Origin of the sequence: Limibacter armeniacum, from assembly GCF_036880985.1 — a bacterium.
GTDB lineage: Bacteria > Bacteroidota > Bacteroidia > Cytophagales > Flammeovirgaceae > Limibacter > Limibacter armeniacum.
Genome location: NZ_JBAJNO010000008.1, coordinates 749727 through 807397 on the forward strand (window position 1 = coordinate 749727; position 57671 = coordinate 807397).

The window sequence follows — 57671 nt, forward strand, 5'->3', positions numbered from 1 at the left end:
TTGAGTGGCTGAATTTTCTGCGCCCTTTCAAACTCCACTTGAATCATATCCTGCACCCAGTTTTCCGCCACGAAGCTGCTGCAATCCTTGGCATGGCAACGGAAATTAGAAGCCCCTTCCGCATCAGTGGAAGTAGGAGTAAGGTAAGTGGCATTACCATCCACGCATTGGGTGTCAAATGCCAACACAAGGCTGTGCGTATAGCCTTCCGTCGCTTCTTTTGGATCAAGACGGCTCAGGTACATTCTTGCCCATGTGGTCGGACCATTCTGAAAAGTATCAGGTGAAAACTGCTCGGTACGGAAATAAGGAAGCGGCAACCATCGGCTGTCAAAGGTTTCGATCACGCCTTTTGCCTTGATGGTATTGACCTGATCCTCCCTGATTACGCGGATAGTGGCAGGGTCTATTTTATCTTCGTCAATCTTGCCGTTAGGTAACTTGGCAGACTTTGGAATAGTGGTTTCATCAATATATTTCCCTGCTTTCAGGAAATAGTAAGGAAATACCAAGTTGATCTGCTTCTTTCCGTCGGGCAGTGTCTCCTCGGTTTCAGCAAACTCCTTTTTGACGGTCAGGGCACTTTCACCTTCCTTCAGTGAAAGCTTAGTTGTATAGAATTGGATGCCGGAGTTGGCAATCAGTGAAATATCTTTATCCATTTTTTATCAGAAGTTAGAAGTTGTAGGAACACGCCAACGGCGTGATCAATTGTTCCACGGGCACGTGTTTCGTGGCGCCCGGCTAGGGGTGGCTTGCAAGAACACGCCGTTGGCGTGATCCTACATGGATGCATCTAGATCCTATGGTTAATGGTGTTTTTATTACGTTCAAGGGCTGCTTTGGCTTCACCTGCAAATACACCTGTCGGATATTTTGTCAGGTAAAACTCATATTCCTCTATGGTGTCAAAGCTTTGAGCTTTTCGCCAGAAAATGTTTTCGTCAGTTTCCACAAATCTGTTTTCCTGAAGACGAACGATGGCAGCCTCAGCTTCATCTTTGTATTGGCTGTTAGGAAAGTCATTCAGAAATTCCCTGTATTCATCGACAGATTCAACGGCTTCTGTCGTGACTATGCCCCATCGTTTCTGTTCAAAGTTTTGGGCTGTGTATTTATCTGCATCAAAGCCATCTACTGCTTCAGGAATTGGGAACAGCGGGAAGTTGAAATCATCGGAAGTGTGGTGAGACTCATATTCCGTTTGAATAGGAGAGAATAAATTCTCTTCTTCTTCGATATCCTTTATAATAGGTTCCTCTTCTTCTTCAGTCAGTGAATCAGGGTGAAAGAAAGACAGAGGAGAAGTTTCTTCTTGGTGTTGTGTTGCTCCGTTCTGGTAGCCCGTTCCGTTGGTAGGACTTTTTTGAGCCTTCAACTCCTCGATCAGTTGCTTCAGGTGTTCGATCTCATTCTGTTGCTTTTGACAGGTATCTTCCAGAGTATTAATCTTGTCCAGTAAAGCCTCCCGTTCCTGATTCCGTTCGGTCAGGTTCCGTCTCAGTTGCCCGTTTTCTTCTGTCAATTCAAAGTTAGGACTGAGCGGTTGCGTACGCTGCTCGGCTTCCAATGCGCGCGATTTCCATTCACGGGCAACTTCTTCCAACTTATTTTTTTCCAATACAAGGTCTGTCAGGCTATTGGACTCCGTAGTGTCTTCCAAAGCATCCAAGACCTTGATGTAGTTTGGAACAATCGTGAGTCTTCCGTTTATCTGCTTATCAATTTTCAAAGAGAAGGAAACTCTTCTGCCAACCATAATTTGGGCAAGGATACCTGCTTGTACGTGATCACGGCTAAAAGCAAGCTTCTCACCAGTCTCTCTCCTGATGACTCCTTGATAAGAGTTGTCATCATAAGCAATGACTTCTCCTTTTAATGAAAGGCGTTTTTGTTCAATACGATTGATTGCTTCTATGGCGAGCGTTAGCAAGTCGGCAGACAAATCGGCAGTAACCTGTAAATCTTGTATCTGCAATTGGTCACCTGAACAGGTCGCCTTTAGTATAGCAGTATTGGAATAGCTAGAAGATTGGTTGGGTAAGATGACCCTTTGGTTGTTTTGATTTCCTTGTTGATTTGTGATCACTTGACAATCGGCTAACTGTTTGGCTCTTGCAGCCAAGTCGTCGGCAGGGTGGTAAGCAAGCACCTGAAAGAAATAGCCGTTACAGAATGCTACATCCTTACCGAATTTGCTGACCATTAGCTCATAAAGCTGTCTTTCGACAGGGGAAGTGAGTTCACGGGAAGTGTTGGCTCCGAAATAAAATTGAAAATTGACCTGCTTGTCCAAGAAGTGCGGAATCAGGGCAAAAACACCCTTGAGAGAGGGCACGCTCTGTAGGTTCATCAGGTGATTCCCATCTATCAATAGCATATAGGGTAGTCGTTATTTGGTTTTAAATAAAAATAAGGTTTTTAAGCTTTTTCAAAAGCAAAACCGTTAGGTAATACTTCTTACCTGCTTAATTAAATGACAATAGAAATATAGGATTAGGCATGTCTAAGCATGGAATACTCCGAACTTAGGCAGTTTTATCGCCCTTAGTTTAATTTGGAAATTTCCTGTTATAAATAGGGATTTCCAGATGTAAGATCAAATACAAAAACTATACAAAATTTTGTAAAGGAGATAGGTGGAGGGGATTCTTAAAGGCATTTAACACTCTAAAAGGAAATGAAAAAATCCCCTGCTAAAGCCAGTTGCTTTTGCAGGGGATGGTATTTAACTCTTCTTTGCGACCTTTTCGACTTCTTTCCAGACCCTGAAAATATTCTTGTAACAGATCTTTTCAATATCTTTTTCTGAATAACCTCTTCGAAGTAGTTCAGCAATTAGGTTCGGATACATGGAGACATCTTTCAGGTCTTCAGGAAGCTCATCCCCTAATCCGTCAAAATCAGAGCCAAAGCCTACGTGGTCAATACCCGCTAGCTTAACAATATGGTCAACATGGTCAGCAACCAAACCGATTCTAGCATAGCCATTGTGAAATTCCATTCTTTCTGCAAAAAACTTTTCAGCTTCTTCACTATGCTCTTCCAAGCTATTTTCCTTGATATATGCTTCTGTTTCTTTTTCAGCTTTCTTATAATTTTCTCTCAGCTCTTTAGCCAGAAATGTAGAACCGAAGTTGATCATGATAATGCCATCGTGTTGACCCAATGTCTCAATCATGTCGTCTGACATATTGCGGATAAACTCTGGAGTAAAGAATCTGGCAGAAGAGTGTGAGGCTATGACAGGCGCTTTCGACAGTCGAATTGCATCGTAGAATGCACTGTCAGTTACGTGCGAAATATCTACCATAATACCTAGGTTATTCATTTCCTGAATCACTTTCTCTCCAAATGGGCTTACTCCATTCCAAGTGTTTAACGTGTCGTAAGCAGCATCGCAAATCAGGTTGTCTTTCGCATGGGCTAGCGTAATGTAACGGATGCCTCGTTTATAAAAGTGGGCAAGGTTCGCAAGGTCATCTTCTATCCCTGAACCGTTTTCCATTCCCATTGGCAGGGCAATTTTACCTTCTTTAAAAGCGATCTCGATGTCTTTTGGAGAGGTAGCAATCATAAATTTATCAGGATTGCCCTTTACAACTTCTTCCACTTTGTCAATCAACATGTCCGCGTGCTCCTTGGAAGCGCTAGCTGTTTTCTGAAGCTCAGAAGGAATGTAGATACTCATAAATGGCGCATCCAATCCACCCTTTTTGGCTTTGACATAATCAAAATTGCCTTTAGACTGTACCGAAAAGTCTAGTAATTCTTTCTGTAATCTGAAGTTTTTGACTGTAAGTTGGTATGGAAAATCTACATGGCCATCTACAATGATAAACTTGTGGGCAAGAGCATCTGCTTTTTCTTGTATTTTATCCTGTCCGAACAGGTTATTTGTTACCATAATCCATAATAAAAGCAGTAGTGATGTGTATTTCATGTTTGCGAGTTTGTTGATTGTTGCTATTGATTGGAAGTTAATCTGATACCGTTTTTTGATATAAAAAAAAGTAGCAGGTCAAGTATTGGACTCGACTTGCTACTAATATACTTTTTAATCTAGAATTTTTTGGATTAATCTTAGAAAGATATTGACCTTATTTATAAATCATTTTTAATCTCATAAACCCAATAGCCATATTTACCGGAGCCTATTGTAAGGGTTTCTTGCGAATCATCCTGTAATGTATATCTGACAAGGTATTTATAGCCTCTAGGCCTTTGTTCTACCGTGAATTTTTGCTTCTTTCCATTGACTTTGATATTGTCCAAGTATTTTTCGGAGTAGAATACCAAGGTAAAGGTTTGCCCTTTTGTGACATGCAGTTGCCCACCTTGGGATGCGAGGTGTTGAACATGGTAACTGGCAGTTTCTTTTGCTAAAGGTTCATAGATTTTGTATTGCTTACTGCCGTAACCAATTATCATGGTTTGGTAATCATCTATACTTGTTGGACGTTTGGTAAAACGTAACTGGTAAGATGAGAACATGTGCTTGAAATAGTTGGGTCTCACAAAAGGCATTTCCTTGAAGTTGTCAAGACTCAATGGATGTGGCAGCAGTTGGGCTTTCAGGTCTTGGGTATAATGGGTAGTGGCAAAGTAGGCGGGAGGTGTCAGGTACCAGAACTCATCATATTTTTGAACAAAAACAGTATGGTTACTTTCTCCATTTTTTATGTCCTTGATATATCCGGCAGCCCACGTTGGATCCAATAAATAGCTGTATCCATTTACAGTCACCAGATTCCACGCATGACCGTCCGTAACATTATAGTTAACCCTTCCCAATCCGGCAATGACTTTGACCATTCCAGGATCAGTTACCTGCATAATAGCTTTCAATAAATGACTGTACCCAGTACAAACGCCCTTCTTGGCTTTAAGGACTACTTCGGGGGCAGAGGGAGAATAATAACCCGGAATGTTATAAATGTCTGTATCATACGTAATGTTGTGCGTCACCCAAACCCATGCAGCACGTAGTCTCTCATGGGGAGTTTTATAAGGACTAAGTAGTTCTTCGGCTAAAGCTTGTACGTTGGGAAATTCCTTGCCATTTAGCTTACTGACCTCCTGATCCACTTTACTGTAGTCATAGGTATAGAGGTCAATAAATTTAGGACTAGGTGATGAGGAATAGGAAAATGGAATGGAAATAAAATACAATAGCACAACATACACCAGCATGCGCAGGTGCATCAAATTTGGAGTGTTCATAGTTACTAGCTGGTAGGTGTTTAGTTACAGTAATATCAGTTTTGCTTTTCAGCTTTAGAGTGCTGAAAAGGTGGTACAAACCTGATTTGGTTCAGGTCATACTGTGTGACTGAGCAAGGAGTAGTAGCGTGAATATAGTGGGTAAACAGTACACACAGTTTTAGCATCAGAGATGCGGCAAACAGAGAATGGCAGTAGTCGTTTTAAGTTTTTTTATACCTATCAATTAATACTTTTCATTAGAAAGCGTGATTTTTAGAAGGTATGCGGGATATGATATCAGAAATTAGAATTTATTAAGCTGGTGGAGAATCAGTAATAGCACACAATTTGAGTTGATTTTCACACAATATATTACATTAGGTTATAACTAAGAATTAATAACCCTTAAAGAGTATCAATGTACACAATTGCTTAAAAGTGTACCTTTTCTGAACAGGGTCATTACTTTCAACATCAAACACAAACCATGAGAAAACTCGTAACATTTCTTCTTTTATCTGTCGCTGTAATGTCAGCTGCTTATGCTGGAGGAATCAATTTCAAGGAAGGTAGCTGGGAAGCAATGCTTACAACAGCCAAAGAAGAACAAAAACTGATATTTATAGATGCCTATGCCTCGTGGTGTGGCCCTTGTAAATACATGACCCAATCGGTTTTTACGAATACAGAAATAGGAGACTTCTTTAATGAAAATTATATCAACTATAAGTTGGATGTTGAGAGTGAAGAAGGTGCTGCTTTTGTGCAGAAATACCCTGTTACTGCCGTGCCTACATTGTTTGTGATTGATGGAGATGGTAATGTCAGAGCTAAGAATGAAGGAGCTATGCAAGTGGATGACTTGTTGGCATTTGGTAAGAAAGGATTATCTGCAAAAGCTCCAGAGCCAATCAATTTTGAGCATGGCAGTTGGGAAGAGGTTAAAGCAAAAGCGAAAGCTGAAGGTAAACCGATATTTGTAGATGCCTTTGCTACTTGGTGTGGCCCTTGTCAATTCATGACAAAGAATGTGTTTACACAGGTAGGAGGTTTTTATAATGATAGCTTTGTAAGCTTCAAACTTGATATGGAGTCGGAAGCTGGACAAAAGTTTCAAAAGGAAGTACATGATGTGTCAGCTTATCCAACATTATTGTATTTCAGTGCTGATGGCAAGTTGTTACACAAAAATGTAGGAGCATTGGATCAGGACGAGTTTGTAGCGTTGGGTGAAGCTGCTCTGGACCCCGACCGTCAGGTTTATGCTTTGTACGATGCTTATAAGTCAGGTAAAACAGATGGTGAGCATATCGCTAAGTTACTTCCTGCTTTGCATGGTGCTGGTGAGGCGGAAGCTGCTTCTGAAATTGCTACTAAACTTTTGGATGAGACTCCAGCAGCAGAATGGCATGAAGAAGGAAATGTGATGGCACTGTTTATTGCAGGAACCAAACCTGAGAGTAAATACTACCGCTATGTGTTAGAAAACCCTGATCAGTTTTTGGATGCTATTGGGCCTAATAACTATGATGCTTTCCTCATGACAGGTATGGAAGAATACCTGTATGAAGTTGTGGCAGCTAAGGATGAGAAAAAGTTTGATTATGTAAAGCTTATTCTCCGTTCGTTGAAGCAGGCGGATATGGAAAAGGTGGAAGCCAGTATTGCTGAGATCGAAAAGGCAATGAATGAAGGAAACTGATATTGACTTTGTACCAAAAAGTAAAGCCACTCCAAATATTGATTTGGGGTGGCTTTGTTGTATTGGCATTATTTGAAAGCTTATTCAGCAGCAGCTTCCTTCAGCATATCTTCCTGCATATTGTAAGGAACAGGAGCGTATTCACTAAACTTCCATTTGAAGGTGCCTAACCCTTGGGTTAGAGACTTCAGTCTGGTAGAATAGTCATGCAGTTCTTTCAAGGGTGTTTTGGCTGAAATAATCTGCCTGTTTCCATTGGCATCTATACCCGTAATAGTAGCCCTACGGCTTTGCAGGTCTGTCATGACATCGCCAAGCTGATCTTCCGGAACCTTTATTTCCATTTCATAAAGAGGTTCTAGAATCTGCGGGTTGGCTTTGAGAAATGCTTCCTTGAAAGCATGTTTACCAGCTAGCTGGAAAGAAATATCATTGGAGTCAACAGAGTGCATTTTACCATCAAAAACCATAACACAGACATCCCGAACATGTGATTTGGTAACAGGTCCTTCCTCCATGATTTCTAAAACACCTTTTTTGATGGCTGAAAGGAAACGGGTATCAATGGCTCCCCCGACAATACAATTATAGAAAAGCAGTTTTCCTCCCCATTTCAAGTCAACTTCTTCTTTTCCTCTGACATGCATCTCTTTGGATGGCTCAGGCATGCCATCGTAGTAAGGTTCGATTTTCATGGTCACTTCTCCAAACTGACCTGCACCACCAGATTGTTTTTTGTGACGGTAAGTAGCTTCAGCTTGTTTGGTGATGGTTTCCCTGTATGGAATTTTGGCAGGTTCAAAGGTGACATTCAGTTGGTATATTTTTTCCAGTTTCCACTGAATAATATCTCTGTGGAACTCACCTTGGCAGTAAAGAATCAGTTGTTTGAGTTCCTTGGAGTAAGATGCTTTTACAGTAGGGTCTTCTTCTGCTATTTCTCTTAGTGCTTCACCTAGCTTTTCGTTCTGATCCTTGGAGGCAGCGTGGACATGACAAATGTATTGCGGAGAAGGAAAGCTCATAGGTTTGATAATGATGTCCTCATCCTTGAGCGTCAATGTCTGGTTGGTGTGTGTGTTCTTTAGTTTGACAGTGGCTCCAATATCTCCAGCAACCAGTTTCTGAATAGAGTTACGCTCTTTGCCATCAATTATATAAAGCTGATGCAGCCTTTCGGGCGTATTTGTCTGCTTGTTGTAAAGGTCTGTATCTGGAGTGATTTCTCCTGAGATGACTTTGAAGTAGGAGATCCTTCCTAGGAAGGGTTCATTGATGGTTTTGAATATGAAGACTGCTGGAGTGCCGGAAGTGTCGTAGGGGAGGGATTTGTCGTTTGTGAGTGGTTCGGGTTTTAGGTCAGAGGCAGATGGAGCGACGTTGTCTATAAATCCCATGAGCCTGCCGCTTCCCATATTCTTCTTGGCTGATAAACAAAAAACAGGAAATACATCGTGGTTTACCATTCCAATTTTTAGCCCTTCTCTTAGTTCATCTTCACTTAGGTTACCTTTATCGAAGTACTTTTCCATAAGCCCCTCATCGTTTTCGGCAGCTTTTTCGACCAGTTCGTTGTGAAGTTGGTTGGCCCTTTCTATTTCGTTGTCAGGTATCGGGAGTTTCTCGGGCTTTCCACCTTCAGGAGGGAACTTGTACATCTTCATTTTCAGCAGGTCGATAATGCTGTCAAATGCTTCTCCACTGTTGAGAGGATACTGCATGAGAACGGCATTGTTGCCAAACTTTTCCTGGATGTCGCCAAATGAGTATTGAAAATCTGCTTTAGGGTGATCAATCTGGTTGATTACAAATATGGAAGGCTTACTGAATTGTTCGATGTATTCCCAAACGGTTTCGTCTCCTGACTCCACTCCAGTAGAAGCGTTGATCAGCATCAGGCATGTGTCAGCTGCTTTTACTGATGAAACCACTTCTCCAATAAAGTCACTGATTCCTGGAGCGTCTATAATGTTGATCTTGTAGTTTCGCCATTCGGTATGCATAGAGGTTGCATAAATGGAGTATTCTCGTTCGTGTTCGATGTCATGGTAGTCAGAAACAGTGTTGTGTTCCTCAACATAACCATGCCTGTGGATTACGCCGGCTTCGTACAACATGGTTTCTGCCAATGTTGTCTTACCGGACTTACTACTGCCTAACAGCACGATGTTCTTAATGTGTTTTTGGTCATAGACTTTCATAAGTTTATCAGTTTTGGAGGTGGGGAATTTGGAAAGTAAAGAACGTAGAGTGGGGAATTGAAACCCCAAAAATCATGTTTAACACCGTCTGAATTGGAGGTGTTTGCTTTAGGACTATTTAGCATTTTAAAGTGAAAAATCCTAGAAGAGAGGAGCTTGTGTAAGGTGACTTTAACTGCCAAATATCTTGATTTTGGTCAATTTGGATAAAGTGTAGATTAACACCTTGCTTCAGTTTTTTGTTAACTATGTTTTAACAATGTTATTTGCTGACTGAATGTTTGCAGGACAAAGTAAATTTTGTACTTTTAGCACTTCATATTATGAATATATCAATATTCACTTTTTACTATATGACCATGACCTGGCTAAAAAAGGTGTGTGACCGTCTTTAGCAATAATAAAAACCAATGAGAACTGTACTAATTTTTTCGATTCTATTTTTTGTTTCGGCTCAATTTGTCTCAGCAAAGAAAAACCACCAATTGGATAGCCTTGTACAACGGTTAGAGCAACATGACCGTTTGGACAGCAACAGGGTAGACCTTTTGGTAGAGGTGAGTAAGCAAGTTTACCGTTCTGCCCCTCTGGAGGGGATGAAGTATGCAGACGAGGCAAAGAAGTTGGCAGAGCAACTGGGATATCAAAAAGGTATGCAGGAAGCCCTTTTTTGTATAGGAGCTTGCTATTACTATAAGGGTATCTACGGACATTCACTTGAGAACTTTCTGGAATCTTTGCATATAGCAGAGAGTAGGGGAGACCGTAAACGTATTGGTGATGCTACCAATGCGATTGGTGTCATCTATATGTCGCAAGACAAAAAGGATAAGGCGTTGGAGGCTTACCTGAAAGCGCTTGAGATGGCTGAGGGGGAAAAGGATAAGCTGAGCAAAATGAATAATATTGCGACGCTTTACACCAGAAAAGGAGAGTTGACAAAAGCGATGTCGTATATGACAGAGGCATTGGAACTTGCCAAAAAGCATAATGAAAAATATAGAGAAGGGCTTTATACCCATAACCTGTCTGATATTTATTTCCGCAAAAAAGACTATAAGACGGCTTACAAGTTGGTAATGGAAGCACGTGTAATCTTTGACTCGTTGAAGCAGAGTGTGACTGAAAACCATTATTACGAAGGCAAAAACCTTTTGAAACTAGGAAAGAGGGATGGTGCTGAAAAAGCATTCTGGACAGGGATTTCAAAAGCAAAGAAAGCAGGTGCACTGGCAGATGAGCTGGAAGGGTATGAATTGCTGCACGGTTTCTATAAGCAGACAAAGAACTACAAGAAATCGCTTGAGAACTATGAGCGTTACCTTTCTCTAAAAGACTCAATTTATAATGAAGAAAAGAGTCGTCTAGTGGAAGAGTTGCAGACCAAGTATGGTTTGGAATCAGCGGAGAAAGAGAACGAGTTGCAGCGTCAGGAACTGGAGCTTAAAGAAACCCAGTTGGACAGACAGAAGCTGTTGCGTAACTCTATTTTAGGCGCATTGCTATTTATGGTAATTGGTGTGATTGTACTTTACATCAATATCAAACAGAAGAAAAAGACAAACCTTCAGCTTGAGCACCAAAAGTCTGAACTGTTTGAGAAAGGGCAGGAGCTACTGACACAAGCAGAGGAGATGAAGCAACTTAACGAAGAAATTCAGGCTCAGAGAGATTACGTAGAGGAGAAAAACCTGACATTGGTGCAGCGAAATAAGATCATTACAGATAGTATTGAAGCTGCAAGTGTAATACAGCAAGGTCTGTTGCCTTTTAGCAACAGGTTGGGAGACAACTTTAGAGACTTCTTTACAATCTATCAGCCGAAAGATATTGTTTCGGGTGACTTCTATTGGTTAAGCCATAAACACAAAGTATTGGCTGTAGTCGATTGTACTGGTCACGGTGTTTCAGGTGCATTTATGTCTACACTGGCTTACTCTATGTTGGGAGAAGTAGTAGATGTGTTAGGCAAGCTAGACCCAGCAGAAATCCTGCGCAATATGGATAGCCGTATTAATATGGCCCTGAATGCCGCAGGTGATTCAAATCACGAAGGTGCTATGGATATAGTAGTTTGTGTATTTGGTGAAGAGGAAAATGGTGTAATAAATGTAGACTTTGCAGGAGCGAAGAGACCTCTTTATTATTGGCATGGAGGAGAGCTACATAAGCTGAAAGGAGATAATTCATCAGTAGGAGGCTTCAAGCGTAATAAAGAGAAGCTGTTTACGACACAAAGAATCTCATTGGATAAAGGAGATACACTATACCTAACTACTGATGGATATGTAGATACTCCTAGTCCAAATAGAAAGCGATTTGGCACTGCAAGATTTGAGAATACACTGAAGGATATTACAGTATTATCGATGGAAGAGCAAAAAGAGATACTGCAATCTGAGTTGAAAAACCATCAGCAAGATACACCACACCGTGATGATGTGACAGTAGTGGGAGTAAGGGTTTAAGATTGATCTTTCCTTTTATAAGTACAGTATCAAAAAAGCACTTTGGGTTATCCCAAAGTGCTTTTTTATTACCATACTTCCTGTTAAGAAGTAGCTGTTTTGGCAGGTGTTATCTCAGGGCTCAGTTCCGTATCTGATGTAGTGACTGCCTTCTGGTGTTGCTTGGTAAGGATAAACTTGGTCATGAGCTTTTCAATAGGGAAAATGAGCATGGCAAGACATACCTCTATCAGAAAGTCATAGACAGGATGTGGTTGCATCGCAATATACTGTTGGGCTACAGTCTCAATAAATGAGAAACACAAGATGAGTGTCAGGTAAGTTAACAGTCTTGAGATAACCCTGTTTACCTGATAGCTTCTGCTTAGTCTGAACGAAAGCAACAGCAGGATGCTGAAGAAAGCAATTTCACAGGCATAGAACCATGGTTCTTTCCAGTATGGAAGTCCCACCTTAAATGAGATGGTCTTTTCCCCAATAATCTCCTCAAACGAATTACGAGCTTGCATTTCAAGCGTGTACTTTCCACTTGAAAGCATACTGAAACTGATGGTATTGTCTTTTTGCCAGTCAGACCACTTTCCTTTATTCAATCGGTACTGATATTCTACAGACCCATGATATACTCCTGGTGCAGCAATGTCAAACTGTATGGAATTGTGTTCAGGTTGTAATACCAGATCATATAAAGACATCCGCTCACCGTTAGAGTTCTTGACGGCAGATACGTGCAATGCAAAGATTTTAGGTATTTCATTGGAAGGGAGATCTTCAACTTTATGTAGATCATTTTGTGAAATCACCCACAGTGACTTGTCATTGTCTATAAAGATCTTCCTGATGTTTGGAACCGTTTTCAGTAGGTGGAATGAATAATTTGGAAACTTGATATCTGTAATAGGAGACCAGTCTTGTCCATTGAAGTTCCAGAAAATGCCAGGCTGATGCTGTACAATGCCTGTGAATCCTACTTGTTTTGTCAGAACAGAGTCCATTACAATGGCGCTGGAGTCTTGGTCAAAATAGTAGTATCCATTAGGTCCCGTCATATAGATCTTTTGCTGGTATTCCAGCAATTGGATATCATCACCATATGGATTGTTGATATCCAAGGTGATTTCTGGACTGGTCAGGTCCAAAATATTGATATCGTAGCGGGCAATCGCATCGTCATTGCTTAACCATAGGTTTGCTTTTTTGTCAACCAGTATATGCTTTACCGTAAAGTCAGCAGGAGCATTGGCATAGAGCTCACTGGTAATGTCTTTCCAGTAAGTCGTTGTCTTCTTTTTTTCCTTTTTCTTCTCTTTGCGTAGCAGTTTGAGCTGTCCATCCATTGTTACTGCAAAAAGCAGGTTCTTGTAGAGGGAAGCTTCCATCGTGTTATCCTTTAGGATTTTTGTGGCTTCCTTTTCTTCATTCACACTATAAATACCGTGACTTGTTACAACGATGGTTTCATTATTAGGGGCTTGTACCAGCTGTCTTACTTTACCTTTTATGTTTTCTACCTTTTTGTATAGGTAAGTGACAGATTTAAGTTCAAGACGTTTCTTTTTGACATCGACATAGTAAACCTTACTTTTTGGTGCCTGCTTTTTGGTACTTAGTTTTTGACTGATGGCAGATGATTGAGGCAAACCAATTGGCTTTGATCCATTTTGGGTCTCTTCCAGTTTTTTCAGCTCTCTTTTCTGTTTTCGTTCAGCCCTTTTTCTGTTGCGCTTTTCCCTCCAGGTTTCTTCTTGTATCTGCTCCTTGTCTGTGTTGTTTTCGCTTTTGCCAAAAAGCCACTCCCAAAAGCTTTTCTTTTCCTCTTTCGCCTCTTCTTCCTTTTCGGTAGTATCTTCATTTATGCGTTTGACCCGCTTTACTCTTACAATCTCTTCAATCTCGTCGTAATCCCTGATTTCATCTAAGTAATAGAGTCCCATACTACTTCCCACATATAGGTTGTCAGAGTAAGTACCGACGCATTGGAGAAGTCCTTCCAATCCATAGTAATTGGAGTAAACCTCAAAGGGTAAGTGGAGGTTGACCTTGGTGAGTCCATGCTCGTGTGCAATCCACATATCTCCAGACTTGTCTTTATCAAAGGCCAATACTTCATTATCAGGCAAGCCTGACTGGAGGTTGATATGGTAAAGTGTTTCCCCTCCAATTGGGTCAACAATCATGATCCCACCTGTTTCAGTTGAAAGGGCAACCGATTGGTCAGGAAGGGAAATAGCATCTGTTAGACCAAATTCATCAAGGTATTCTTGAGACTTAAGGGGGATATGTTGAAATGACTTACCGTCAAATGAATAGAGCTTATTCTGAAGGTTACCAACAAATACTTTCCCATCCATATTTTTTCGGGTAAAGTAGAGTTGACTGGAATCAGGAAGCACAATGTCATTGTGAACAAAACCACTATCTGTCCATTGGTAGAATGCCCCGTTTTCTGTATTAACAATCATTTGATTGTCTATAGGGAAAAGGAAGTCAATAGCTTGTTCCTCTATAAAACTGGAGGTATGGATAAGCTCACCACTAAAGGCATTTACAACAAATAAAGAGTTGGCAGATAGAAAGTAGACATTGCCGTTCAAGAATTCAATTTGCAGGATTTCTTCTGTTTCTAAACTGTCAGATAAGCTGACATAACCCTCCACACCAAATTCATCAGTATTGAGGTAGCCGAAGCCATCACGCAGTCCAACATATATTTTCTGTTGTACCGGATGTTTCTTGAGTACTTGTACAGAAGAGACAGATGGAATGGTATTCCAGTTTTGACCATCGAACCTAAGAATTCCTTTCCTATTGGCAAAATACATAGTGCCATAACGGTCTTGTGCAATACTAAGGTTCTGGTTGTCACTAACCCGATGATCTGGCTTAAAGTGTGTTAGGTAGAGGTCTCCCGGTTGAGCCTCAGCCCGGATAGCAGTGAACAGAACAATGATTGCAATAAGCATGCAATGGACGCTTTTCATATGTAGTAGGTTTTAGCCTTGGGTTGATCTATTCTTTTTCCTTGTTAGGAAGCCTGAAAAAATTAGCTTTGAGTCTTCTTTTTAGTCAGATATACTATGAAGTTTTGAGCTTAAGTCAGTGCTAAACCATTCGTATAATCCAATTTTTAGCATGATGGCTAACGAATGATGAACTAAAAAATAAATTGATTTTCCGCTAGAAGCTGTGAACGCTCAGTTAATAATACCAAACTAAGTGATCATGCGTCTATGCAAAACCAATGAATCGTTTTTGGATAGAAAGAATATATCAAAAAAATAGACAGCAATTTAATTACGCCTTCAAATATACAGTAATATCTTCAGTATATGTAAATGAAATGCACCATTAAATATGTGTAAATAATATCATTTCAATTGATTTACATACCTTTAATTGATCATGTATTTCTGTATAATATTATGTAATGTTTGGATTTAGAAAGTAGTTTTGACTTAGTAATTCATTGAAAATTGAAATAGTAATATAGTAAGAATTATCACGGATTTTTGTATAGTGTCAATAGTGAGTAACTACAAAAATGATAAGTCAATTTAGGCTTCTGTGTTTGATGTAATTTGAACAAAAACAGGAAATTATTAGCTTGAACTCCGAAAATAACTAACACTATCATGATGAATTACCAATAGGCTGGATATATAAATAGCATAATGCATAACTCCTATTGATATAAAACAATTTGAAATGAGAAAGATGACACTCAATTTGCTAAAGACTAAAGCATTACTGTTACTTTTTATGGTATTGACCCATGGAGCATGGGCGCAGGATTATAAATCATATTACAGCAACAAGAATTATGAAGCCATTCGGGAAGGCGCAAGAAGAGGAAATGCAGAAGCGCAGTATTATCAAGGGCTAATGTATGAAAATGGGCGTGGTGAAAAGCAGGATTATATGATGGCTCATGAATATTACTTGAGTGCTGCTCGTCAGAATTACTCAAGTGCCATGACGAACATAGGCTTTAACTACTATAAAGGTAATGGTGTCGGGCAGGATTATGAGCGGGCTTTTCTATGGTGGAAAAAAGGTGCTGAGCTTGGAAACAAAGTATGTATATATGATTTAGGAATCCTGTATAAGGATGGTGATGGGGTTGAGCAGAATTACAAACTAGCTAGGGAATATTTTGAAAAGGCAGCCGAAAAAGGACATGCATCTGCTTATAATGAATTGGGTAATCTTTACGAGTTTGGCAATGGTGTAGAACAGGACTATTATCAGGCTAAATATTATTTTGAAAAAGCGGGAGTTGAAGGAAGCAAATGGGGCTATAAAAATCTGGCAGACCTTTATCGTTATGGCAAAGGCATAAACAGGAATTATAGCCATGCCATGATGTTTTACAAGAAAGCGATAGAAAAAGGGCATACTGATTCTCAAAAGGATTATGATGAGTTGGCAAAAAACGGAGCGTTGGAGCTTTACGAGCCATATGAGCATGAGAAGTTGGAAGGAGAATACGGAAAGGACTTTGTGAGGGTACCTGTTTACTTTTGGGGAAATCCTGCACCTGAGGACTTTAATTCACCGAAGAACGATTACTACAATATAACATCGTTCAATGAAAAGCAAAGACAGAAAGTAGCAGAGACTTTGAGTAAAGACTCCCATAATGACCGCGTGTCACTTACACAGCATAACGGATATTTCACTTTATCTCATTACCCCTCAACGGGTTATAGCAAATGGGTTTTCCCTGACTTCAAGTACCCTAATAGAGTTCAAGGGAGTTTGAAAAACCACTTCAGACGTATCGTCAATATAGCACTGACGCTTCCTGAAGGAAAGAAACTTTCGGACATGGAAGTGCCAATGGAGTTCAGAACCTGTCTTTCGCCATCAAGTACAATAAAGTTCTGGCTAAACAGTGATGGGTCGGTTAGCTTAAGAGCAAAAAAATCAGAGAATAAGGACCCTCAAAGTGTGTTTGTATCCAATAATAAATTCACTGACGAAAATACAGAATTGGTACAGGTAGCAGTCGTTATATACAGTTCAGGGTATTGGAAGGTTCAGACAAGTAAAAACTCCATTACAGGATTTGGCTTATTGGATCAGGACTATGTGTCGAATTTAAGCAATCAATGTTGGTTTGAGGGAGAGTTGAATATTCATGAAATCTCAATCTTTGAAGATTATACCATGAATGACGCCAAGTTGGCTTATGGGTTGACAGTTAGTGATATTACGAAGATTACACAAGAGATTAGTAACAGAATAGGAGGGTATGCTTCCAGGTTGTTTAAATGTGCAGACGAATATGATTTTGACGGTTGGGAGAGTCTTGAGCATGATACGTTTTTCTTAGAGCGTGAGAATACCATTATCAAAGGTGGTGAGAATAGCTATATGAAAGAAGATCAGAATTGGACCGCTTATACTGGAATCATGTTGGTGCGAGGACAGAATGGGAAAGGAGAGAGGTTGTCAATTCCAGTAGACTACACATTCGCAATAGATGAAAAGAATAAGAAACTATTAGCGATAGACATTAAGAGTGAGTTGAAAGAGCAAGAGCGGGTTTTGATAATGAGTAGTTTGGGAGATTATTTTTCAGGGTCAGAAATGTTGCAGACAGCCAGTCATTAACCTTGACTTCTATAGATTTATAAACGAGAAAGTCCTTCTTTGCCCAATGTTGGTAAAGGAGGACTTTTTTTGTTGTGGTGAGAGTCTAGCATTGAACTTTTTTCAAGTAAGGAAACGACCTGAAAAACTAGGAACTATTTCTTTTGTTGGGGGATTACAGGGGTAGAACCAAGATCCAACTGAAAATGAAAAAACTGCTGCTTTACTATCTCTCTTTATTGTTGATCTGTTGGAGTTGTAAAAATACACCCGAAAAGACAGATGTTGTGGTGCAAGGAAAACTTTGTGCAGGGAAACCATTGGCTGTTACATTTCTTGACGATATCAATACAGCTCCAATTTTTGATGGGTTGGAAGGCGTAAACTTTATTATTACCACTGATGATAAAAAGGCACAAAAGTACTTTAACCAAGGTATGATGCTTGCCTATGGGTTCAACCATGCAGAGGCTGCCCGTTCATTTCATGAAGTAACCAAAATAGATCCCTCTTGTGCCATGGGGTATTGGGGACTGGCTTATGTTTTGGGACCAAATTACAATGCCGGAATGGAAGATGATAATCTGGAGCGAGCATACACCGCTATCCAGCAGGCTAAAAAGCTTTCAGGTAATTGTACAGATCTTGAAAAGGACCTGATTATGGCTATGGAACAACGCTACAGCCCAGAGAAACTAGAAGATCGCTCTCCACTTGACAAGGCTTATGCAAACGCACTCCGTGAGGTTCATATTGCTCATTCTGATAATCCTTATGTAGGAACCTTACGTGCAGAGTCATTGATGGATTTACACCCTTGGGATATGTGGAGCAAGGATGGTACACCTCAACCTTGGACGAATGAAATTTTGGAAATTTTGGAAAACATCATGGATGATTACCCAAGAAATGCTGGCGCAAACCATCTATATATTCATGCGATAGAAGCTTCTCATGACCCTGATAAAGCTATTCAAGCAGCTGACCTTTTGCGTACACTGGTACCGGGTGCTGGTCATTTGGTACATATGCCATCCCATATTTATATCCGGACAGGTAGGTATCATCAAGGTTCAGAGGCAAATATTCAGGCGGTAGAAGTTGATAGTCAATATGTGGCATCCTGTCATGCACAAGGGGTTTATCCATTGGCATATTATCCTCACAATGCTCATTTTTTGGCAGCTTGTGCTACTTTGGAAGGAAATGAGAAAAGGGCAATAGAAGCAGCTTTTAATGTGAGAGCTTTGACGGATACAGCGCTGATGAGAAAGCCAGAGTGGGGAACTTTACAGCATTATTATTCCATTCCCCTATTTGTGATGGTGAAGTTTGGAATGTGGGATAAAATTATTCAGTCAAAAAATGAAGCGGAAGACTTGGTTTATCCTTCCATTATATGGCACTATGCAAGAGGAATGGCTTTTACTGCTAAAGGACAGACTACAGAGGCGGTAAGGGAAATGAAAATCCTTAGACAACTTGCAAAGGATCCAATCATTGATGAGATGACTATTTGGGATTTGAATCAGATCAGGGACCTTGTGACAATAGCATCAAAAGTACTGGAAGGAACTATTGCTGCCGATCAGGAAAACTATGTATTGGCAGAGAAAATGCTGAGGGACGCTGTAGAGATAGAAGATCAGTTGAATTACAATGAGCCACCAGACTGGTTCTTTTCAGTAAGGCATCATTTGGGGCCTGTATTGTTAAAAGCACAGAAATATAGGGAAGCAGAGGATGTGTATCAGGAAGATTTGAAAATCTACCCCAAAAATGGCTGGGCTATGTCAGGGCTGATTACTGCTTTGGCTAATCAGGATAAAGTGGATGAGGCTGCGGATGTAAAAGCAGACTTTGCTAAAGCATGGAAATGGGCGAATGTAGAGTTGGAAGATTCAGAGGTGAAAAGGTGAGTACCTGGAAAAGGGTAACAATTCGGGAGAGATAATCAATTACAAAAGGGAAAGTCAAGGCTTTCCTTTTTTAGTGAAAAACATTTCTACAGAAAAAGAATCTATATCATGACATAAAGTGATCTTCATAATCTTTATTTTCGCGGGGTCATTAGATAATTCACGCTTAATACGCTAACAATGAATGATACCGCTCAAAGTTCAAAAGGATATTTACTGGTATTAGGGGCTTACCTGATGTGGGGAGTATTGCCTGTATATTGGAAGGTAATGGATCAAATACCATCCTTGGAAATCCTTGCTCATAGAGTAATGTGGTCTTTTATATTCTTACTGGTGTTAAATCTGGTGATGAAAGGGAAAGATATTTTTGGTTACCTGAAGAATAAACAAACAAGGAGAGCACTTTATGTTTCATCCCTTTTGATATCGGTCAACTGGGGTTCTTATATATTGGCAGTAAATTCAGGTCATACAGTTGATGCCAGCTTAGGCTATTACATCAACCCGCTGGTAAGTGTTTTTCTGGGGGTCTTTTTCTTTAAGGAGCGTTTATCCAAGCTTAAACTTATAGCCTTGGTACTAGCAGGTATAGGTGTACTTTACCTAACGGTACGTTACGGAACCATTCCTTGGATCGCATTGGTGTTGGCTTTTTCTTTTGGCTTTTACGGACTGTTCAAGAAAAAATACGCATTCAATACTATGGACAGCCTTATGGTGGAAACGCTGATGGTAGCGCCAATAGCAATGGGATATATAGGTTATCTGGAGGGAACAGGTCAAGGACATGTAATGGAAGTAACATGGCAGGTAGATTTGCTGTTGCTGTTTTCTGGAATTGCCACTACTGTTCCACTGTACATGTTTTCGGAAGGAGCCAAGCACATTCCTTTATCAAGTGTAGGCTTTTTGCAGTATATAGCTCCTACTATGATGCTGCTGTTAGGCATATTCATGTTTAAGGAAACCTTTAATGAAGAGCATTTGGTAAGCTTCGCCTTGATTTGGTCAGGCTTGGGTGTCTATACATTCTCACTGCTGAAGGATTTGAGGAAAAGGAAAAAAATATTGAAAGCAGCATAATTAAAAAAGGCTGAAACTGTGGGAGACGGTTTCAGCCTTTTTTTTATGTATTATGGTAATGGAAGAGGGAAGTGTTTTTGAACTAATTCTGGATTGATGGTCGTAGTGTTTTTTGTATGTTTTGGCGTTTCGGCTTTCAAATAGAATAAAATAAGCATGAGCAAAATGCATAGAATACTCAAATGTTTCATAGCGTAGTGGTTGGGTGTTCGTGATATCTGATAGGAGTAAGTTTGTATAAATAAGTTAAAAAAGGAGACTGATAATGTGTGTATTCTTTAAATTTGTTCACAAAAGATTCATCCTAAAATAGGACTTTAGAAGGGTTTGTTGGTTCAATTAAACTTTTAACCCGCCTTATGGGTTAAAGTTTCGAAACACTGACCTGAATGCTATTTAGATTGGTAATGCGGATTTTTGAACTTATTTTTATGCGCATTACGGCATTAGGGACTTTTACAGATAGAAGTATATAATACACATGGAACTGACTTTTTGGGGCGCAGCGCAGCAAGTAACTGGCAGTATGTTTCTGCTGACATTGGAAGATGAATACCGTATTTTGATCGACTGTGGTATAGATATGGGAAACCTTTCCGAAACTATGCCGCTGTATCCTGGGTCCAACTTTCCTTTTGACGCAAGCTTAGTAAACCTTGTATTGCTTACCCATGCGCACCTTGACCACTCGGGTAAGATTCCAAACCTGTACAGAGAAGGTTTTGAGGGACAAGTGCTTTGTACTTCTCCTACAATGGCACTGACGGAGCTGTTGTTACTGGACTCTGCATCCATCAATCAGAAGAAGCTGAAAGCCTATCACAGAAAGCTTTCAAAGGGAATGGCACCTGAAGACTTCAATTTTGACCCAAGAGACCTTTATGTGGAGAAGGATGTCTATAAGGCTGTTGACCGTTTTGTGCCGATTCAGTTTCACAGGCGTTTCAATGTCAAGCATGGGGTGCATGTCACTTTTATCCCAACAGGGCACTTGCTAGGAGCTGCTAACATTCTATTGGAAGTGGAAGAAAATGGAGAGACTAAATCCATTATGTTCTCTGGTGATATTGGACGTAGTAACTATCCATTATTGCAAGATCCGCACACTGTTCCTCAGGTGGACTACTTGATTTGTGAAACGACATATGGTAATAGAGAGCACCAATCGATTCAGGATGCGACAGAAGCCGTTGAAGATGTAATTCGACGTACTTGTATAGACAAACCTGGTCGCCTGATCATTCCTGCATTTAGTATTGGTAGGACGCAGGCAATCATTTATACGCTACATAAGCTGTATGCCGAAAATAAGTTGCCTCCAATCAAGATTTTTGCGGATAGCCCATTGGCACAGCGCAGTAATGTGGTCTATGAAAAGTATACAGGTTTCCTGAATGAAGAAGCAAATGACTTCAAGAGGGAGCATGGTAGCCTCTTCCGCTTTGATACTGTACAGTATGTAGAAGCGATGAAAGACAGTCAGGCAATTGACAATTACCATGAGCCTTGTATCATTATCTCTTCTTCAGGTATGATGGAAGGAGGGCGTATTCAACACCACATCCGTGCAAATATGGAAAACTCTTACTGTACGATTCTGATGGTGGGGTATTCAGCTGAAGGAACATTGGGTAACAGGTTACTGAACAGTAACGGGAATATCCGAATCGGTACAAGAGAATACCCAATTAAGGCAAATATAGAGCAAACAGACTCATTTAGTGGACATGGAGATATTCATGACTTGCTGAAGTTTGTAAGGCAACAGGACAAGGTACAGACCAAGAAAATATTCCTTGTGCATGGAGAGGGGAGCTCAATGGAAGATTTTAAATCTACATTGAATAAAGAAGGATACAATCAGGTGGAAATTCCTGAAAAAGGACAGAAATACCAACTTTAGTGAACAATAGAATTTAATATAAAAGAAAGAGGTCAGGCTGGTTACAAAACCGGATGACCTCTCTTTATTTGGTGAAACTATGATACAAAACGTAACCTTAGTAGGAGCCGGCAATGTTGCATGGCACTTGGGAGCTGCTTTGGAAGATGCAGGATTGGTTGTAGATGTAGTGTATAGCAGAAACTATTCAAATGCTAAGGCACTTGCCGAGAGGCTTTATGATGCCGTGCCGACTGACAGTCTGGATTTTTCAGAGAGTAAGTCTGAGCTTTTTATTCTGATGGTTTCAGATAATGTAGTGCAGCAAGTAGCTGAAGAAATGACTTTACCTTCTTCAGGTGCAATTGTGGTACACACTTCAGGGGCTGTTCCTTTGGAAGCTTTGGCAAATGCAGGGCTTTATGTTGGGGTTTTTTATCCGCTTCAAACTTTTTCAAAAGGAAAGAAAGTTGATTTCAGTAAAATATCAATCTGCATTGATTCAAAGAGTGAGCGCATTTTGGATATGCTGGCAGAAATGGCTTACAAGCTGAGTAAAAAAGTATATCACTTGAATTCAGAGGAACGTAGAAAGTTGCATGTAGCTGCGGTGTTTGCTTGCAACTTTACCAACCATATGATGACCATTGCTCAGGAAGTAATGGAAAGCAATGGGATGCACTTTGAAATGCTAGAACCGTTGGTCAGAGAAACCGTAGACAAGGCTTTTGCAATTGGGCCTGATAAATCACAGACAGGACCGGCAATTCGTGGAGACAGTAAAACGATAGGGAAGCACCTTGAAGAGTTGGATGGGAAAGCGCGTTATCAGGAAATTTACAAATTGGTGAGTGAAAGTATTGCAGGAATAGAAAAGGAGTAACATTAACTGTTACTCCTTTTTATTTGAATGATTACTGAACTCTTAATCGAGTGCCTGATGGAATGTTGTCCACATCAGCCAGTTTGTTGAGTTTCTTCAATTCTTTGATGCTGACTTTGTATCGGCGTGAAATGCTGTATAGTGTTTCACCTTTGCTGATGACATGGTATCGAGCAACTTTATTTGGAGTTGAAGGATCTCTCAATTTTAGTGTCTGACCAGCATTGATATTGCCATCTTCTGTCAAGCCATTCCACGTCTGTAGGTCACTTACCGGAATATTATATTGTCGGGAAATGGCGTACAGTGTTTCTCCTTTTATCACCAAGTGAGTATTAGGTGTAACCGTAGAGGTTGCAGGCTTTACAGTAGGAGTCGTAACAGGATTTGAAGTTGCCGGTTTGCTGTAATCAGGTTTACTGGTTTCAGCAGGTCTATTTTTAACCTCTTCTTTAGCAGGCTGCGTGAACTGAGAAGTGTTGTTACTTGCAGTTGCATCAGAACCAGTGTTGCTCGATGACTTAATTAGCTTGATCTGCTGTCCCTCCTGAAGGTGAGCAGTCGCAGGCAGGTTATTGAGTCTTCTGATTTCAGCAGGTGTAATGCTGTTGGCGTAACCTATCTGATAGATGTCCTCCCCTTTCTTTACTGTATAAGTAAAAGCCTGACCAGCAACAGTAGTCTCAGCAGCAGATGCAGTGGTTGTAGTATTGGCTGTGCTGTTTTCAGGAGCTGCGATGTATAGCGGGAATCCTGATTTAAGCTCAGCTGCCGAAGACATATTGTTCCATTTCAGCAAATCATCTACACTTACATTGTATTGCTTGGAAATTCTGTAAAGTGTTTCACCTCTTTGAACCATATGCTTGTTGGCTGCCAAGTTTTCAGATGGAGCCGTGTCAGCCGGTTGAGTAGCAGGTGTAGTTGTTACTGATTGGTTATTATCCTGAGTTTCGGCAGGGCGTTGTACCGCTGGCTGATTGTACATATCATTTGAAGCTGTAGAACCATTGTTCGGTTGCTTGATGATCAGTACTTGTCCTGGCTTAACAGTTAAGCTGTTGAGGTTATTCCACTCCTTAATATCTTTGTAGCTTACATTGAACTTGGAAGCAATTGTCACGATATTTTGGTCAGTATCTTGAACCACATAGCGATCACCATTGGCAACAGCTGAATCGTTAGTTTTAGGCGTTTTTTCAACTACCTGAAAGTTGTTGTTCGGCTTCGATGTAGTTTGTTTAGCTACATTGCTGTCAATCAGTACAGCATTTCCTTTTGGGTCTTCAGTTACAGTTGTAAGAGAAGAGTCCCCTTTTACTTTCAGTACTTGCCCCGGTTTTAGTTTCAGGTCATCCCCAATGTCGTTCCATGCCTTTAGGTCAAGAATAGTGACATTGTACATACGGGATATCATAAAGATGCTTTCACCATCTCTTACGGTATGGTTTGAAGCATTGGGGTTGAATTGTTTAGTATCACGGTTTGATGTGATGCTTATAACATCTGTAGTATCTTCCTGCTTGTTGGCAGGCTTGTTACTTAGCTGTTTTTTCTCAGGTGCTTCAGGAAGTTCTACCTCTCGAATCTCAATAGGAACACTTTTCTTCCTTTTCTTTTGAAGGAAGAGAACTCTACCTAGTTGTAATGGTTCATCGGTTTCCATTCTGTTGAACTTGGCAAGCTTCTTCAACTTGATGCCGTAGCGCTGCGATACTTCCCACAAAGAAGCCTCGTCGACCACAATATGTTCTTCAATAGGACCTTTGCTGCTTTTTGATTTTAGGTAATATACCTGTCCTGATTTCAGCTCATCAAACACATTCATGTCATTGTAGCTGATGATTTTCTTCATGCTGATATTCAGGGCAGCAGCAATATTTAGAAGTGTCTGGCGGTCACCAGCAATGAAAGCAGGAATGCCATTGGCATTAGCCAAAGTAATTTCTTCTCCATTGACCGTTTTAACTTCAATATCTGATATTATGGGATATGGGTTATCTGGTAACTGGTTTTCAGGCAAACCACCAAATACGTAAGTGTTCGTTACGTTGGGGTGATAAATGCTGCTTACCGTATCAGCATAGGCAGACAGGGCTCCAGCACAAAGCAGTATTGTTAATGTTTTTCTCATTTCTCTGGAAATGGTTTTTAGTCAATGATCATTCAAAGTTGCAGAGCGAATGAACGTGTTGTTAATAAAAAATCGTCTCCCTCATTTATAACGAATGAGTAACCAATTCTCTTTTAAAATTAAAAGAATTTATAAAAGAAGTTACTTTCTAATAACGAAGAATATCAATTCTCAGGTTTACTATTGCAATTTTTGTGCAATCATGAGTCCATCTCGGACTGGAAGTATAAAATTTGTTACTCTTGGGTCATCTTGTACTTTGCGGTTATAGTCCCTAATGGATTGGGTATCTTTGTCTTGAGCTTTTTCATTCGCAACTTTCCCTTTCCATAAAACATTGTCTGCAATAATAAATCCACCAGGGTTTACCATATCAATGACTAAGTCAAAGTATTTGCAGTAGTTCTTTTTGTCAGCATCAATAAACACGAGGTCAAACTTTTCAGTTAGGGTTGGGATAATTTCCACCGCATTGCCAAAGTGCAATTCAAGCTTGTCACGCAGCCCAGCATCTGTAAAATACTTGTCAATAATCTCCTCAAGTTCATCATCCTTTTCTAATGAAACCAGTTTTCCATCAGGAGCTAACCCTTTGGCAAGGCATATACCAGAGTAGCCAGTAAATGTTCCGATTTCAAGAATTCTCTTGGGTTTCATCATGTTGGTGATGGCAGTCAGCAGTAATCCTTGTACATGGCCTGAAATCATGTCTGGCAAAGCAACTTTCAGGTGTGTTTCCCTGTCAAGCTTTTGAAGTACCTGATCTTCTGCTGTTGCGTGATCGTCGATATATTGCTCTATATTCTGGTTGACAATTTCCATTTTAGTAGATGTTAAATGATGCTTGCAAGCATGCGTAAAGGGTAAGAAGTTACCTTAGCTGAAACTAAGGCAACCTCAGGGTAATACAGGCGCAATTTAATATAATTTTTCTGAGGTAATACTTTCTTATACCCCGTATTTCCTACTCTATAAAAGCACTATTCTGGTTTGCAGTGTCACTGCTGTCAAAAACCCTGATACCGATCACCTCTGCCTCAGCAGATTTGACATCACCGGACCATGCTTCACACTTTACGACAGTCTTACGGTTTTTGACTTCCGTTACAGTAGCTACCAACTTTACAGGCTTATCTACATAAGTAGGTTGCAAGTATTTGATAGTCATGGTTCCCGTTGCATAGCGGTAATACGGGGCTGAATCTAGCGCCCTGTCTTCGCGGCGGTAGGCATCTGCCATAGCGGTTCCCATACAATGACAGTCAATTAGCGTAGCGAGAATGCCTCCTGCCAAGAGGTTTGCCCATCCGTGATATTTCTCTTCAGGCTGCCAAATACAAATGGCTTGTTCACCTTCCCAGTAGCTTTTAATTTGAAGTCCGTCAGGGTTGCTGTTACCACATCCGAAACAAACATTTCCGTGCATGTAATCCTGAAAGTATTTCATGATATCTTTATTGGTTAGTAATAGTTCAAATAAGGTTGGGAAACTACAAATTGTGCTATTACGAACAAAAAAAGGAGCCGATTTTGCGACTCCTTCTTAAACGGGAAGAAAGGTGATTTATCTTTTGAGAATATCAACCTGTTCTTTCAATAATTGGATGATATCATCCTTGTCTTTGAGTTGTTGCTTGAGCATTTCTACTTGCTCTTTTAGGTAAGTGACTTCACTGTAATCACTGTTTTCACCATTGTGGTGTTTATGCTTTCCGGTCTTGATCTCGACTTTTACTTTTTTTGGATCGTCTCCTGAACGGTTTTTCTTGCCTATAAGCTCTTCGATCTCTATATCAACAGTTTCTTCGGCTTTCTTTTTGGTACTTTCAGCCTGTTTTTGAACATCTTCGGCCATATGCTGAAAGCGTTCAAATGCATTTTCAAAAGTAGCCTTGTTGAATCGACCATCTTTCATTTGACCGAGACCTTCTTGAATCATGTCTCGAACAAAGTCACGAAACATATCATTCATGTTGTCATTGGAGGAATTGCTCATCGTAATAAAGTTTTATGTTTTGAATTAATTTGACGACTAGTTTTCATTTAGACGAATAAATAGCTGTGAACGTTACATACAGCTTATAGTTTTTATTAAATACGTCATATTTCTATTCAAGCCCAAGAAGCTTTTTAGTCTCTTAGAAGATTCATGATTTCTTTAAATATGTTAACTAAATAGTACAATCTTTCCAATTAGCTTTGGACTGCATGTTTTTTGCTAAAGAGAAGGTATAGCTGCTTAATCTTAAAGAAGCAACCATATGTCATGAGGTCTGGTTGTGGTGGTTGGGCAGTGTACATTAAAATTGATGACACTAAAACTTTTTGTAATGAAAAAAACATTTCTATTTAGCGTTCTGATGGGTATGATGGTACTTTTCAGTACTACATCTGTATTTGCTGGTGATAAAGATATAAAAGGTGGTGGATCACCTGGTGCGGGTTTTCTGAACGTTGGTCTGGGAGTTGGATACTACGGTGATATTCCATTGTTTGCTGATTATGAATTCGGAATTACAAAGGATGTAACAATAGGCCCTGCTATTGGCTTTGGCTTTGGTGCTAACTGGTTATCATTGGGTGCTAAAGGTCGTTTCTACTTTGATGATTTTGTGAACCTGAATGGTAAGTTTGACCTGTATGCAGGTGGTACATTAGGGTTGATTCCTGTTGTAAACAATCACTCAGATCACTATGAGAGTGGAGGGTTGTTTCTTGCTCTGAACGTGGGTGGTAGATATCATTTTACGAACAGATTGGGGGGATTCCTAGACCTGAGTACTGGAGCATCCTCAATTGGACTTAGCTTCAGACTGTAGTCCTCTTATTTTACCTGAAAATAAAATCCCTCTTCAATTTCATATTAGAATTGAAGAGGGATTTTTGTGTTTAGTTAAAGGTGATTTCTTTTAGGATTTTATCTCCCTGTCTTAGTCGAATCTCTACTTTTTGTTTTTCGGGATTAACCTTGTAGTTATCCAAAAGGCTCTTATAAAAAGCTTCTGCTTTTTTCTTTTCAAGTCGGGAAAAGGTGAATTGTTTACTTTCAGTAAAAGAGGTTGGAGAATCACGATGGGCAGTTACTTCCAACAAGAAGTTTGAACCGATTAATTTTTCAAGAATGCTTTTCATGGTTGTATAGTGGATATGGATAGAAAAAAGCTACCCATAAATTGAGGGAGAAAAGCACTTTTTTGTTTGTATAAAGTAGCAATGTAGGGTTTGCATAAAAAAACTCCCCAACTTTTGACAGTAGGGGAGTTTGTATATGATTAAGCGTTATGCCAGTTGTGAATTACTGGTTTTGCTTCTTGATCAAGTTCAATGCTGAACCAGCCTTGAACCACTCGATTTGCTGCTCGTTGTAAGTGTGGTTTACAGTAACCTCATCTTTAGATCCGTCAGCGTGGTTCAATACCATTGTCAATGGCTTACCTGGAGCGAACTCAGTCAGTCCGATGATATCGATCTTATCATTTTCCTGTACTTTGTCGTAGTCAGCAGGGTTGTCAAATGTCAGACCCAACATACCTTGCTTCTTCAGGTTTGTTTCGTGGATACGAGCGAATGACTTCACTACTACCGCTCTAACGCCCAAGTGACGTGGCTCCATTGCAGCGTGCTCACGTGATGAACCTTCACCGTAGTTTTCGTCACCGATTACTACAGAACCGATACCAGCAGCCTTGTAAGCTCTTGCTGTAGCAGGAACTTCACCGTACTCACCAGTCAGTTGGTTCTTCACATTATTAGCCATGTCGTTAGATGCGTTGATAGCACCAATCAGACAGTTGTTAGAGATGTTATCCAAGTGACCTCTGAAACGCAACCATGGACCTGCCATTGAGATGTGGTCAGTAGTACACTTACCTTTTGCTTTGATCAGCAGGTTCATGCCAGTCAGGTTAGTACCTTCCCAAGGCTTGAATGGATCCAGCAGTTGCAGACGGTCTGAAGTAGGCGCTACGATTACCTCTACACCTGAACCATCCTCAGCAGGAGCTTGGTAGCCAGCGTCCTCTACTGCGAAGCCTTTTGTTGGCAGTTCGTCACCAGTAGGAGCGTCCAGCATTACTTCCTCACCGTTTTCGTTAACCAGCTTGTCAGTAAGCGGGTTGAAAGTCAGGTCACCAGCAATAGCCAAAGCTGTTACCAACTCAGGAGATGCCACGAATGCATGAGTGTTAGGGTTGCCATCCGCACGCTTCGAGAAGTTACGGTTGAAAGAGTGAACGATTGTGTTCTTCTCTTGCTTGTCAGCACCTTCACGAGCCCACTGACCGATACAAGGACCACATGCGTTAGCAAATACGCTAGCACCGATCTTGTCGAATGTATCGATAAAGCCGTCACGCTCGATTGTATATCTTACTTGCTCAGAACCCGGAGTGATCGTGAACTGTGCTTTAGTTTTCAGTTTTTTCTCAACAGCTTGCTCAGCTAGTGAAGCTGCTCTTGAGATATCCTCGTATGAAGAGTTTGTACAAGAACCGATCAAACCTACCTCAACTTTTGTAGGCCAGCCGTTCTCTTCAGCAATTTTCTTCATTTCTGAGATAGGAGTCGCTCTGTCCGGCGTGAATGGACCGTTCAGGTGTGGCTCCAAAGTATCCAAGTTGATTTCGATCACTTGGTCAAAGTACTGCTCAGGGTTTGCATAAACCTCAGCGTCAGCAGTCAGGTGTTCTTTAACAGCATTAGCAGCATCCGCTACGTCATCTCTGTTAGTAGCTCTCAGGTAACGCTCCATTGACTCATCGTAACCGAATGTTGAAGTCGTCGCACCAATCTCAGCACCCATGTTACAGATTGTACCTTTACCAGTACATGACATTGATTCAGCACCTTCACCGAAGTACTCAACGATGCAACCTGTACCACCTTTTACAGTCAGGATACCTGCTACTTTCAGGATTACGTCTTTTGCAGAAGTCCAGCCGTTCAGTTTACCAGTCAGTTTAACACCGATCAGTTTAGGGAATTTAAGCTCCCAAGCCATACCTGCCATTACGTCAACAGCATCAGCGCCACCAACACCAACAGCTACCATACCCAAACCACCTGCGTTTACAGTGTGTGAGTCAGTACCGATCATCATACCACCTGGGAATGCATAGTTCTCCAGTACTACTTGGTGGATGATACCTGCACCTGGCTTCCAGAAGCCAATGCCGTACTTGTTGGAAACAGAAGCAAGGAAGTCATAAACTTCTTTGTTTGTTACTTCAGCAGTATGAAGGTCTTTGTCTGCACCAACTTTTGCTTGAATAAGGTGGTCAGCGTGTACTGTTGAAGGAACAGCGGCCTTGCTTTTACCAGCTTGCATAAACTGCAACAACGCCATCTGAGCAGTAGCGTCCTGCATTGCAACACGGTCTGGAGCAAAGTTTACATATGAAGCGCCTCTATTATATGCCTCTGTTGCCTTGCCGTCATAAAGATGAGAGTATAGAATCTTTTCTGTCAGGGTAAGAGGCTTACCTACTACTTTTCTAGCTGCCTCTACCTTTTCTGCCATGTTGGCATAGACAGCTTTGATCATATCGATATCAAAAGCCATAGTTGAGTGTTGTTTAAAATTTATAGATAGTTTAAGGAGTTTGCAGGCTCATGTCCTCACTTGTCTTTTGCACAGATAGTTAGGAGGAGTTGTGCACATCCTTACATTCGTTCTTATGTCTGATAAAAACTGTTGTGTTTTGGATATTTGCTTGCCCAAATATGGGTGCTTTGCCCAATTCTCACGCTAGTTATATAAAAATCTGCAAGATTTCTAGCATATGAGTGATAATTAAAACTATTCTAAATAATAAAGATAATTCTCAGAATGATTATATGCTAGCTATGATGATTAACAAATGACAGAATAATATGTTGGAGAGAAAATAGACTTTTGTAAATATTTGTTAATCGAAGAAATGGAAGGGTTAACCGAAAAATTCAGGAAGTTGCCCGAAGTTCTGAGTTTTGCGTATTCTACCTTCTTATATTTCGATTATTAGCTTAGATCATCAAATCATTGAAGATATATAAGCAGGATATTTAAGGATTATTTGGTTTAATTGTTAAGGTGGAGAACTGATTTGCGCTTCGTGAATCAGTTCTTTTTTTGTGCTAACCACTCTGGTTGAATGTAAGTTACATGAAAAAGCCAACCTTTTCTTGAGGTTGGCTGAGTTATTATCAATACCGATAAAGTCTTATTTTGATTGCGTGAGTTTTTGGAAAGCACTTTCAAGAGAAATACTCTCCTGAGAGAGTCCAATGATGATGGTATTGGCATTGACAGCTGCATGGAAGATTTCAGCTCGTAGGTCTTTTGATGCAAAAACAAGGTATTTGTTTGTACCGATTTCATCAACGCTGTTAACCCCTTCTATTTGTTTCAGGAAAGCATGATCTGTTTTTCCTGCAAACTCTACACTGATGCTGAATTGATCTGATTGCTGCTGTAAGTTGGCCGTTTTGTCATCAGTCACAATCTTACCTTTGTTGATTATTATGACCCTATCGCAAAGCGCCTGTACTTCCTGCATGATGTGGGTAGATAGCATGACCGTTTTTTGTTGGCTGATACCTTTGATCACATCTCTGATTTCACTGATCTGGTTTGGGTCCAGTCCAGTAGTAGGCTCATCCAAAATCAATACCTTTGGGTCATGTATCAGCGCCTGAGCCAAACCTATACGTTGGCGGTATCCTTTTGAAAGTGTCCCAATTTTCTTCCGCTGTTCTCTTGTCAACCCAACAAGCGAGACCATTTCAGCAACCCTTGATTGTTTTTGTTTGCCACTCAGTCCATGCATTCCTGCAATAAACTCCAAGTATTCATGCACATACATGTCCAGATACAGAGGATTGTGTTCTGGTAAGTAGCCAACAATCTTTTTTACCTCAAGCGGATCCGTTTCGACATTGTATCCACCTACTTCCACTGTGCCACTGGTAGGAGGGATATAACACGTGGCGATCTTCATGGTCGTAGACTTTCCGGCACCATTTGGTCCCAGAAAACCAAGAATCTCACCTTCTTTGGCTTCAAAAGAGATGTTATCAACAGCCCGTTGGGCTCCGTATATTTTGGTGAGGTTTTTTACTGAAATTCCCATATAAAGACTTGAAACATAAGACTTGAGTAGAAAGACATGAGATAGTATAATTTCTCAATGCCCATACCTCAAGTCTTATGTCTAGTTAATTTACCATCTGATTAGTGCACTGGCCCATGTAAAGCCACTACCGAATGCAGCCAAACAAACCAGATCTCCGTCTTTGAAACGGCCATCAAGGAATGCTTCCGTCATACTGATCGGAATAGATGCCGCAGTGGTATTACCATATTTCTGGATAGTATTGACTACCTGATCATCTGACAAACCAAGTTTCGCCTGTACAAATTGAGCAATTCTTAAGTTCGCTTGGTGAGGGAAAAGCAAGTCAATATCTTCTGGCTTGTAGCCATTGTGCTCCAATGCTTCGTGGATCACTTCCTGAAATCTTACAACGGCATTTTTGAATACCAACTGACCGTTCATTACAGGGAATGCACTTCCTCCTGGCTCAAACATCTCAGGTGTGTAACGTTGTTCCTTGCTGAATCCCGGATCAATTGCAGCAAGCTCTTCAGCATGAAGACCTTCACTGTGTAGGTGAGTGGATAGGATGCCTTTTCCTTCCTCTTCTGTAGCAGTCAGTACAGCAGCTCCTGCTCCATCGCCAAAAAGTACCGTAATATGTCTTCCGTGGTCAGTGAAGTCCAAACCAGATGAGTGAATCTCAGAACCCACTACCAGTACATTTTTGTACATGCCTGTTTTGATATACTGATCAGCAATGGAAAGACCGTAAACAAATCCTGAGCATTGTGCTCTGATATCAAGAGCAGGGATTGTTCTGAATCCAAGTTCTCTTTGCAACAATACGCCGGAGCCAGGGAATACGTAGTCTGAACTAAGTGTTGCGTATACGATCAGGTCGACATCCTCCGCATTCATGCCAGCTACTTCCAGCGCTTGCTGAGAAGCTTTGGCCGCCATTGTATAGTTTTTCTCATTACTAAGGTCAGCATATCTTCTTTCTTTAATACCTGAACGCTCAGTAATCCATTCGTCGCTTGTAGTTATTATTTTTGAAAGGTCATCGTTGGTCACGACCTTCTCTGGTACGTAATACCCCAACCCTACAATCTTAGATCTCTTCATTATTCTAATATAGTTAGTGTAATAGTGTTGATTTGGTTAGAAACCTTAAAATAATTGTCGAAAAAATACAAAAAATTTCAAACCATGAAGATAAATCAGTGTTTTATTACGTAAATCACCAATTTACTTGTGTTCTAACCATACGGATACTGTCTTTTACACTATTTCAAATATTCGGCTAACAATACCTTCATTTCTTGTTGCAAAGTTTGAGCAGCATTTTGTGCTTGCTCATCAAAGTCTTCTCCATTTGAAGCATAGATGATGCCACGAGAAGAGTTCACCAATAGACCGCAATGGTCGTTCATGCCATATTTAGCAACACTAGCCAAATCACCTCCTTGAGCACCAACACCAGGTACCAACAAGAAATGATCAGGAGCATACTTTCTGATATCCAATAGGCTTTCAGCTCTTGTCGCACCTACCACGTACATCAATTGATCTGTACTTCCCCATTCCTGGCTTTTTGTCAGTACCTCTTCAAATAGGCGTTTTCCGTTCGTCAGTTCATGCATCTGGAAGTCCAGTCCACCTTGGTTAGAAGTCAGGGCCAGAAGAATTACCCATTTGTTGTCAAACTCAAGGAATGGTGTAACAGAGTCATTACCCATATATGGAGCTACTGTTACGGAGTCAAAGTTCATGTTCTCGAAAAATGCCTGTGCATACATGCGGGAAGTGTTTCCGATATCACCTCTTTTGGCATCTGCAATTGTGAAGATATCTTTTGGGATATATTCCAATGTCTTTTGAAGACTTTCCCAGCCTTTAGCTCCCAAGCACTCATAGAAAGCAATATTGGGTTTGTATGCTACACAGTAATCTGCTGTTGCATCAATGATTTGCTTGTTGAACTCAAAGATAGGATCTTTTGTATCCAGCAGGTGTGGAGGTATTTTGCTCAGGTCGGTATCCAATCCAACACAAAGAAAGCTTTCCTTTTTCTTGATCTGCTCAAACAGTTCTTTTCTAGTCATTTTTCGGCGTAGTTTATCATGAGTATTGCCATGAACAGTACAGAATACCTGCAGCAATACGGCTGTATGTCTAAATTGCCTGCAAATTTAGGGGATGAGGGGCAGTAAAAGAAGGAACCTAAAGGAGTTCTTTGCTAGGATCCCAGAATTTGCTTTGAAAATCAACAACTTTATCGTCCTTTATCTCGATTCCTTCAGCTTCAAGTAACTGTTGCATCATGTCAGGTTCTGAAAAATGTGCCTTGCCTGAAAGCAAACCATTCCTGTTAACGACCCTGTGAGCGGGTACGCCTTTCTCCGAAAATGCTTGATTCATAGCCCAACCTACCATTCGGGCACTTCCGGTTCTGCCTAGGTATTTGGCAATAGCCCCATAAGATGTGACACGACCTTCTGGAATTAGTTTCGTGACTTCATATACATCGTTGAAAAAATTTTCTTTATTCATTTTATCAGTCAAATCTGAGTGGAACCAAGAGTGAAATTCTTCCTTGAAGAACCATGTCATTGTTGTCAGGGTCTCCAAGTTCCGACATGTTGTCTAAGTAGTCTGTGAGTGGGTTTAACAATCCGATTTTTCCGCTGATTCCAAATCCATTTTTCAGAAAGTAAATAGCACCTAAACCAGTAGGGAGGTAGATGGTTCTGTCGTCAAGACTTTCGCCATCTGCTCTGCTGTCACTGATGTTTTCAAACTCCAATAACTTATTACCCTCTTCGTCTTTCAGGGTAAACCTCATAAACCCAACTCCTTGATAGAGATACACCTTCCATCGTTTTGTTTGGACAAAATTAAGGTTTCCTTCTGCATGGACGCCCCAGAAGGAAGACTCTACAAACCGTAACGGGTTCTTGTCAGGGTCTGGAGAAATATAAGTTGTGGATTGTGCTTGGATTTTGCCAAACATACCTTCAACGGATAAGTTTATGCGCTTTTCCCAATTGAAACGTAATCCTGTATGGAATGAGGGAGCCCATTTGTCAAATGAGCTGTTCAGGTCGCCTTTATAGCTATTGGACCCAATACCAATTTCCAACATTCTGACAGGGTATTGGGCGCTAGCATTGACTGAAAAAAGTAGCAGTAATGCACCCACCAGCGGGATTGTTTTAAAGGACATATAGAGCACTATAAGTTGATTATTTCTGTTTTTTGATCCATCGGACAAACTTTTGCATACGCTCATCAGCCATAATGCTCTCGAGTGTATTGAAATGTCTGCCCAATTCTTTCTCTGAAAAAGTCTTATGGATATGACTATGGCAAGGACGGCAAAGGTATGCGCCCCTGTTTCTCATATCGTCTTTGTCAAAATTTTTAATAAACCATTTGTTCTTGTGATTGGTGCGAGGAATCAGGTGATGGAATGTCAGCTCTTTTTCTCTGCCACACATTTCACAAAGGCTGTTTTTTGCATTGGACATAATAGCAAATCTAATAAAACAGAGACATTTTGATAGGTAAAAGCCCAAATTACCAGTTCTATTGTACAAAAAAATAGAGAGGCTTTTTGTATCAGCCTCTCTGTGGTATTGCTATCTCTTTTTAAAGTCGCCTCATTAAGCAACATGACGCTGTATAATACCTAGTGCTTCATTCACCAATTGGCTGACTTCAGTATGCTTACGGGTGATCATTACATGCGTGCCACCCTTGACAGTCACAGGGTTCTTGATATTCGATATTGGGAATATCAGGTCACCATCTCCATGAATATGCGTCAGGTTGTCTACAGGGTCGTTGTGTTGCCATCCCAATACAGTTTGGACTCCCCAACGGATCAGTTTGTTGGACGAGTTCTCCCACATGTCAAAATACATTTGCTCTTGTTCTGGAGGAAGAAAACCAAACAGAGGCATCATCGGAATCATGGCAATCTTTGTGAAAAACTGTGGTATAAGCCTGTAAGCCGGCAGTGCTTCCAACACATTCAGGTGAAGCGGCCTTTCCTTATGAGATTTGATACTGTTGATTAGAATAACCTGTGAGGCTTTGATCAGCTTACTCATTTCGATGGCAAGGATGCCCCCCAGTGAAAAGCCAATTAAAACAGGTTCGTTATAAAGGTCATCATCTTCTATTTGATCCAACATTCTTTGGCAATAAGAAGATACACTCTCATCTAGTGATAACGGTTCTACAAAGCGAAGATATTTTACATTCTTTGCTTGGATGTCAAGCATTGAAAAAATTCTTTCATCATTGCCTAGGCCAGGTATACAATAAACGGTCTTGTCCATATCTGATATTTTTGATAGTCGAAAAAGCATGGTCCCAAAGAGCCCCCACCTTATTTATCGCTTGTGAGCGATGCTTGTTTATTATTAGAAATGGAAGGTGCTGATATTAGGTTCATTCACAAAGGTCAGGTGTTAGTTTTTCCATGCATATAAACTAAAGTAGTTTCTTAATGTAATGGAAATAATAGAAGTATTTTAATTTTTTTTATAAAAATATTGTTAATCAATGGCTAACCATTCAAATAGGTATTCATTTAAACAGATAAGAACCCTTAACAGTAGAGTTCCTGATGATGATAAGGAGAATTAATTTAGTAAGCGTAAATTTGCACTCGTAATTCGGGAGATATGAGTGAATCAAAAGTATATAAGCCATTTCAGTTTAAAGAATTTGTGGTTGCACAAGATCGCTGTGCCATGAAAGTTGGTACTGATGGTATTCTATTGGGAAGTTGGGCAGATGTTTCTCAAGCCAAAAACGTGTTGGATATTGGCACGGGTACAGGGTTGGTAGCATTAATGTTAGCCCAAAGAAATGCATCAGCGCAGATTGAGGCGATTGAGATTGATAAGGTTGCAGCTCAACAGGCAACTGAAAATGTGGAAGCATCACCTTTTGCAAGCAGGTTAACCGTTAGGCAAACAAGTCTTCAAACATTTCAGCCTCAACATCAATACGACGTAATTGTCAGTAATCCACCATTTTTTGAAAATTCTCTCAAGGCAGACTCCCAACAACGTAACTTAGCCAGACACACAGACAGTCTTTCTCATGAAGAATTATGCTTGTTTGCCTCTGAACATTTGTCAGATCATGGAAAGCTATGTATGGTATTGCCTCATAAAGCAGCATTGACGTTGATTCAGCAAGTTGAACGTTTTGGTTTATCCATTTCCTCAATTTGTGAAGTAAGCCACTCACCCTCAAAGCAAGTAAGACGAATTTTGTTAGAATTAAGTAAGCAAAACTGTAGTTCACCAGTGATGGATAAGCTTGCAATCAGAGCGCAGGATGGCATTACTTATTCAGAAGCTTACAAAAAGCTTACGAATAAATTTCATCCTTTCTTCTAGAGTAGACAGGTATTTCTGGCTTATTCTTGAGTTCATATGGTAATGTAATGCTAACCTTGGTGCCAATACCCTCTTTACTGTGTAATTGAATACTCCCTTCGAGCATTTCCAGAAGTTGTGAAGTGAGGTGTAGTCCAATACCAAGACCAGGAAATGTATCGGCGTTTTTTGCTCTGAAAAACTGCTTGAACAGTCCTGTTTGTTCTGATTCAGGAATACCAATCCCATTGTCTATAATGGTAATCAGAATATTCTTTTCTAAGAATTCGATATTCAGTGAGGGAGGTGAGTTTTTAACTGTAAACTTTATTGCATTGGAAATGGTGTGATACAAAATATGGGTGACAAGGTTCATATCCAGTTCCGCCAGTTTTTCGGTGCCTTCTATTTTTATCAGTACCTGCAAATTATCTGTTTGATAAGGAGCCATCTGCTTTTTGAGTGTATTGATGGTTTCACGGACAAGCTCCACCAAAGAACATGAGGTCAGAATTAGTTTTGGACCCAGTTGCAAGCGGGTATATTCCATAACTTCTTCAAGCATGTTGTGCATTCTTTTACAAGCACCGTCAACACGTAGGGTAATACTTTTCAGGCGGTTTGGGTCGATTTCTTTGGTGTCACTGATTTTATTCAACAAGATTGTGTTGGTCTTCAGTATCGTCAGAGGAGTTCTGAATTGATGGGAAATGGTTGTCAGTAGGTTGTCCTTGGCGTCATTGATCATTTTCTCTTTTAGTAATGACCTACTGAGCTTGTTTTCATGTTGTACTTTTTGGGTTACATTTTCGATAAGGCTTTCAATATTGGCAATGCCAGCATTGTTTTTTGAAAATACCTGTTGGTGGCATTGTAGAATAACTTCTCCTTTTTCAGGAGTGGATAATGTGATGATTTTTCCACCATTTGCACTTATGCGCCACTTCTGTTGATTAATGACATCCTGTAATATGCTGACACAATCCTGATAAGGTACCCCTATAATATTGGCAGCTGCTTCACTCAAGAATACAATCCTGCCATGCTTGTCTTGTTCCATCACGAAATAATCGTTTTTAAGGGCATCGATCAGTCGTTTGAATCGGTCCTGCTGTTGTGTAAGCTTACTTTCGTTGTAGTTCAGGCGTAGCTTATTTTCCTCATTGGATTGTTTGATGATGTACATCAATATGCCTGTAGCAAAGGTGACGATGTTTTGTATAATGATTAGGTTAATGATAGTCGTATAATCGGTGGTGAATGTCTTTGCATTTTTGAAGAATTCAACAAGATATAACGAGTTCTGAAGAATGGTGACATGAATGATAATGCTAACAAAATACTTCTTCGGGAAAATATTGTAGGCAATCATCAGCAATAAGGGAAGTGCTGTTGTCAGGGAGCTATTGAAGTCATCAAAGGAGAACCAAAGAAGAATATACAAGGCAGTAGTACTGAAAGAAAATATAAGAGAGGGGAGTAGATGCTGTTTTGTTGAGAACCTACTTAGGTAATAGCTGTAAGACCAAGCTAAAAGCGTGATGATACATGAAAATGGAACGACCCAGTGGATATCGTTAAAAATCATTTCGAAGAAAAGGAAGAAGGTTAACCCAATGGATAAGACAATACAGGAGGCACTCAGTATGTAGTTTTCCAGTGTAGGGTTTTCAGGATTGACAATCAGATTCTTGAGAGAAATCGTGGTAAATTTACTCATTGTAGGTCTATTAGATGTTGATTGAAGTAGTAGTGTACTCCCTAAGTTTTCAAAATGAATACTCAGTTTGAAAAGTGGTGACAGTCAGGAAATACTAGGATAAATTAGGTATGTATGGGCAATAGGAATTCTTGTGTTAATATCTGTAAATAAGTGTATTAATTTTAATACTCTTTTGATATCAAACCAAAGTAGGTAGCTTAAAAAGTGGGGCTTTGTGACATAATCACAGAAGAGTACAATACTTTTGTGGAAGTAAGCCTAATGTATAGACTTGAGCTACACATTAGGCATATATAAAATTACTTTTGAAGGGCTGTCAATATCTTTTCAATTTTGGTATAACCAAACCTTTCTAATGCTTGGGTCGTCTTAGCATTGATTTTATCATTACACAAATTACCAATACTACCTTCATGTGTGTGGTTCACTTTTCTGCTAGGAGTATATTTTCCTTCTTCGATCATCATGCCCACTTGCTTGTATGCATCTCTGAAAGGAATTCCCTGTAAAACCAAGTTGTTGACATCCTCAACACTGAATAGGTAATCGTAAATTGGTGCTGATAGCAGATCTGGATTAACTTCTGCACTCTCCATCATCATACGGGTCATCTCCAAGCAATCATGCAACATGCCAAATGCAGGAAGCAGCACTTCTTTTACTTGCTGGAAGTCCCTATGGTAGCCGGAAGGAAGTCCTGCCGTGATTGCTAGAACCTGTGCCGGAAGCGCAGCCAACTGATGGCATTTGGCTCTCACCAACTCCATTACGTCAGGGTTCTTCTTATGAGGCATAATGCTGGAGCCTGTGGTTAGTTCATCCGGAAACTTGAAGAAACCAAAGTTTTGTCCTGCAAACATACAGGTATCCATGGCTAGTTTGGATAGGGTAGTAGCTACTGTTGCGATGGCATTGGCAATGATCAGTTCGGTTTTGCCACGTCCCATTTGAGCATAAACAACATTCCAACTTAAATCATCAAAGCCAAGCAACTCAGTCGTCATCTTTCGATCCAATGGGAAAGAAGCCCCATAACCTGCTGCTGATCCCAGAGGGTTACGGTTTGAGACCTCATATGCTCCATGTAAGACAACCAGATCATCCACTAGACTTTCGGCATAAGCGCCGAACCATAACCCAAATGAGGAAGGCATTGCAACCTGCATATGAGTATAGCCTGGCATCAAAACATCTTTGAACTTGTTGCTTTGTGCAATTAAGGTATCTGATAGCTGTTCGATATGCTTTGCAAGCTCCCAAATTTCGGCTCTAAAAAACATTTTAAGGTCCAATAGAACCTGATCGTTTCTTGAGCGACCCATGTGAAGCTTCTTGCCAACATCGCCAAGTCTTTCAGTCAGCAAAAACTCAACTTGTGAGTGAACGTCTTCTACGCCATCAGCTATCTCAAATTTTCCATTTTCAATCTCGGTAAGGATTGTTTTTAATCCTGAAAGCAATGTGTCTTTTTCCTCTTCTGTGAGTAATCCAACTTTTTCGAGCATAGTGGCATGTGCCATAGAGCCGATTACATCATAAGGAGCCAACCAAATATCCAGCTCTCTATCTTTTCCTACTGTAAATGTTTCAACCTGCTTGTTGAGCGAGGTGTTTTTTTGCCAAAGTTTCATTGCTTTTCTTTAATAATAGGTGAAGTACACCTATGGAAGAAAGTGCCCTAAATAAGGCACTTGTTGGTTTATAGTTCTTTAATGGATGAAAGCCATTTGATATACAGTTCAATACCTTCTTCAATTTCTTTGAGGTAGATGAACTCGTCTGCTGTATGCGATCTTTCGGATAACCCAGGTCCCATTTTTACCGAATGGAAAGGTAATAGCGCCTGATCGGAAAGTGTGGCAGACCCAAAGGTTTTGAATCCCAGTGCTTGCGCAGAGATGACAGCAGGGTGGTCCATAGGGATACCAGAAGGCTGAAGTCTCGTAGAGCGAGGCGTAACCTCACAAGACACACACTTGTTGATTATATCAAGAACCTCTTCATTGGTATAAGCATCAGTAGTTCTGACATCTACTACAAACTGACAGGAAGCGGGTACGACGTTGTGCTGTGTCCCTGCTGAAATCTGTGTAACAGACATCCGGACTGGTCCAAGGGTTTCAGACTCATTCATAAAAGAATAAGTGTTGAACCACTCAATGGATTCCATTGCTTTCGTAATCGCATTTATTCCCTCGTTGCGGGCTGCATGACCTGATTTGCCATAAGCTGTACAGTCAAGTACCATTAGGCCTTTTTCTGCAATTGCGAGCTCCATGCCTGTTGGTTCACCTACTATAGCAAATGCAATATCACCGAGTTCTCCCAAAATACTTTTGACCCCATTTTCTCCTGAAATCTCTTCTTCTGCCGTTCCAGCATAGATAAGGTTGAAAGGCAGGTTCTGCTTGTCATAAAACCATAAGAATGTCGCTCCTAAAGCGACTAAAGCACCTCCAGCATCGTTACTGCCAAGTCCGGTGAGTTTGCCTTTCTCAACAGTTGTATCATGTGGAGGGACAGTCCATTTGCCGTTCGGCTTTACGGTATCATGGTGAGAGTTCAGTAAAATGGTAGGTTTTGACTTGTCAAAGTACAGGTTTTTAGCCCATACATTATTTCCTTGTCTAGAAGGTTTTACATTTTTCTTTTCAAGAAAAGTGAACAGCAAGTCAGCCGTTTTATCTTCTTCTCTGCTGTAAGAAGGTATCTTGATTAAGTCCTTCAGCAGTGTGATAGCTTCCTGTTTCAAAAAGTTTTGAGAGAGTAGGTTCATAAAGCAAAGTGAGTTAGTGTGAAAATCATGACATGTATTGTCAAAGGTTATTGAATGTCAATCTAATAAAAGCGCAAGTGTGTTTTGGTGATTACCGTCACTGGACTCAACTGAGTACTGCAGTTCCATAAGGTTTTTCCTGCAATAGGTTTTCAGCAAGTCCCATATATACATTGGTGACACCAGCATTGGTAGCATCAAAAGCGTTATGTAGCTTTGGAATCATACCAGCAGCAATTACACCTTGCTTCTTTAGTTGCTCATACAGAGAGGTATTCATTTCTGTGACAAGGCTATTTGGATCTGAGAGATCCAACATTACACCGGGTTTGTCAAAACAGTAGCGCAATGAAACCTCATAACCTTTACTTGCCAAAGCCTTCGCTAACTCAGTTGCGATGGTATCTGCATTGGTATTTAGCAGTTGCCCTTGTTGGTTATGTGTAAGAGGAGCAACAACGGGGATAAAGTTGGCATTGAGTAATGCTTCAAGTACTTCCGTGTTGACACCAGTTACATCTCCAGCGAAACCGTAATCAATTTCTCCAACAGGCCTTTTGATGGCTGTAATCAGGTTGCCATCCGCTCCAGTTAGTCCTAGGCTATTGCAACCAAGTGCTTGCAATGAAGCAACCAGGTTTTTATTGACCAAACCTCCATATACCATAGTAACAACTTCAAGAGTGTCAGCATCTGTAATTCGTCTACCATTGACCATATTAGGTTGAATTCCCAACCTAGTTCCCATCTCAGAGGCGATTTTACCTCCACCGTGGATCAGTATTTTAGCACCTTTCAGCTCAGCGAATTGCTTTAGAAAGGCAGCGCATTCCTGCTCATTGTCAATGATATTTCCCCCAATTTTAATTACAGATACATTCATAATATATAAGGTATGAGACATTAGAAATAGCATAGCGTATCTCTAATGCCTCTTGTCAAAAGTCTAGTTATTTAATCAATCTTTTCAGTACAGCTTGAGCTGAATAGGTTCGGTTGTTGGCTTGTTCAAGTACCAATGAGGCAGGGCTGTCTAGTACATCATCCGTTACAACCATATTTCTACGTACAGGAAGGCAATGCATGAATTTACCTTGGTTGGTCAGTGCCATTTTTTCTTTTGAAATGGTCCAAGACCTATCTGTATTAATCACTTGCCCGTATGAGGCTGTAGACGACCAGTTTTTGGCATAAACAAAATCAGCACCTTCCAAGGCTTCGTTCTGATTGTGTGTAATGGTTGCATTACCAGTAAACTGACTATCCAGCTCATATCCTTCTGGACAAGTAATTACCAAATCAACATCTGCTTGGTTCATCCACTCCGCAAACGAATTGCCTACCGCTTGAGGAAGTGGTTTAGGGTGAGGAGCCCATGTCAGGACTACTTTAGGTCTATCCGTCTGCTTGTGTTCCTCAATAGTCATTAGGTCAGCTAATGACTGAAGAGGGTGCCTGATAGCAGACTCTAGACTTAGAACCGGAACAGAAGCATATTTGATAAAGTTTTGGAGTACTTCATCCTGATAGTCCATCTGCTTGTTAATTAGACCAGGAAATGACCTAACACCTAAAATATCACAATACTGACTGATAACACCTGCCGCTTCTTTGATGTGTTCAGCTTTGTCTCCGTCCATGATGACGCCTTCCTCGGTTTCTATTTTCCAACCGTCCTTGTCAATGTTCATGCTGATGATTTGCAAGCCCAAGTGTGAGGCGGCTTTTTGTGTACTCATTCGAGTACGTAGACTTGGGTTAAAAAAGAGTAATCCCAAAGTCTTGTGCTTTCCTAGGTTTTCCCACTCCCAAGGTGTCTTTTTACATTGCAATGCTTCATTGAGCAGTGCGGTTACATCAGGTACATCATGTACAGAAGTGTATTTTTCCATCTCCACTAGAATGCAATAGGTTTCAGTTTCAGACCAGTACTTTCCTCCAATCCAAAGATCAGGTTCATGTTTTGAACAGCTTGTCCAACAGCGCCTTTCAACAAGTTGTCAATAGCTGAAGTGATCAGCAGTGTGTCGTCATGTTTTTCTACTCTCAACAGACATTTATTGGTGTTGACTACGAGTTTCAGGTCAACTTCCTTGTCAATGAGGAAAGTGAAAGGATGATCACTGTAATGTTGTTGATAAATGGCTACTGCTTCTTCTTCAGACAAGTCGGATTCAAGGTAAACAGAAGCAAGAATACCTCTGCTGAAGTTACCCCTATAAGGTACAAACTTGATAGACTGCTCAAAGTCAGGTTGCAGGGACTTCAGGCTCTGTGTAATCTCATACAGGTGCTGATGCTTAAATACTTTGTAGGAAGAAATATTGTTGTTTCTCCAAGAGAAGCCAGTTGTTGGCTGAGGTTTTAATCCAGCACCAGTAGAACCTGTGATTGCACTAATGTGTACCTGACTGTTTAGTTTTCCTGCGGCAGCCAATGGTACTAGCGCTAATTGAATTGCAGTAGCAAAACACCCAGGGTTGGCAATATTGCTAGCCTGCTGTATCTTGTCTTTTTGCATCTCAGGAAGACCATAGACAAACTGACGGTTGCCGAGTTGCATGTTTCTGCCTTCCACTGTGCCATCTTCCAAACGGAAATCCTGACTTAAGTCAATTACGATTGTGCTTTGATCAACAGGATTGGCTTCAAGAAATACACGTGATTCGCCATGCCCCAAGCAAAGGAACATAACGTCCACCTTTTCAATCGTATCAGTAAAAGTCAAATCAGATTCACCTGTAAGGTCTGAATGTACATTGCTGATTGGGGCACCAGCCTGACTTCTACTATGTATAAATTTGAGTTCAGTATTTGGGTGATTTAGTAATAATCGAAGCAGTTCACCACCAGTCATGCCTGCTCCGCCCACAATTCCTACACTAATCTTAGCCATTGTTTTTTCGTTTTCCAGTTAAAAAATCAGCTTTTGACTGCCTTGCTTTCATTGACTTTCTTATGGATCATTGTTTGGTTAGCCATGATCTTTGCAAAACCTCTAGCATCTTCTCCGGTCCAAGCATTATTCATTTCACCATAAGCACCAAATTCAGAAGACATCAAATCATAATCTGATTGGATACCCATGATTTCGAAGTGGTAAGGCTTCAGTTTGACCATTACATCACCAGTAACAGTGCTTTGAGTATCTGTCAGGAATGCCTCTACATTTCTCATAACAGGGTCAAGCCATTGACCTTCGTGTACCAGCATACCATACCAGTTAGCAAGTTGTTCTTTCCAGTAGAGTTGCCATTTTGTCAATACATGTTTTTCAAGGGCGTGGTGAGCCTTGATAGTTACGATAGGTGCTGCTGCTTCAAACCCAACTCTACCTTTGATACCGATGATCGTATCACCTACGTGAATGTCTCTACCAATACCAAATGGAGCTGCAAGGGCTGAGAGTGCGTGAATGGCATCTACAGGGTTCTCATATTTTTGTCCATCAACACCTTTCAGTTCACCATTGTCAAAAGTCAGGGTGATTTCTTTTGCATCATTTTCTGAAACCTGTGTTGGGTAGGCTTCTTCAGGAAGTGGCTGATGAGAAGTCAGTGTTTCTTTACCACCAACAGAAGTTCCCCAAATACCTTGGTTGATAGAATACAGGGCTTTTTCCCAATTCATATCCACACCATGTTGCTTGAGGTAATTGATCTCTTCCTCTCTTGAAAGTTTTTGGTCACGGATTGGTGTGATAATTTTGGCTTCAGGTATCATGATCTGAAAAACCATGTCAAACCTGATTTGGTCATTACCGGCACCTGTACTGCCATGAGCAATGTAAGCTGCGTCTACCTGTTGAGCATATTCCGCAATGGCCATAGCCTGAAAGACACGTTCGGCACTTACTGAAAGTGGGTAGGTGTTATATCGGAGGACGTTACCAAATACAAGGTATTTCACACATTTCTCATAGAACTGCTGTGTCATATCTAAGGCGGTATAGGATGTAACACCTAGTTTGTAAGCCCGTTCTTCAACTGTTTTTAGCTCTTCTTCCGAAAAACCACCTGTTTGTACTAGTACTGCATGTACTTCCAGTCCTTTTTCTTCTTTAAGGTACTTTACACAATAGGACGTATCCAAACCTCCACTGAAGGCCAACACCACTTTTTGGTTGCTCATGATTCAAATAGAATAGAAAATTTAAAAATAGTTGCCGAGGCAACTTGTCGTTCAGATTTCAGGTAAGCAGGAGTGAGGGTTGGTCCCTTCTGCTCCTGCATTTATTCAATTGGTTCGGCTACTCGCCGGATGTTTTAATGTTCAGGTCGTCCTTGATTCCTTTTTTCTGTTTTTTTTCAGTGTCGTTAGGATCGTATAACATACCTGTACATAGGCAAAATTTTCGTCCTGTACGAGAAAGGATATCATAGTTGACACAGCTTTTACAACCATTCCAAAACTGCTCGTCGTCTGTCAACTCAGAGAAAGTAACGGGCTTGTATCCGAGTTCACTGTTGATTTTCATAACAGCAAGACTTGTCGTAAGACCGAACAGTTTTGCATGCGGATATTTGTTTCTTGATAGTTTGAAAGCCATTTCTTTAATAGCTCCTGCTAGTCCAGCCCCTCTGTATTGAGGTGAAACAATCAGTCCTGAGTTTGCTACAAAACGGTCATGTCCCCATGATTCGATGTAGCAAAACCCTGCAAATCCCCCATCTTTATATAAGGCAATTACTGCTTTGCCTTCTCTTATCTTATTTATGATATATTCTGGCGAACGTTTAGCAATGCCAGTTCCTCTAGCTTTGGCTGAAGACTCAATCTCATCGCAGATTTCTTCTGCATATCTTTCGTGCAATACTGCATCCGCTACCGAAATTGAAAAGTCAGATAACTTAAACTCCATCGTAAATTTGAGTTTTATATGTTCGTTTCTAACAAGTGGTCCTAAGACCTTTTCTATTGGCCTTCCTCGCATTTTGTGGAAAACCATGGACGCAACCATCGGATAATGGATCAACCGCTTTCCTGATGCTTTTTATCAGAAAATAGGGTAGAAAACTATGCTGCTGCAAGCTTTCGGGGATACTCGTATGATTGCGGGAAAATATTCGGATTAGTATACCTTACGAAAAGGCATATAGATAGCTACGACCCCTACCGGGGACGGCGGAAGCGGAAAAGCGTACGGGGGAATAATTCCGTACGTACAGGCCTTGCAGGTACCCAAGGCAGCTGTCTGTAAAAAGTGGCGATATGTGATACTGTAGCTTTCAAAGTTATTGTTTTGGCTGTGCTAAACTAATAATCAGAATACTCTGCGCAAACTTTTTTCTAACATATTATGATATTTTTTCACTTTGAATGTTTGAAAATGAACATTTGTGTAAAAAAATAATCAACACCTTGCACTTTGTTATAAAATGAACTTTATAACTAAAAATACACATGTAATATCGGGGTCGAAAGTGTCTGTTTTTTTGAGTGAAATCTGGTCAGGAAAGCTGGGTTGATATATAAAAAAAACCTTGCCTGATTGGGGCAAGGTTTTTTCAATTTATGAGTTTTCATCAGTGGCGGCTTCGGCTTCCTTTCCGTGGTTCGATTTTTTCCACTGTTTGTATTCTTTTTTGAACTTTCGGGCTTCCTTGTGGAGAGAACTATTTCTGTCTGCGTATTTGAGAAGCTTGTCATAATGATCCTTGGCAATGTCATACATGTTTTCAGATTTTGCAATACGACCTAACTTCCGGAGTGAGAACAGGTAGTAACCTGACTCATATTCTTTAATTTCTTCAGCAAACTGGACAGTTTTGTAATAATAGAATGCGGCTTGCTTTCTGTCCATAATATAGTCATGGTAATAAGAAGCCAAATAAAATGCCGCATACCTGCCACTGATAGCCTCATAGCCAGGTTTTTTCTCTTCTACATTTTTCAGAAGTGATGCAGCAACCGGTCTCATTTCACTGTACTTACCTAATTGGTAAAGGATACGTGCATAGAAACGGTGGAAGTATGCATTTTTCGGATATTTTTGGTGCAAATATTCAATCAGTTGCAAGGCTCTCTGGATATTTCCATCACCTGTTGAATGAATACGAACCAAATAGTACATGGCCTCTATTCTGGTATAGAACGCTTCTGAGCCTGCTTTCTCAAGCTGCTCAAGTCCTAATTCTTTGTTGCCGTCTTCAAAAAACCATAGAACAGGACGAAGCACTTTGTAATTCTCCTTAAGCCACTCTACATAGTAATTGTATAATCCGTCACCAAAGAACATTTCTGAGCCTAACTCTCCTTCTCCTGCCAGTTCTTTGGTTTCGTTGAAATAAGTCAATGCGGTTTTGGATGCAACTGTCGCTTTCGTCCAGTCATGTCTTTCTCCTAACAGTCTTGCCTTAAAAGCCCATGCAGCAGCCAAAAAGAAAGAAGCTTCAGGATTTTCGGAGTGCTGCTTGTGCATAGTTTCTGCCAAGCTGATCGATTTATCCATGTAATTGAAGAACTCCTTATCGTAGGTGCTGTTTTCTACATTGGGCATAATTTGCCACCAGTAGTTAAGCCCAATCAGGAAATAGGGTAACGGGTGATCAGGATAATGCTGTTTCAGCCAGTTAAATTGACTTTCTGCTACCTTGAAATCAAAATTGTACATGGCATCAATACCAGAGGTGATCTCGATTTGTACAGTTACGTTGGTTAGCAGCATGTCCACATCTTCCAGTTTTGGTAGGCGAGGTTGTGCTTTTGCCAGATTCGCCATAAAAAGAAGTGTCAGCAGGCTGAACAATATATGTCTTATGTTTTTCGGCATATCGAATAAATAATGTATCAAGAAGTTAATAACAAAAAAATCACCTTTACCATTCATTTCACTGTTCTTATTCCAAACAGTTACTAACATCAATATACGCTTAATACTATATGCATATTGTGATAGTATTTTAAGAGGTGAGCTATTGGAGTATAGCAAAGATCACTCCTTTACCGATCTGCGAGTAAATCAGAGATCGCTTCATTGATCAAACTGCTTTCAAATCCTTTGCCTGCGGCATAATTGAAGCACTTTGCCCTGATTTTATAGTGATTGGTTTCTTTCAGACCATCCATCTTTTTACGAATTAAGTTTTTCAGTACCTCGTAATATTCGTCAGTATCAATTTCTTCCATAGCCATATCAGCCAACCTGTCAGTGATTTGCTTTTGCCTGAGCCCTTGTCTGATTTTGATCTTGCCCCATCGGTTTCCATTAAACTTTCCTCTTGTATAAGCACGTGCGAATCGTTCCTCATTCAGAAAATTCTCTTCCCTTAACCATTGAATGGCTTCCATCACTTGATCCTCATCCAAACCATAGCCGTAGAGTTTTTCTTCCACTTCTACGTGGCTGCGCTCCTGATAAGCACAATAGGCGGCTATTTTTGGCAAGGCTTGCTTGACTGTGTATACTTGGTCTGCGATAATACTTACTGTTTTAGTCCTACAATAAACTAGTTCCAAATATAACTTTCCTCTTTCAAGGGCGGTAATATTTAACTTTGTTTATTCTAACAAATGAAAAGGCCTTCCTGTCATACAATTGACAAGAAGGCCTCTCTTTATATTTAGCTGAATAATCAGTTTACTCTAGTCGAACACTTTCGATTGCTATACCATGTTTTTCGTCTAGCTCGGAATTGGGGATTTCAGGTCCAATCGAGAACTGAATGTCTGTTGCATTTTGAATGTCAAATGGAACAGGATTGTCATTCTCAAAATAGTAAGGTAAGAATGAAGGATAAGGCCTAGGCAAGATTACATACTTGACAGTGTTTAGTACTGACAAGTTGATTTCGTGTTCAGCTTTTTCGGGAGAAAGCGTGATTACTTTTCCATAAGCAGCTCCATCTTTCATAATGAGCGCTACTTGAAGCTTACAAGGCTTATTGTTTAAAGCTCTTGCTTTGATGATAAGCTTTTGCTTGTCGTTCAATGAAGCTTTTCTGTATTGGACTCTCTTCTGAAAGTTGTATTTCATGGAGTAGTCATAGATTTTGTCACCATTTGTATTTTCAGGGTCAGCCTCAAAAAGTTGTTCTAGGTTGACAAAATATTCGCCCTTGTTAGGTTCAGAGGAAGGTAAAATACCTGCATCTTTTTTCCATAGCTTCATTAGGTAATCTGAGTCTTGGATAGCATCAAAAAGATAAACCGGACTATTCCCTTCAATTACATTGAGTTGATAAGCCTCTCTGCCATCGAAGTCCCAGTCTCCTTGTTTTCCATTTTTTCCAGAAGGGTAAGTAACAAATGTTCCATTCTTCTTGACACTGATAAAATACTTCAGGATACCTGTATTTAGACTCTCAGCAGGAACTTGTACTTCATAGTCGTAACCGGCTTTTGGTTCCATTGTAAGGGATAACGGTTTTCCTGTTCCATACCCAGTCAGGATTACTTCTTCAGGTGCGTTTTCTGTGACGATGGTAGCCTTGATCGTAATTGGTTTATTGGCAATAGTTTCATTGATTGGCTGGTGTAGGCAGTAGTGCTTACTGAGGTTTTGTTCAGGTGCTGAAAATGCATTCAAGTCAACATTTTTCCAGATTTGATCTTTTTGAATGTTGGTGTCAATACCTTTTTTCTTCAATAAATAGGTGCCAGGTCTGATACTGAAGTTGTTTCCATTGACAGGCGAAGAGAAGTCATTTCCCTTATTGATGGCTTCTAAGGTGAAGTCATGACCCAAATCAGTTAGGTTGATTGCCATATCCCATTTGTTCCACTTGATAACAGCTAATTGTTTACTTAAACTGTTCTGACCAAAAATGTTATCAACCCAAATGGCATCAGGCATCACTTCCAGTCGCCATACACCCGTTTCTATTTTATCCAAAAAATAAGCGCCTAATCCCTTATACTGTACAACCTTTGAATTTCCGAAACCCGCAATAGTTTGCAGTTTGTCTGTGTCTGAAATCTCAGCATTTGTATGATTGGTGTAAATCACTTTTTCTTCACTAATATATTCAGCTAAATCACCCTCAGCACTGAGGTGAACATTGCCAAACTGCGTGTTCTCTGGATAGCTGCCATAGTCTTTATATCTTGGCATCTGATGGAATACTTCATAAGCAACCATCAAGCTCAATGCTTTTTGGGGTGTATATGCCAAGTTCATATAGTGGGTGTTGTATTCCGTATTGGCATATGCCAAGTAGGTAGGGTCATATGAAAAATGACACCCAATTTGAATTCCAGCGGTTCTAAAGCTACGTGCAATAGCAGGGTAGATGTATGAACGCCCAATGTCTGCCGCATCAAATTCATAAACGAGTTTGCCTCCTCCGTTTTTCTTGATTACCTCATCAAATGGGATCGTATACCGATCTACATTTGGTAAGAAATTACCTTCAAGTTCTTTTCCAAAACCTAGTCCTGTTGGGTACCATTGGAAGGTGCCTCCTCGAATATTGGCATCAAAATAGGCTTCAGCGAGCTGTATACTATGCGTGACATTGTAGAATATTGGTTTTTCACATCCAGTCTTACGCATGGATTTGACCATCTTGTCGATATATGTTGTGACAGATTTTGGAGCACCTCTATGGTGTGGCTCATTACTAATTTCAAAAGCAATTAAACTAGGGTCATCTTTATAAGCGAGACCAGTATAAGGGTTGACGTGATTGAGGAATTGATACAGGTAATTTTCTTGAGCCTTGATCGCATCAGGATTTGTCAAAGATTTATCTTTACCGTATTTGTGAGAGAAGCCTGGGGTATCTCCATCTGGCTCAGGCCAGCCATTTCCCCAAAAAGCAATAGGTGTAACAACATAATTGATCTGCTTTTCTTTTAACTGCTGAAGAAGATAGTCAAAAGCGTCTAGGTGCTCATTTTCAATCAGGTTGCCAAGTGAGTCGCAGATCTCTGTATCCCATACATGGATTCTGTATAGGTCAAAACCTAGTCTTGAAAAGTGGTAAATATCTTTGTCGATTGCTTTTTTAGGGTCAATTCCCAGTTTCTTGGCAGAGCGGTAGGCATGTGCAAAAGGTACTGTGTAGTTCACGCCGAATCCGTGTATTTCTTCATTTGTCCCCTTCCATCTTAGTACACCTTTCTTGTCAATGTAAGCAGGTTGCTTTGCTTTTTTATCATTTGATTGTGCCAAGGAAGGAGAAAGTTGGAATAGAAAAAGTCCCCAAATAGCTAGTAAGCCTAGTAAGTTGAAAGATTGATGTTTGTTCATGGCTATTGAAATTATAATAGTCAAATTTGTATAAAAGAGAGGCCGAATATATCAATCAGAAGGCTGATATGGTTGGGCTTATGGGATTAGATGAGAATGCCAACCTCCAAAAACGAAAAAGCCTAACACGAAACATGAAGGTTTCGGGATAGGCTTTTCATTGGGAGTAATACCAATTTTATGTATTAAAACAGTTTTGCTTTTCTTGCTAGTTCATCTGTAGCATTGAAAAACTCCTTGTGAATATCAAAGATGGTTTCTCCTTCCTTGGTTATTGTAGGCGTGTAGTTACCATCTTCACTCATTTCATAGGCATTGACATTGTCCTTGAGGTTATATGCCAAAATCATGATTGCTTCCTGTTTACAGAACTCGTCTTCAATCAGGAAGAGAGACTCTATTCGACGGTCAAAACTACGGACCATGGCATCGGCACTACCACCATATACAACAGGTTCACCGTTGTTGTGGAAATAGAACAGACGGGTATGCTCCAAATACTCTCCTACAATGGAACGGATTGTGATATTTTCACTCAAGCCCTTTCTGCCAGGCTTCAGGCAGCAAATACCCCTTACAATTAACTTGATGTTGACACCTGCTTGAGAAGCACGGTAAAGGGCATCGATGAACTTGTCATCCTGCAAGGAGTTGACTTTGATGACAATGCCACTTGGTAACCCATCACGAGCATTTTGCGCTTCATTGTCAATCAACTGAATTAGCCCATCTCGCATTTCGTTTGGAGCAGTGAGCAGTCTGTTGTAACCTGTAGGTCTCGAATGACCTGTAATGGCATTGAAAAACTCTGATACATCTTCGCCATAGACGTCATTTGTAGTCATTAAGCCGATGTCGGTATAGAGCTTAGCTGTACTTTCATTGTAATTACCAGTACCCAAGTGAACATAACGTTTGACTTTACTGCCTTCCTTACGGACAATAAGCATTAGCTTGGTATGGGTTTTCAATGCAGTAATACCATAAATTACAAAACAGCCTGCATCCTGAAGTTTTTTGGCTTCAGATATATTGTTTTCCTCGTCAAATCTGGCTTTTACCTCAAATAGGGCAGAAACGTGCTTACCGTTCTCTACCGCTTTAAGCAGTGCAGAGGTGACCCTTGAGTCGTCAGCCAACCTGTAGATAGTCATCTTGATGGCAAGTACATTTGGGTCTTCTGCTGAAGCTTCCAACAATTCGAGCATCTGGTCAGCACTGTTGTATGGGTGATGAAGCAGTATGTCATTTTTCTGCAAAAGGCTGAAAATATCTTCTTCATGATCCTTGCTGATACCCAAAGGCGTTACAGGCTGTCGAGAAGGGGGCATCAGGTATTTAAATGCCTTGTGTTTCACAATTTGCCACAGACTTGTATAGTCAATGATGGCAGGGTTCTCGAAGAAATTCAGGTCGTCAACATTCCATTTTTCTTTCAGAATGTCTGCCATCCAGTCAGAATAGCCAGGTGTAATCTCTACTCGAACCACACGGCCTGTACGACGGGTTTTTAGCTTTAGCTTTAGCTCATTGATAAAGTCCGTTTCCAAATCTTCACTTTCCTGTAGCGTATAGTCGCCGTTCCGTGTAATACGGAAAAGGTCAACAGACTCAATTTCTACATTGCGGAACAGCTTTCGGATATGTGTACGGATAATGCTTTCAATCGGAATGAAAATCAGTCCGTCCTCTCTTTCCACTTCAAAGAAGCGTGGCAGGTTTTTCGGAACCTGTACAAAGGAAAGCTTACGCTTGTCTTTCAGGTTGGCTGTATGGTCGACCGTTACAATCCCGAAAATGAGCAATAGGTTTTGCAGAATCGGGAAGGTGTGGTAATTGTCATACACCATTGGGGTAAGCATTGGGAAAATCGTTTTATGGAAGTACGACTCTACTTCTTTCTTCTCTTTTCCTGTCAGTTCTTCTATCCCACAAACACTGAAACCATTCGCTTCAAATTGAGGCAATAGCTCCTCGTTGTAAAACCTTGACTGCTCATTATTGAATTCATGGATGTCAGAGTAAAGCTTATCTCGGAACTGCTCTTCCCTTAGGCCAGAGTAATCCAATCGGCTTTTGCCATAGTCGAGGTAGTTGTAAAGGGAACCAACCCTTACCATAAAAAACTCATCGAAGTTGGAGGCTGTAATCGCCAAAAACTTCAGGCGTTCAAAAATAGTGCGTTGTGCTTTTTTTGCCTGATCCAGTACACGGTAATTGAATTGAAGCCAACTGAGGTCTCGGCTGACATAATTACTGCTTTGGATGAGATCTGTTATTTTGTCTTTGTGTACCATAGTGATCGGACCGGAATTTAACTCATGCGGATTAAAATTAAATAATTTAGGCGCCTTGTCGTATTCCATGCTCATTTTCTCGATAGGAGTCAGAAATTTATTGATACTGAGCCTTGTACCGAGGTTGTATTTTAAGAGATAAAAACTCAGGTATTCCTTTATGCGTTGAGTGGCTGCCTGTTTGGTGGCTGACTTACTCAGCTTAATAGGCACTTGTACTTTATTGGTTTTCCATGCAGAAGGCAGCGTTACAGGTGTATGTGTGATGCCATTTTTTCTGCAAATATGGTTGAAGTCAAGGATTTTACCTTTCCCTTGCTTACTGTGACTTATCGGAATATTAGAAGTAAATACTTTTTGGATTTGAGCTGGAATGCGGTCAACTAGCTGTTGCATAAATCGGGCAACTGTTTCTCTACGCTTATTCTCAAAAACATCCGCAACGATGTACTTGGTGCAAAGGTCGATACCGATATAGACGTAGGTTTTTTGCCCATCCAATGACAGTTCAATAGTTGAGACGAAGATATACCCAGGTACCTGATATTTAAAAAAACGGAAAGTATCGTGTTCGTCAGCCAAAGGAATAATATCCTGTAGGCGACTAATGCCTTCTTTTTGAAGGTAGCGATGAAGTAGGTTTCTGGAAAGGTACTTGAGTTCTGTCTTAAGAATCTCAAAAAGGTCATCGAGGCCCAATAAGGTTGTTTTGCGCAACAAAACACTCAATGCGGCTTCGAGTGCCGATACTGAGGCAATGTCTTCACTTTGTAACTCATCAAGCTGAGACCCTTTTTCTTTTTTCTTCCAATTTTTCTCTTGATTCATGCTGTCCATATCCCGGCTGTCGTACACAGTAGCCTTACATTCTGCTAGTTTATAAAGGTCACCTAAAAGTCAATCCTATCCGCTAATAATTCAATTTAAATAAAAATAAGCTATACTCGCTTTGAAGGCAAATAACCTTACCAAGCTAACAACAAAATACTAAGGTATAATCATGCTATTGCAGCATTTTACATTCAAAAACATAATTATTTTTTGGAAGAATAGTTTTTCTCATTACAAAAATACAGCGCGAAGTTTAACTTTGCCGGGATTCTCAAGAATTCACGATTTGTTAACGTGCTACATTCATGTCTTTGAACATGGCATTTATGATAAAATAGAGTCTAATCAGATAAAAAATGGAAATTATAAGAGGGATTGTCGGGCTGGTGATCTTTGTCGCTATTGCCTTTGCATTTTCAAGTAACAAGAAAGCTGTTGACTGGCGTTTGGTAGGAACGGGAATTACCTTACAGATACTGTTCGGTTTACTGGTAACAAAAGTTGAAGCTGTAGAAAATGCATTCAATTGGATCAGTCAAGGCTTCGTGACATTCTTGGGTTTTTCCCGTAATGGAGCAGAGTTTATTTTTGGAAGTCTGGTTACTGATATGGATTCGTTCGGCTTCATTTTCGCCTTTCAGGTTTTGCCTACCATTATATTTTTTGCAGCAGTAAGTTCAGGATTGTACTATTTGGGTGTTCTTCAGAAAATCGTTTATGTAATTGCATTTGTGATGTCAAAAACGATGCGCCTTTCTGGTGCTGAAAGCCTTTCTGCAGCTGGTAATATTTTCTTGGGACAAACTGAGGCACCACTATTGGTGAAACCTTTTATCGAACGTATGACCAAATCGGAGATCATGTGTCTGATGACGGGTGGTATGGCAACAATGGCAGGAGGTGTTTTGGCTGGGTACGTAACTTTTTTAGGAGGATCTGACCCTGCTGAGCAAGCCAAATTTGCCGCTTACCTTTTGAGCGCTTCCATTATGAATGCACCAGCAGCCATTGTGATGTCCAAAATACTGTTGCCGGAAGCGGAGCCTGAGAAGATTGATACTGAGCTGAAAGTGAATAATGAAAAACTGGGAGCAAACTTGATTGATGCCATTGCCAATGGTACCTCAGATGGACTTAGCTTGGCGTTGAATGTAGGTGCTATGCTACTTTCTTTTATTGCCATTATCTATGCCATTAACGGAGCGCTAGGGGCATTGGGTGAGATCAGAGACATCAATGAGGCAATCGCATCTTCTTCAGGAGGGCAGTTTGATGGGTTGTCGCTTCAGTATATCCTTGGCCAGATATTTAGAGTGTTTGCTGCTTTGATGGGAATTGATTGGTCAGAATCCCTGATTGTAGGAAGTTTGCTAGGACAGAAAACAGTGATCAATGAGTTTATTGCTTACAGTAACCTAGCAGAACTTAAGGCAAATAATTTGTTGAGTGTGAAGGCGATTGTCGTTTCTACTTATGCACTGTGTGGATTCTCAAACTTTAGTTCAATTGCTATCCAAATTGGTGGTATTGGTGGTTTGGCGCCAAGCAGACAGTCAGACCTTTCAAAATTGGGATTAAAAGCGTTGTTAGGTGCGACAATTGCTTGTATGATGACTGGTACAATTGCTGGAATGATTGTCGGCTGATAATTTAGCTCAAGAATATGAACAAAAGCAGGCTTATTGATACTATAAGTCTGCTTTTTTGCATTATATAAAGAATAGAGGTTGAATGTGATTTATTCAACAATTACTAATAATAAAACTGTTCTAAGTTGACAGTAAGAGGAAGCATGAGATAGATTGATATTTTAGATCGATTTCATATAGTCTTCCTGCTTTTAATACTTATATTAAAGTAGGGCATATCCTACAACACAATAACCAAATAATAATCCTGCAAACTGCTGAAACCAGAGAAAACTGATTTACTGATGAGAAAAATCTTGATTACAGGAGGGGCTGGTTTTGTACCTAGTTCCCTTGCTGAGCGATTGCTCGACGACCCAGAAAACTTTGTGGTATTGGTGGATAACCTGTTGACAGGACACCTTTACAATGTACCTGATCACCCAAACTGTAAGTTTATCAAAGGAGATGCTAACCGCTATGAGGAGATAGCGGCAATTATGACAGCATATCGCTTTGATTATGTATTTCACTATGCGGCAGTTGTGGGGGTTAAGCGTACGTTGGCAAACCCTGTGATGGTATTGGATGATATCAACGGTATTAACCATGTACTTTCACTGTCTAAGAATACAGGTGTGAAGCAAGTATTCTTCTCTTCTTCGTCGGAAGTA

General features: G+C 40.4%; 42 protein-coding genes (2 of these 42 cut by a window edge). 11 read left to right on the forward strand and 31 right to left on the reverse strand.

Annotated features, from left to right (window positions below):
• The 4 genes from V6R21_RS09025 to V6R21_RS09040 all read right to left on the reverse strand — a co-directional run.
• A protein-coding gene (locus tag V6R21_RS09025) for a virulence factor SrfB (protein ID WP_334242912.1) crosses the window boundary here: on the reverse strand, nucleotides 1-662 show its start. The gene continues 2392 nt to the left of window position 1, outside the view; only the first 662 of its 3054 coding nucleotides appear in the window; it begins with the start codon at nucleotides 660-662; the stop codon falls past the left edge of the window.
• A gap of 134 nt (nucleotides 663-796) precedes the next feature.
• Complete coding sequence (locus tag V6R21_RS09030; protein ID WP_334242914.1) at nucleotides 797-2380, reverse strand: hypothetical protein; 1584 nt, start codon at nucleotides 2378-2380, stop codon at nucleotides 797-799.
• A gap of 348 nt (nucleotides 2381-2728) precedes the next feature.
• Entirely contained in the window at nucleotides 2729-3943 is a 1215-nt protein-coding gene (locus V6R21_RS09035) for a dipeptidase (protein WP_334242915.1), read from the reverse strand.
• 161 nt (nucleotides 3944-4104) lie between these two features.
• Nucleotides 4105-5223, reverse strand: coding sequence for a transglutaminase domain-containing protein (locus V6R21_RS09040; protein ID WP_334242917.1), 1119 nt, complete (start codon nucleotides 5221-5223; stop codon nucleotides 4105-4107).
• 469 nt (nucleotides 5224-5692) lie between these two features.
• On the opposite strand from V6R21_RS09040, the gene V6R21_RS09045 reads away from it, so the two are divergent.
• Nucleotides 5693-6907, forward strand: a complete 1215-nt coding sequence (locus V6R21_RS09045) for a thioredoxin family protein (protein WP_334242919.1) — start codon at nucleotides 5693-5695, stop codon at nucleotides 6905-6907.
• Between the two features lie 80 nt (nucleotides 6908-6987).
• On the opposite strand, the gene V6R21_RS09050 is transcribed toward V6R21_RS09045, so the two are convergent.
• The gene (locus V6R21_RS09050; protein ID WP_334242920.1) at nucleotides 6988-9108 is read right to left on the reverse strand and encodes an elongation factor G; all 2121 of its coding nucleotides are present in this window, start codon (nucleotides 9106-9108) and stop codon (nucleotides 6988-6990) included.
• A gap of 410 nt (nucleotides 9109-9518) precedes the next feature.
• Between V6R21_RS09050 and V6R21_RS09055 the strand changes: the two genes are divergently transcribed.
• A complete protein-coding gene (locus V6R21_RS09055) occupies nucleotides 9519-11576 on the forward strand; it encodes a SpoIIE family protein phosphatase (protein ID WP_334242922.1) in 2058 nt (685 codons plus the stop codon).
• Between the two features lie 83 nt (nucleotides 11577-11659).
• Here the strand turns inward: V6R21_RS09055 and V6R21_RS09060 are convergent, their stop codons facing one another.
• A complete protein-coding gene (locus tag V6R21_RS09060; protein ID WP_334242924.1) occupies nucleotides 11660-14539 on the reverse strand; it encodes a triple tyrosine motif-containing protein in 2880 nt (959 codons plus the stop codon).
• 742 nt (nucleotides 14540-15281) lie between these two features.
• Between V6R21_RS09060 and V6R21_RS09065 the strand changes: the two genes are divergently transcribed.
• From V6R21_RS09065 to V6R21_RS09085, 5 genes are all read left to right on the forward strand, one after another.
• Entirely contained in the window at nucleotides 15282-17192 is a 1911-nt protein-coding gene (locus V6R21_RS09065) for a tetratricopeptide repeat protein (protein ID WP_334242926.1), read from the forward strand.
• 185 nt (nucleotides 17193-17377) lie between these two features.
• Nucleotides 17378-19090 (forward strand): tetratricopeptide repeat protein, encoded by a 1713-nt coding sequence (locus tag V6R21_RS09070; RefSeq protein ID WP_334242927.1) that lies wholly within the window; start codon nucleotides 17378-17380, stop codon nucleotides 19088-19090.
• A 180-nt stretch (nucleotides 19091-19270) separates the two neighbouring features.
• Entirely contained in the window at nucleotides 19271-20176 is a 906-nt protein-coding gene (gene rarD, locus V6R21_RS09075; protein WP_334242930.1) for an EamA family transporter RarD, read from the forward strand.
• Between the two features lie 481 nt (nucleotides 20177-20657).
• Nucleotides 20658-22079 carry an MBL fold metallo-hydrolase gene (locus tag V6R21_RS09080; protein ID WP_334242932.1) on the forward strand — a complete coding sequence of 474 codons (1422 nt, stop codon included), beginning with the start codon at nucleotides 20658-20660 and terminating at the stop codon, nucleotides 22077-22079.
• Nucleotides 22080-22158: 79 nt separating this feature from the next.
• Complete coding sequence (locus V6R21_RS09085; RefSeq protein WP_334242934.1) at nucleotides 22159-22941, forward strand: Rossmann-like and DUF2520 domain-containing protein; 783 nt, start codon at nucleotides 22159-22161, stop codon at nucleotides 22939-22941.
• A 31-nt stretch (nucleotides 22942-22972) separates the two neighbouring features.
• Here V6R21_RS09085 and V6R21_RS09090 read toward each other — a convergent pair whose 3' ends face one another.
• From V6R21_RS09090 to V6R21_RS09105, 4 genes are all read right to left on the reverse strand, one after another.
• Nucleotides 22973-25075, reverse strand: a complete 2103-nt coding sequence (locus V6R21_RS09090) for a LysM peptidoglycan-binding domain-containing protein (RefSeq protein ID WP_334242936.1) — start codon at nucleotides 25073-25075, stop codon at nucleotides 22973-22975.
• A gap of 180 nt (nucleotides 25076-25255) precedes the next feature.
• Complete coding sequence (locus V6R21_RS09095) at nucleotides 25256-25897, reverse strand: O-methyltransferase (RefSeq protein ID WP_334242938.1); 642 nt, start codon at nucleotides 25895-25897, stop codon at nucleotides 25256-25258.
• Nucleotides 25898-26039: 142 nt separating this feature from the next.
• Entirely contained in the window at nucleotides 26040-26522 is a 483-nt protein-coding gene (locus tag V6R21_RS09100) for a PaaI family thioesterase (protein WP_334242940.1), read from the reverse strand.
• Between the two features lie 117 nt (nucleotides 26523-26639).
• Complete coding sequence (locus V6R21_RS09105) at nucleotides 26640-27071, reverse strand: hypothetical protein (RefSeq protein ID WP_334242943.1); 432 nt, start codon at nucleotides 27069-27071, stop codon at nucleotides 26640-26642.
• A gap of 334 nt (nucleotides 27072-27405) precedes the next feature.
• On the opposite strand from V6R21_RS09105, the gene V6R21_RS09110 reads away from it, so the two are divergent.
• On the forward strand, nucleotides 27406-27894 hold the full coding sequence (locus V6R21_RS09110) for a hypothetical protein (protein WP_334242945.1): 489 nt from the start codon (nucleotides 27406-27408) through the stop codon (nucleotides 27892-27894).
• Between the two features lie 70 nt (nucleotides 27895-27964).
• Here V6R21_RS09110 and V6R21_RS09115 read toward each other — a convergent pair whose 3' ends face one another.
• The 9 genes from V6R21_RS09115 to V6R21_RS09155 form a co-directional block, all read right to left on the reverse strand.
• A complete protein-coding gene (locus V6R21_RS09115) occupies nucleotides 27965-28207 on the reverse strand; it encodes a hypothetical protein (RefSeq protein WP_334242947.1) in 243 nt (80 codons plus the stop codon).
• 163 nt (nucleotides 28208-28370) lie between these two features.
• Entirely contained in the window at nucleotides 28371-30635 is a 2265-nt protein-coding gene (locus tag V6R21_RS09120; RefSeq protein ID WP_334242949.1) for an aconitate hydratase, read from the reverse strand.
• 640 nt (nucleotides 30636-31275) lie between these two features.
• A complete protein-coding gene (gldA, locus tag V6R21_RS09125) occupies nucleotides 31276-32184 on the reverse strand; it encodes a gliding motility-associated ABC transporter ATP-binding subunit GldA (protein WP_334242951.1) in 909 nt (302 codons plus the stop codon).
• A 90-nt stretch (nucleotides 32185-32274) separates the two neighbouring features.
• Entirely contained in the window at nucleotides 32275-33276 is a 1002-nt protein-coding gene (locus V6R21_RS09130; RefSeq protein ID WP_334242953.1) for a 3-oxoacyl-ACP synthase III family protein, read from the reverse strand.
• A gap of 161 nt (nucleotides 33277-33437) precedes the next feature.
• Nucleotides 33438-34256 carry an orotidine-5'-phosphate decarboxylase gene (pyrF, locus tag V6R21_RS09135; protein ID WP_334242955.1) on the reverse strand — a complete coding sequence of 273 codons (819 nt, stop codon included), beginning with the start codon at nucleotides 34254-34256 and terminating at the stop codon, nucleotides 33438-33440.
• Nucleotides 34257-34374: 118 nt separating this feature from the next.
• Nucleotides 34375-34704, reverse strand: a complete 330-nt coding sequence (locus V6R21_RS09140; protein WP_334242958.1) for an MGMT family protein — start codon at nucleotides 34702-34704, stop codon at nucleotides 34375-34377.
• 4 nt (nucleotides 34705-34708) lie between these two features.
• Entirely contained in the window at nucleotides 34709-35377 is a 669-nt protein-coding gene (locus tag V6R21_RS09145; RefSeq protein ID WP_334242960.1) for an outer membrane beta-barrel protein, read from the reverse strand.
• A gap of 19 nt (nucleotides 35378-35396) precedes the next feature.
• Complete coding sequence (locus tag V6R21_RS09150) at nucleotides 35397-35681, reverse strand: hypothetical protein (RefSeq protein WP_334242962.1); 285 nt, start codon at nucleotides 35679-35681, stop codon at nucleotides 35397-35399.
• A 135-nt stretch (nucleotides 35682-35816) separates the two neighbouring features.
• Nucleotides 35817-36497, reverse strand: coding sequence for an alpha/beta hydrolase (locus V6R21_RS09155; RefSeq protein ID WP_334242964.1), 681 nt, complete (start codon nucleotides 36495-36497; stop codon nucleotides 35817-35819).
• 348 nt (nucleotides 36498-36845) lie between these two features.
• Here V6R21_RS09155 and V6R21_RS09160 point away from each other — a divergent pair, with 348 nt between their 5' ends.
• A complete protein-coding gene (locus V6R21_RS09160; protein WP_334242966.1) occupies nucleotides 36846-37571 on the forward strand; it encodes a tRNA1(Val) (adenine(37)-N6)-methyltransferase in 726 nt (241 codons plus the stop codon).
• On the opposite strand, the gene V6R21_RS09165 is transcribed toward V6R21_RS09160, so the two are convergent.
• The 12 genes from V6R21_RS09165 to ppk1 all read right to left on the reverse strand — a co-directional run bounded on the left by V6R21_RS09165 (nucleotide 37543) and on the right by ppk1 (nucleotide 54538).
• The gene (locus V6R21_RS09165) at nucleotides 37543-39270 is read right to left on the reverse strand and encodes a sensor histidine kinase (protein ID WP_334242969.1); all 1728 of its coding nucleotides are present in this window, start codon (nucleotides 39268-39270) and stop codon (nucleotides 37543-37545) included. The two genes, V6R21_RS09160 and V6R21_RS09165, sit on opposite strands and share 29 nt — an antisense overlap.
• Nucleotides 39271-39572: 302 nt before the next feature.
• Nucleotides 39573-40904 (reverse strand): argininosuccinate lyase, encoded by a 1332-nt coding sequence (gene argH, locus V6R21_RS09170; RefSeq protein ID WP_334242970.1) that lies wholly within the window; start codon nucleotides 40902-40904, stop codon nucleotides 39573-39575.
• A 68-nt stretch (nucleotides 40905-40972) separates the two neighbouring features.
• Nucleotides 40973-42049 carry a M20 family metallo-hydrolase gene (locus V6R21_RS09175; protein WP_334242973.1) on the reverse strand — a complete coding sequence of 359 codons (1077 nt, stop codon included), beginning with the start codon at nucleotides 42047-42049 and terminating at the stop codon, nucleotides 40973-40975.
• 106 nt (nucleotides 42050-42155) lie between these two features.
• Entirely contained in the window at nucleotides 42156-42932 is a 777-nt protein-coding gene (gene argB, locus V6R21_RS09180) for an acetylglutamate kinase (RefSeq protein ID WP_334242975.1), read from the reverse strand.
• Nucleotides 42933-42999: 67 nt separating this feature from the next.
• On the reverse strand, nucleotides 43000-43941 hold the full coding sequence (locus V6R21_RS09185; RefSeq protein ID WP_334242977.1) for an N-acetylornithine carbamoyltransferase: 942 nt from the start codon (nucleotides 43939-43941) through the stop codon (nucleotides 43000-43002).
• Between the two features lie 5 nt (nucleotides 43942-43946).
• Complete coding sequence (argC, locus tag V6R21_RS09190; RefSeq protein WP_334242979.1) at nucleotides 43947-44945, reverse strand: N-acetyl-gamma-glutamyl-phosphate reductase; 999 nt, start codon at nucleotides 44943-44945, stop codon at nucleotides 43947-43949.
• 26 nt (nucleotides 44946-44971) lie between these two features.
• Entirely contained in the window at nucleotides 44972-46180 is a 1209-nt protein-coding gene (gene argG / locus V6R21_RS09195) for an argininosuccinate synthase (protein ID WP_334242981.1), read from the reverse strand.
• A 118-nt stretch (nucleotides 46181-46298) separates the two neighbouring features.
• The gene (locus V6R21_RS09200; protein WP_334242984.1) at nucleotides 46299-46910 is read right to left on the reverse strand and encodes a GNAT family N-acetyltransferase; all 612 of its coding nucleotides are present in this window, start codon (nucleotides 46908-46910) and stop codon (nucleotides 46299-46301) included.
• A gap of 651 nt (nucleotides 46911-47561) precedes the next feature.
• Complete coding sequence (locus V6R21_RS09205) at nucleotides 47562-48770, reverse strand: tetratricopeptide repeat protein (RefSeq protein WP_334242986.1); 1209 nt, start codon at nucleotides 48768-48770, stop codon at nucleotides 47562-47564.
• A gap of 221 nt (nucleotides 48771-48991) precedes the next feature.
• On the reverse strand, nucleotides 48992-49507 hold the full coding sequence (locus tag V6R21_RS09210) for a regulatory protein RecX (protein ID WP_334242987.1): 516 nt from the start codon (nucleotides 49505-49507) through the stop codon (nucleotides 48992-48994).
• Between the two features lie 121 nt (nucleotides 49508-49628).
• Nucleotides 49629-52241, reverse strand: coding sequence for a glycoside hydrolase 5 family protein (locus V6R21_RS09215; protein ID WP_334242990.1), 2613 nt, complete (start codon nucleotides 52239-52241; stop codon nucleotides 49629-49631).
• 185 nt (nucleotides 52242-52426) lie between these two features.
• Complete coding sequence (gene ppk1, locus V6R21_RS09220; protein WP_334244918.1) at nucleotides 52427-54538, reverse strand: polyphosphate kinase 1; 2112 nt, start codon at nucleotides 54536-54538, stop codon at nucleotides 52427-52429.
• 1187 nt (nucleotides 54539-55725) lie between these two features.
• Here ppk1 and V6R21_RS09225 point away from each other — a divergent pair.
• Complete coding sequence (locus V6R21_RS09225) at nucleotides 55726-57015, forward strand: NupC/NupG family nucleoside CNT transporter (protein ID WP_334242992.1); 1290 nt, start codon at nucleotides 55726-55728, stop codon at nucleotides 57013-57015.
• Nucleotides 57016-57302: 287 nt separating this feature from the next.
• Nucleotides 57303-57671 carry the beginning of an NAD-dependent epimerase/dehydratase family protein gene (locus V6R21_RS09230; protein ID WP_334242994.1) on the forward strand. It continues 585 nt past the right edge of the window, so only the first 369 of its 954 coding nucleotides appear in the window; it begins with the start codon at nucleotides 57303-57305; its stop codon lies off the right edge, out of view.

Coding starts and splice junctions, on each gene's coding strand:
- V6R21_RS09165 (WP_334242969.1), bottom strand. CDS start 39,270: ATGAGTAAATTTACCACGATTTCTCTCAAGAATCTGATTGTCAATCCT.
- V6R21_RS09200 (WP_334242984.1), bottom strand. CDS start 46,910: ATGGAGTTTAAGTTATCTGACTTTTCAATTTCGGTAGCGGATGCAGTA.
- pyrF (WP_334242955.1), bottom strand. CDS start 34,256: ATGACTAGAAAAGAACTGTTTGAGCAGATCAAGAAAAAGGAAAGCTTT.
- V6R21_RS09055 (WP_334242922.1), top strand. CDS start 9,519: ATGAGAACTGTACTAATTTTTTCGATTCTATTTTTTGTTTCGGCTCAA.
- V6R21_RS09150 (WP_334242962.1), bottom strand. CDS start 35,681: ATGTCCAATGCAAAAAACAGCCTTTGTGAAATGTGTGGCAGAGAAAAA.
- V6R21_RS09070 (WP_334242927.1), top strand. CDS start 17,378: ATGAAAAAACTGCTGCTTTACTATCTCTCTTTATTGTTGATCTGTTGG.
- V6R21_RS09110 (WP_334242945.1), top strand. CDS start 27,406: ATGAAAAAAACATTTCTATTTAGCGTTCTGATGGGTATGATGGTACTT.
- argG (WP_334242981.1), bottom strand. CDS start 46,180: ATGAGCAACCAAAAAGTGGTGTTGGCCTTCAGTGGAGGTTTGGATACG.
- V6R21_RS09185 (WP_334242977.1), bottom strand. CDS start 43,941: ATGGAAAAATACACTTCTGTACATGATGTACCTGATGTAACCGCACTG.
- V6R21_RS09060 (WP_334242924.1), bottom strand. CDS start 14,539: ATGCTTATTGCAATCATTGTTCTGTTCACTGCTATCCGGGCTGAGGCT.
- V6R21_RS09155 (WP_334242964.1), bottom strand. CDS start 36,497: ATGGACAAGACCGTTTATTGTATACCTGGCCTAGGCAATGATGAAAGA.
- V6R21_RS09175 (WP_334242973.1), bottom strand. CDS start 42,049: ATGAACCTACTCTCTCAAAACTTTTTGAAACAGGAAGCTATCACACTG.
- V6R21_RS09040 (WP_334242917.1), bottom strand. CDS start 5,223: ATGAACACTCCAAATTTGATGCACCTGCGCATGCTGGTGTATGTTGTG.
- V6R21_RS09105 (WP_334242943.1), bottom strand. CDS start 27,071: ATGAGCAATTCCTCCAATGACAACATGAATGATATGTTTCGTGACTTT.
- V6R21_RS09100 (WP_334242940.1), bottom strand. CDS start 26,522: ATGAAATACTTTCAGGATTACATGCACGGAAATGTTTGTTTCGGATGT.
- V6R21_RS09030 (WP_334242914.1), bottom strand. CDS start 2,380: ATGCTATTGATAGATGGGAATCACCTGATGAACCTACAGAGCGTGCCC.
- V6R21_RS09085 (WP_334242934.1), top strand. CDS start 22,159: ATGATACAAAACGTAACCTTAGTAGGAGCCGGCAATGTTGCATGGCAC.
- V6R21_RS09140 (WP_334242958.1), bottom strand. CDS start 34,704: ATGAATAAAGAAAATTTTTTCAACGATGTATATGAAGTCACGAAACTA.
- argC (WP_334242979.1), bottom strand. CDS start 44,945: ATGGCTAAGATTAGTGTAGGAATTGTGGGCGGAGCAGGCATGACTGGT.
- argB (WP_334242975.1), bottom strand. CDS start 42,932: ATGAATGTATCTGTAATTAAAATTGGGGGAAATATCATTGACAATGAG.
- V6R21_RS09045 (WP_334242919.1), top strand. CDS start 5,693: ATGAGAAAACTCGTAACATTTCTTCTTTTATCTGTCGCTGTAATGTCA.
- V6R21_RS09130 (WP_334242953.1), bottom strand. CDS start 33,276: ATGAAGAGATCTAAGATTGTAGGGTTGGGGTATTACGTACCAGAGAAG.
- ppk1 (WP_334244918.1), bottom strand. CDS start 54,538: ATGGTACACAAAGACAAAATAACAGATCTCATCCAAAGCAGTAATTAT.
- rarD (WP_334242930.1), top strand. CDS start 19,271: ATGAATGATACCGCTCAAAGTTCAAAAGGATATTTACTGGTATTAGGG.
- V6R21_RS09050 (WP_334242920.1), bottom strand. CDS start 9,108: ATGAAAGTCTATGACCAAAAACACATTAAGAACATCGTGCTGTTAGGC.
- V6R21_RS09080 (WP_334242932.1), top strand. CDS start 20,658: ATGGAACTGACTTTTTGGGGCGCAGCGCAGCAAGTAACTGGCAGTATG.
- V6R21_RS09065 (WP_334242926.1), top strand. CDS start 15,282: ATGAGAAAGATGACACTCAATTTGCTAAAGACTAAAGCATTACTGTTA.
- V6R21_RS09145 (WP_334242960.1), bottom strand. CDS start 35,377: ATGTCCTTTAAAACAATCCCGCTGGTGGGTGCATTACTGCTACTTTTT.
- V6R21_RS09120 (WP_334242949.1), bottom strand. CDS start 30,635: ATGGCTTTTGATATCGATATGATCAAAGCTGTCTATGCCAACATGGCA.
- V6R21_RS09205 (WP_334242986.1), bottom strand. CDS start 48,770: ATGGCGAATCTGGCAAAAGCACAACCTCGCCTACCAAAACTGGAAGAT.
- V6R21_RS09215 (WP_334242990.1), bottom strand. CDS start 52,241: ATGAACAAACATCAATCTTTCAACTTACTAGGCTTACTAGCTATTTGG.
- argH (WP_334242970.1), bottom strand. CDS start 40,904: ATGAAACTTTGGCAAAAAAACACCTCGCTCAACAAGCAGGTTGAAACA.
- V6R21_RS09035 (WP_334242915.1), bottom strand. CDS start 3,943: ATGAAATACACATCACTACTGCTTTTATTATGGATTATGGTAACAAAT.
- V6R21_RS09225 (WP_334242992.1), top strand. CDS start 55,726: ATGGAAATTATAAGAGGGATTGTCGGGCTGGTGATCTTTGTCGCTATT.
- gldA (WP_334242951.1), bottom strand. CDS start 32,184: ATGGGAATTTCAGTAAAAAACCTCACCAAAATATACGGAGCCCAACGG.
- V6R21_RS09115 (WP_334242947.1), bottom strand. CDS start 28,207: ATGAAAAGCATTCTTGAAAAATTAATCGGTTCAAACTTCTTGTTGGAA.
- V6R21_RS09090 (WP_334242936.1), bottom strand. CDS start 25,075: ATGAGAAAAACATTAACAATACTGCTTTGTGCTGGAGCCCTGTCTGCC.
- V6R21_RS09160 (WP_334242966.1), top strand. CDS start 36,846: ATGAGTGAATCAAAAGTATATAAGCCATTTCAGTTTAAAGAATTTGTG.
- V6R21_RS09095 (WP_334242938.1), bottom strand. CDS start 25,897: ATGGAAATTGTCAACCAGAATATAGAGCAATATATCGACGATCACGCA.